The sequence below is a fragment of the Paenibacillus sp. J22FR83 genome, assembly GCF_059691955.1.
The window spans coordinates 346028-403698 of the sequence record NZ_JCAUAM010000003.1 but is presented as its reverse complement, the minus strand read 5'-3'; the positions used below and the strand labels follow the sequence as shown (position 1 = coordinate 403698).

Sequence of the window (57671 nt, the reverse complement as noted above, 5' to 3'; positions counted from 1 at the left end):
AATCTTCTAATGTTCTCATTCTCGCAATCTCCTCACATGTTGATCTAAATTTAAGCTTCCTGACTGTAGTATACGGACTCTCAAACATAAAAGACAAATCTTTATATTGTCTTTAAATAAAAAAAGAAACCGTTCCCTTTCGCTGAAGCCAGCGCTGGAACGGTTTCACTTATGGAAATTAGACTCGGCTAGGGTCCGCAGCTAAATTTTCTAGAAAATGAAGTCGGAACGTTTGTTTCGGCCTTCCTTTCGGCACTTTGACATAACCAATGCTCGAGATCAAGTTATGATCCATCCATTGCAGCAGAAGTCGGTGTGTACTCCTAACCGTAATGCCGAGGATGCTCGCTAACTCGTGCACTTCGTAGTCCAGCTTGCTCGTGCGTGCCACAGTCGTCATTAAACGACTCAAATACGTCGATGTCATCCCTGCATCCTCCGCACTCTTCAGGAGCTCGGGATCGGTCATCGACAAGTCTCTGCTAAGCGGATCTGCCATCTCCAGAGGGCCGATTAACGTCTTATCCTCCCGCACGATAAAGCACGTGTTGCCGCCCGCTTCTTTACATCTACGAAGAGCAAGGCGAGCATGCGTGCCTGCTTCATTCGCACTGCGACCGAAGCCGATCCCCATACTAAGCGAAAGCCCGAGTGACTTCCATACTTCTCGAGCAAGCGGCACCGATTTATAGCCAACCGTCTCGCGCTCGAATATCCCCCGTGTCGTAAAAAACAAATATTCATCAGCACCCAGATGTGTTAAATACCCATCCAATGACTCCACATAGTCGATCAGTTTTCTGTGTACTTCCAGCTTAAAGCGTTGAATATCATGCTCTGTACTTTGTAGTTGCAGCTTTTTGCCGAATTCATCCACGTTAATCATGCCTACTAGGATTTGTGCTTCTTTACTACGCCGAGTTTCCGTGGAGAGAAGAGCACGTTCCAAAGCAACCGTTATGTTCTGATCCGTCGGTGTAATCCACTCGCATGGAATCCCCAACTCATTCAGCGTATCAGCGACTTGAATATCTGTAGTAAGTGCTGCTTTCGCTAATCCCCTGTGGAAAGCATCCCTATGAAATTGCGTCATCGTCTCGACTTGTGGGTACGGAACGCCATCATAGATGAGGAAGTTGGATGATGTTTCACCAATCTCCTTGACATGTCTACTTAACGTAGGGGCGGTAAAAGAATCGATACTAAATATCGCATCTACCGCTTGAAGCTCTGGTTTGCTGCGCAACCGATATAACGCACTAAATAACCCGGTGTCTGTCAACGGGATCATATGCACGGGCAAATGTGTTAATACGTTCTCTTTGACGCGGCGATAGAGTGTCGGCCCTGTAACTAACAGCACTTCGACCTCTTGGAGCAGCTCCTCGGCCATCTCTGACGCTGTTTCTGCCGAACATGCCCTCGCGATAGGCTCGAAGGATGGGAAGGACGTCGCAATGACGCTCAATACTTTATTCACCAGAGCCTCTGGCCCTAATATCCCAATGGCAATTCGATTCGGAATATCCATCTGTGACGGCTCCTTTGCATCATCATCAATATGATCAAGTATACCCCTGTTCTCGACTAAAAGACAAATCGTTATTGTGTCTTTAAATCCACCCAAACTCACAGTAAAAAGCCCGGCAGCAGAATCACGTGCGTGCCGAGCTTTTAGTTAGTTTAATTCCGAAAGCAGCGGCATCCCCGCTTGTGCACCAAAGCGCGTCACCGACAACGAAGCCGCCTTCACCGCAATCGTCGCAGCTTCCAGCACCTCTTTGCCTTGAGCCAAAGCAACCGTGAACGCTGCATTACATGCATCGCCTGCGCCCGTTGTATCCACAACTTGGACACGCGGTGCTGGAATGGTGGCTAGATCGCCTTGGGCTACCATCGCAACGCCTTGTTCACCTCGTGTGAGCAATAGCCGAGGGCCTGCAGACTCCCATTGCTGCATGCCGGCCAGCAACTCCTGCTCGTTCGCGTAAGTTCCCCCGCTAATCAGTTCAAACTCCGTTTCATTCGGTGTAATGAAATCAACCAGCCCTAACAGCTCGGCTGGGAGCGCAACGGCCGGTGCAGGATTTAGCACGGTACGAACGCCTGCCTCACGCGCAATCTCAAGGGCAGCCTGCACCGCAGTCAGCGGGATCTCGAGCTGCACGAGCAACGCATCTGCTTCACGAATGAGATGTGCATGCTGGCGGACTTGCTCTGGCGTCACTTTCCCATTCGCTCCTGACACAATGACAATGCAATTGTCATCCTTGGTATGTAGAATGGTTGCCGTTCCCGTGGAACAATCGTCTCTACGAACGATAGCACCTGTGTGAATACCATGAGAGGCCATTTGAGCAAGGAGCACATCTCCGAAAGCATCTTGGCCTACCGCGCCGATCATGGACACTTGTGCACCAAGTTTCGCACAACCGACGGCTTGATTGGCCCCTTTGCCTCCAGGGATGGTATGCAACTCATCTCCTTGCAAGGTTTCGCCGATTTTAGGCATTCGGTTCATGGACACGACTAAATCCATATTGAGGCTTCCTACAACAGCAATGCGTACTGTCTTCATTTTGATTTGACCCTTTCTTATATCATATTATGAATGCTTCATGATCTAGTTTGCGCTCCGATGCAGCTTCTGGAACAAATCGCGAAATACACCATCACGATCAATATAATTAACATATCGAATAAGGTGTCGTGACGGATCTTGGCTCCATCTTGCCTCTTCAGATACGATCGGACTTGGTAGAAGTACACTCGGTGTGCTTCGTTCATTCACGAGATAAGCTATCGTAGAAATATCCCAAATCACCCGGGAATAGGCGAAATGATCCGGGTGAACTTGCCTGTACGTCTCGTACAGGTACTCACCAATCACACCTGAATCTTTCACAAAGTCTCTCATTTCGGATAACGTAGTTTTCAAATGCGAAGCGACGCCCATACATGGAATTAATACTAAGGGTACACCACTATCCAAAATAATGCGTGCTGCAGGAATATCTTGCTCCAAATTAAATTCTTGCGTATTGTGCCAATGGAGCGCATGCCCACCTAACCATACGACAACTATGTTCTCGATAATGCGAGGTTCCATTAGAATAGCGGAAGCCACGTTCGTTATCGCACCAATAGCTACAACGTATAAGGGATCCTCCGGCGAGGAAGCCACTGCTCGTTCCACTAAATTGCGAGCTGCCTCACTCTCCACTGGTGTTTCAGAACCTGGCAGGTACGTCTCAGATCCTTTAAAAATAGGAATGTCGGGGCGGCCCATCAGATTGAGTATTTTATGTAATTCTTGATAACTCTTCTCCATCCCATCCTTCGGCCCTGTTGATAAATCGTTAAAGAATGGTGCTGCATAGAACGCTTCTACTTGAAGCCTTTCTGGCGATTGCAAAGCATACACAACAGCAAACTGGTCATCAATTTCATTAAAGGTATCTGTATCCAATACCATTCTTATCTTACCCGTTCTTGAAGTCAAGCGATCCATCCGTTGTGCTTCCGTTATTGTCGGGTATTGCATAGGGCAACTCCTCACATTTTATATCATAAATTGGCTTATCTATGTACTCAGCAAATGAGAATATAGAGCTATTTTACCCCCATTCATGTTATATTTTTATCATAGATCGGCTTAGTTTTTATATGATTCGGCTATCTATCTCAAATCATCTGTGGAAGGACGTTCTGCAATGAATGGACATTTGGATTTCCTTTTTCGAACAACAAGGCCTCAGAATTGGACAGTCCATCTACATAGACACCAGTGCTATGAATTGGTTTACTATATGCAAGGAAGTGGCTCAACCCGAGTAGGCGAGTACACGCACCTCTTTCATAGCGATACTTTTACATTAATTAAGCCACACACACTGCATGAAGAAACACATACGACGGACAGCGAAGTTCTATTTGTTGGGTTTCAAGCGGACCTGGGCAAATACCCCCTTCGAGAAGGTTTCTATATCGATCACTCCGATGGAGCCATTCTTGCCTTGTTACAAAAAATGACGATTGAAATGCACAATAAGCGCTCTTTCTATAAGGCTAAGCTGAATCATCTTATTGGGGAATTAATCATTGAACTTCTTCGTTATGATGAATTCACGACGTCGGAGCCATCTGTTGATAAGGTTATTTATGCCAAAAACTACATCGACGAGAACGTCGGTCAGAAAATCCGGGTTGACATTTTAGCCGATTTGGTTGGCTACAGTTATGATCGATTCCGCCATCTATTCAAAGAAGAATACGGTCTTTCACCTATGCAATACGTGATGTCCAAGCGCTTTGAGCTGGCCAAACGATTGTTGAAACAAACGGACCTCTCGATCTCCGCTGTTTCTCATGCAAGTGGTTTCTCCAATGATACCCAGTTCTGTTCCCTTTTCAAACAAGCCACAGGACACTCTCCTCGCCGATATCGCTTGCAACAACTAACATGAAGGAGCTGCATGAACCCCTATGTCACAACAGCCTTATTTTGAGCAAAATAAAAACCAAAGTGGCCTAACCGACATCGATAGACCCTTCTATGTGGGTTCCCAAACCACGGTTCATGAGGGCTACCAGATTGCTTCACATTGGCATTATCATATGGAAATTATATATATCGCTTTCGGAAAAGCCTCTATTACAGTAGGAAATCATAGTTTTGAAGCGGAACAAGGCGCTTTCATTCTCATCCATCCGTGTGAGGTGCATAGCGTTACGGTCGAACCCCTTCAACCTTCCAAGCATTATGTCATTGGCTTTGATCCTGACATGTTAAGTCCGATGCCGCAGCTGGCTTTTGAACTCCAGTATTATTTACCTTATACGACGCCGCTTCATGGTTTGACGACTCGGTTGACACCTGGGGAACAGGATGGGATTCTCCTTCACGCTCTTATTGAGGAAATGTACGAAGAGTATCAATCGAAAGCTTTCGGCTTCGAGCTGGCTGTATCGTCCTCTCTATTCAAGTTGATTCTATGGTTGCTGCGCTATCAACGAACACGACTTTCGCCTGCAATTACCGAAGATGCCGGTGAAGATACGAAGAAAATGGCCGCCTTTCGCCAGCTTCTAGTCACCATTAATGAAGAGGGCACGCTAACCATGACAGCAGAGGAAGCCGCCAAGCTGTGTATGATGAGCTATAGCCGATTTGCGAGCTTTTTTAAAGGGGTTATGCATACTTCTTTCACGCAATATGTCTTGTTTATCAAAATACGAAGAGCCGAGCAATTACTGCTCGACCCGACGAAAAGTATTACGCAAATCACCTTGGAAACCGGCTTTAATCATACTAGCTATTTCATTAAACAATTCAAGCGTATCAAGGGTGTATCCCCCAAACGCTATCGTAAAGAACGATTACAGGTTACATCGGATTATGACGAATAAGCGCTCTTATTCCCAAGCCATCTCTGCCTGAGCAAGCAAAGCCTTCAATGCGCGAATTGCCGTTACCACGCGTTTGGGATTGCTGGCATGTGGCATATAATGGTGCAAATGTGGCTCAACCGAGAGATATCCGCTATAACCGCGCTCGCGCAATTGGAGCAATAGATCAGCCATTTGTCCTTCTCCCGCACCAGCTGGAACGAATTGTCTCGGCTCACGCGTTGCATCTTTGACATGAATATATGCGGTGTAAGCATGCAGTTTCGGATACGCTTCATCCATCGGTTTGACGTTATTCATGACGAAATTACCAGGATCGAACGCTGAGCGAAGCGAGCTTGAGTTACAATGTTGTAAAATATCCAACACACGGTCATCCTTCGAGCCATACAGATGATTATCATTTTCTAAAATTAAAATAACATCATGCAGTTCAGCGAGTTCAGTTAGCTGCTTCATTCTGCCCAGTACTTCTTCCCTGCACGCATCCAGATTGCCATCCTCCGGTGGGTGATAGGAGAAAATTCGAATGTACGGCGTACCTAACACATGTGCGGCATGAATGGCTCGCTGCATAGCCGCTAATTGAGGTGTAAAATCATCTGCAACTGGATATTTCCCGATGGGTGAGGCAATCGAAGAGACGCTGAAGCCTCGTTGATTCAACACAGAGCGTATGGATGTCAACTCTTTATCAGTTAAATCCAGCACATTTTTCCCCCAGACATTGCGAAGTTCCAAATGGGCAAGCCCCTCTTGCGCCAGAACATCCAGCTGTTCTTCCAAATCATGTGAAATCTCATCAGCAAAACAAGTTAACTTTACTTTGGACAAGATAGTTCCTCCTCTATTTCGCAGTCCCGAAGGAGGCTGACATATCGACGAGCGTCTCAGGCCCTTCATTTACTTTTTTAATAAAACTGGACGTGCGAATTCTCTCTTCCAAATGTGTGAAGAATGTATCGCCATCGATCGGAACTGTAACTGGACGCTTCTCGAAAGATGACAGCATGATCCCATTCGCTAAAGTCAACGCGCCCAAACCTTCTGGTCCCTCTGCAATTAATTCCACATCTAGTCCGATCAACCGATCTACCAATCGTTTCGTCACAACCCTATGACCATTGGGAACTGTCGTATCCACTGGTATTTCTACTGGCTCCAGCTCCCATGAAGCAAATTGCTGCTCCGTCTCTCTAGTGAAGGTGAGCATGGACTCCGGGTATTTGTAATGAAGTAATTTACCATTCTCCAACAACAACTTGCCAAGATCTCCAACGATTTCTAGACGATTCGTCCCTGGCAGTTCCGCCGTTGTTACGATCAAATGTCCGATCATCCCATCGGCATGTTCAAAGTAAGCCGTTACTTCATCCTCAACCTCAATATCATGATACTTCCCGATATGAGCATGGCCGGAAATAAGCGTGGGCAAGCCAAACAACCACTGATACATATCCAGCGTATGCGGACATTGGTTCGTCAGAATGCCACCGCCTTCTCCTGCCCAAGTCGCGCGCCAACCGCCGCTATTGTAATATGTCTGGGAGCGGAACCACTTTGTATGAATCCATGTTGCACGCGTCAATTGCCCAAGCTCGCCACTTGCTACAATTTCTTTCAGCTTCGCATAGAACGGAAGCGTTCTCTCTTGGAACATGATCGCGAACTGAAGGTTCGGATACGTTAGCTTTGCCGCTTCATAGGCATCAATCATGCGAATAGCATCATTGACATGCACTGCAATTGGCTTCTCACACATGACATGAATACCACGTTCGAAAGCTTCAATCGCAATGGTAGGATGATTATAATGTGGAACTGCAATAATAACGACATCGATACCAGCATTCGCTAACATGTCACTTGCGCTATAGTAGGCTTGCGCGCCATACGTACTAGCGAACTGATCGGCCTTCTCTTGATCCACATCACACACAGCAATCAAAGCCACATTATCCATCTCAGCCAAATAGGTCAGATGCGCTCGACCAATGTTGCCTATGCCAACAAGTCCAAATTTGATACTAGGATTACTCATACTTATTCCCTCCCGCATATTGAATATCTCACTATCATCCTATATCATTCTAATTACTACTTCCTTGAAGAAATTGCCTCAAATATGGATAATCTTGCTCAGTGAAAGAAGGGTATTAGATGATTTCAGACTACCTACCACTCCTTGATGATCATATAAGCTTCCTGCATGCCACTCGGAAACCGCCCTTTAACGTTCATTTTCATTTGCATAAAGGTTGCGAAATTTTCTTCCTTATCCGCGGTGATGTGAATTACTTTGTAGAGAAAACGGTGTATCCCTTGCAATATGGTGATCTCATCATCACGAATGAGCACGAAATTCATAAGCCATCCTTAACGACAGATGCCATGTATGAGCGTGTGACGATTGAATTTAATCCCGCCATGCTAGCTGAGTTCCGAACCGAAACCTTCCAACCGTTACAATGCTTCTATGACCGCCCTCTAGGCGAAAATAATAAAATCACACTTAGCGAACAAGAACACGCGACACTGATAGATTTATTTCAGAAATATAACCACGCCCTAAAGCATCCCTTTGAAGGAGATTCGCTTATGAAACTTGGTTATTTATTATCGATCCTTGCACATGTGCAACGGTTTTATGAGACGAACAAAGAGAAGGCGCTTGGTATCGACTTGCCCCTTCGTTTGACGCCTATTCTTGCTTATTTAAACCAGCATCTGGCAGAGGATTTATCTTTGGAACAGTTAGAAAAGCAGTTCTACATCTCTAGATATCATCTCAGTCGTTTGTTCAAAAAGCACACCGGCAGCACCATCCATGAATATATCGTGTTCAAACGCATTGCACTTGCCAAGCAACTGCTCAAGGACGGAGCATCTGTGACGGAAGCTTGTTTGGGCTCTGGATTTAACGATTACACAGGATTTCTTCGGATGTTCAAGAAAAAAGTGGGTATCCTGCCGAAGCATTATGCGAAGCAGGCAAGTGCTCAGGCTCAGGGGAGTATGCCGATGCTGGAGCTTTGAGAGATGGCGTGTAACTTGTATATTACAGCTGAAGGTTGGGAGTCGGGATTCTCTCTAATCCCCCCATCGCCCCTTCTCAAAAATGCAAAAATACAACCTTTTGTACGAATTTATAGTTAACTTTTACAAATGCGTGCAAAAAGGCAACAATTTTAAGGTATTTCATAAGAATCTACTGAAATCACCTCAAATTGATGCCTTTTTGCATCAATTTGGGGGTAACGGTGCGGAAAACCATTCGAAAAGTGCTCTTGTGCAATTTTGACGGGAGGAGAGGATTTTTTTTGGGGGTTGAGGGGGTTGAGGGGGTTGAGGGGGTTGAGGGGGTTGAGGAGGGTGAGGAGGTTGGAAGGGTGAGGAATTGAGGGTGCAAAAGTTATCAGAAGATCAACACCCTTGCTCAATCAGCACTACATTTGCCACCTTCACATTTATATTCGTATTCTCATTCACTTCCAAATCCTACTTCTACTTCTACTCCACATTTTCACTATTCTTATATCTTCCTACTCTATCGCGTTACCCCACTGTTCTTACAATCGGGCTCGCGAAATTCATTGGGTGTCCACCTCTTTCTCATTTTCCTCACTGTACATTCATGCAGTGGGTAAGACTACTATCATAGCAGAGGGGTTATCTTGACAGAGTGGTTTGGGTTCGGGTCCGGGTTGGATTAGGTTGGGTCAGCGTAAGGTCGGGGTTGAACTTAGTAGAAAGAAGTGGTGGGTGCGGTGGACGAACAGCCGATTAGATGGAAAACCTACAGTTAAATCCAGCCTACTTCCTCTATATCCTGATATAGATGGAAAATATGTAGTTAATTCAAGCGATTTTCACTGAAATTTGCTGGGAGACGATAAATAACTGTACTTTTTACATCTAATCGTAATTAACAGCTCCAAATCGAGAAAATAGCTGTACATTTTCCAGTTAATCGCATCCTCCACCCATTTCAGCATTCTCACCATACCCACATATGCCTCAAAAACCAAGGAGTTAAGCGGCTTGTCACGCTTAGCTCCTTTTTCACCTCCACCTTTGCGTCTCCCATAAAAACCTGAACATTGTACAACTTTTCTATCGTATGCTTCATTCACACCAACACCCAATAAGACTACTATTAAGACGTAGACATGAAGTAGACAACGCATCTAACAAGGAAGGGAAGCGACTAGAATGAGCACCACAACAAACAAAAAAGTAAGAATCGCCTTAGTAGGACTTCGGTTTGGAGGCGCTTTCGCCCCTATTTATCACGCACATCCGGATGTCGAATATGTTGGCATTTGTGATACGGATGAAGAAATACTTCATCAATATGGTGATAAATTTGGCTTCGATCGACGTCATACGAGTTTAGAGGAGGTCCTGCAATCGGATGACTATGATGCGGTCCATCTCGTTTCCCCAATTCCATTGCATGGGAAACAATCCGTAGCCGTGCTGCGCTCAGGCAAGCATTGTGCTTGTACAGTTCCGATGGCGACTAGCTTAGAAGACTTGCACGCAATCGTTGCAGCAGAGAAAGAAAGCAAACGCAATTATATGATGATGGAAACTGCCGTGTACACGTACCAATTCTTGCATGCACAAGAAATGTATCGCAATGGAGAATTCGGTCGCGTTCAATTCCTGCGTGGCGCACATTATCAAGACATGGTCAATTGGCCGCCCTACTGGAAAGGTCTTCCACCGATGCATTATGCTACACATGCTATTTCCCCACTACTAGCTCTACTAGGTACACGAGCAACGAAAGTAAATTGTATCGGCTCAGGGGTGATGGAAGACGAGCTTGTTCAGCAATACGGCAATCCTTATCCGATTGAAACCGCCATTTTCCAATTGGCGGATTCACCAGTGAGCGCTGAAGTTACACGCACGCTTTTCCAAACAACGCGGCCTTATATGGAAAGCTTCAACATTTATGGGGAAGAGGCTTCCGTGGAATGGCATATGGAGGATGAACCTCTAACCATCTTTAAGACAGCTGAACTGCAGGGTGATCGTGGCCGTAAATCCGACATAATCAAGGTCAAAGCGCCTTCACGACCAGACTTGCTTCCAGATGAGCTTGCTTATCATATTACGCACCAAGCGGTGCTTGATGAGAACAATCCGCATCAATCCGTACTGCAAGGCAATGGTCATCATGGTTCGCATCCACATCTCGTCCATGAATTCCTGCGCAGTATTGTAGAAGAGCGGAAGCCTTATATTGATGCGGTAACTGCAGCCAATTGGACTGCAGCAGGCATCTGTGCGCATGAATCTGCCATGCAAGATGGTAAAGCTGTCATCATACCTAGCTTTGAATAATCTCTTCGTTTTATGACCGATAAATATTCCGAATATAATCGGAAGGTGACTCGCCCATCACTTTGCGAAATACACGCGAGAAATAATAGGGGTTCGTAAAATGGAGCAGATGGCTAACCTCCGAAATGTTCAACAGCGTATTACGCAGTAGCTCAGCTGATTTGTGAATGCGCAGACGTTCATGATAATGAAATAAGGAGATTCCCATTTTACTCGTGAACAACGTGCTCATATAACGATAATTGAGACCAAACTCTGAAACAATTTCTTCAGGATCTAGCCTACGCTCCCAATGTTCTTCCAGGTAGATTGCCAGCTTCTGGACCACAGCATCGGATTTACTAGATAACTTGGGTCGTTCTAGGGTTTGGCGGTACACATCTAGAAATATTTCCATCGTTTTCATACTCAAAGACAAATGACTAAATAAAGGGGCGGAGCTGTACAACTCGTACAGCTCTTTTAGTTTGTTAATAAAGGGTGATGGTTGGCCTAAATGAAACATTTTGGGCAGTACTAACTCGTGTTGATAATCACTTGGTGTGAATAATTGGTAGGACTGAGAGGCATGGAATGAGGGCAAACTCCCTGAATGAACTTCCTTCGTTGGCGTCTGTTCCTCCTGCCGATCATAGAAATGAATCCAAATGGTGGAAGTATCAGGCAGTGTGCCTGCCCCTCCCCAATGATGTAATCCGCTTTTCAGAAAAAAGCCCGTACCCTCCCGCAGGAAATACTCTTCACCTTCTTCTACCACTTGCATTTGACCCTTAATGACAAAAATAAATACATTCCAATCCGCATTTCGGTCCGGATGAATCCAGCCTTCTTGCGTTAACGTCTTCCCCATATCTCGAATGAATGGAAAATACCCCGTGTGCAAACGGATCTGATTCATACAGTCTTTCCTTTCGTCGGAAAGAAAAAAGACAACCCGCAGGTTGTCTCTTGCTCTCACTAAGCGGTATGCTTTTATTATACAAGCGATCACCGAAATCAGCTATACTTGCTCATCCACCATACGATTCGTCAACGCGCCTAATTTCTCGATCGCAATCGTCACCACGTCGCCATCCTTCAGATACACACGTTGATCTACAGGTTTACCGAGCACGACACCTTCCGGCGTTCCTGTCAAAATAATATCTCCAGGCGACAACGTCATATGCTGGGAAATATAGCTGACGATTTCATCGCAGTGGAAAATCATATCCGATGTATGAGAAGACTGTCTCGTTTCACCGTTCACTGTGCAACTGATTGTTAACTGATTCGGGTCCCCAACTTCATCGGCAGTTACCAAATAAGGACCTAGTGGACTAAACTTATCACAGGATTTCCCCAGCAGCCATTGTTGTGTACGCATTTGCAGATCACGTGCGGATAAATCGTTCACATTGCAATACCCAAACACATGGCTTAAAGCTTGCTCCTTGGATACATATTTCGCCTGTTTTCCAATGACAATAACAAGCTCTGCTTCATAATCAACTTGACTCGTGACACGATTCGGAAGAGGAATATCATCACCGTGCGAAGCAATCGTATTGCTAAATTTATTGAACAATATTGGATACTGCGGGATTGGTGCATTCGTTTCTTCAGCATGCTTGCGATAGTTCAAGCCAACGCAGATGATTTTTCCTGGATTGGTGACGCAAGGACCATAGTTTACTTGGGATTCATCCAAAAGATACGGATTTTCCGTTGATGCCCCTTCAAGAACCCTTGCAGTATAACGCTCGATTGCAGGAATGAATGTCTCTGAATTCGCGATTACGGACATGATATCGGTTGGAATCCCTTCCTCAGGGAACGCTTTCAATGCCTCTGTCATATCGAATACGTTATTCTCCAACTTCACTCCAAGATGTATGCTTTCTGGATGGTTAATAGTGACTAGTTTCAAAATGAACATCCTCTCTTATCAATACTTAGGAAAATTATTTCTTTATTTATGCATTTTTACCGAACACAGCGCCACCATCAATATACAAAGGTGAGCCCATCATGAATTTGGATTCGTCTGATGCAAGGAATAAAGCAGCTTGCGCTACATCCTCTGGCGTTCCGAGTTCATTGCTAAGTTGTCTACTTTTCAGAGCAGCAATAGCAGCCTCAGGATCATCATAAGAGGTTTTCAAATAATTCTCAACAAAAGGTGTCAAAATCGTACCCGGCAACAGCGCATTCACCCGAATTTGGTATGGGGCATAATCGACCTGCATCGATTTCGTCAATGCGAGCACTGCACCTTTGGTAGCTGCATAGGAGGCACGTCTAGCTAACCCAATCTCAGCTATGCAGGAGGACATGTTGATAATGGAACCGCTGCGCTTCTCCATCATGTGCGGAATAACGTATTTGGACGGCAAGAAAACGCCGCGAATATTAACACGAATAACACGATCCCATTGGTCTGGCTCAAGCTCATGCAAGGCACCAACACCGCTAATCCCCGCATTATTAAAAAGCACATCAATTCGTCCACATGCTTCAATAGCACGGTCGACCATCGTTTTTACGGAATCCGGATCCGTCACATCGGCTTGCAAGAAGAGTGCTTCTCCACCATTAGCTCGAATTTCGGAAGCCGTTTCTTCACCTTTGGCCACATCCAAATCATTGACGATCACATATGCGCCTTCTTGACCAAAAAGTAACGCTGTGCTTCGCCCAATGCCTGATCCAGCGCCTGTAATTAGGATCACTTTATGTTGTAATCTCATTTGGTTCCACCTCGTAGTTTATTATAATAAACTTAGTTTATAAATTAAGATAAACTAAGTCTATCATCCGCTTTCATTTGCGTCAATGCCAAATAAACCAGATACCCCCCGATGTCGGATGTTAACTGGTTTACCTCGATTTCAGTGATTATAGTGGCATTGCTGTAGATAACCCTTGTGCAAGAGTTTGAATCTCTTCCCTCGCTAGAGCTTGTTTATGCGCCCATTGATGTACCGGCATTGAGCAACTTACAGCCGCAACCCATGTACCGTTACGATCAATAATCGGCATAGCCAAGCAGCAGAAGCCGAGCACGATTTCTTCTTGATCCACTGCGTAGCCCTGTCTTCTTACCAAGCGCAGCTGTTCCAGCAGCTCTTCACCACTCCGTACGGTATTCGGCGTGAACGCTTGATAACTGCCCTCTTCGTATAGGGCAAGCACCTGTGAATCCTCCAGTGCTGACAATAATACTTTACCCATAGCCGTCGCGTAAGCAAGCAAACGCATACCAGGTTCAGAGATAAGACGAACTTGTGCTGGCGCCTCTTTTTTGGCCAAATACACAAGCTCTCCCTTCTCTAATTTTGCCAACTGAAAAGTTTCACCGAGCCGCTCCACGGAACGCGCAACTTTCTCTTCAAATAACTTCACCAGCGACATGCCAGTGAAATAAGCGTTGCCAATAACACCGAAGAAGGAGCCGAGCACATAGGTATCTCCTTTTTCTTTGACAACCCAATTTAACGTCTCCATCGTATGTAAAAGCGAAAACATTGTGCTCTTATTAATCCCCGTTGCACTGCTCAAGTCCATTAACCTAAGAACAGAAGGCTGTTCCGCAATAAGCTGGAGAACATCCTGTGCTCTTTCCAGTGCGGGGACCCAATATTTTCTTTCCATGTGCATACCTCACTTAACCATGACTGTCTATAGCCGTTGAAACGGATGCAGAATCACAGTAACGTTACCGAATCACCCAGTCGAATTTGACCTGTCTTCACAACAGAAGCATAGACGCCAAACTGCAAGTCAAAGCTTTTGTTTACTTTTTTGAGTAGGGAAGGATCCTTCTCCAGTGTTTCGGGGTCAATCGTTATCATGACACATCGTTGACAGAAGCTATCTACCTGCAATTGTACTTCGCCTATGGCAATCTGTCGACCTATCCAATCCCCTTCGGTGCAAGCATCATCTTCTAACGAGACTACGAAATTGCCACGGAATCGACGCTGATCCAAATTTTGGCCATGCATACTCTCCAGTTTTCTTAAGCTAGAATCCGAGACAAGAAGAATACTTGCGCCATCAACAGAAAGCAGATGCGGGTGCTCGGGATGTTGTTCTTTTACGCGGGACATGGTGAGAGGCGTCTTCGTTTGGCGCTGTATCTCCTCCAATAGTGCGTCGTCCCAGCTGAATTCTCGCCCATCGCCTGCTGTTATTTGGATATCTCCGTCGTGATACTTTGCTTGATAGGTTAACATATTAGGGATATTACGTGCCGTCACATACCGCGACCAGCCCGATTTGGATTTATCATAGAAGGACACAAACCGATCCCCTATCATCCCATACTCTTCAATCTCGCACGATGTCAATTGCTCACCTGCGAATGACTTAACGGGATATCGATTGATTTCACTTATTTTACCAATGGTCATTTGCCGGATCGTTCCTCCATCAATCTTTTATTCCGTACACGCAACCATTTTACCATTTCATACTCATCAGAGCTAGGACATGCCAGTCACTCACATAATTTGAGCTTGGATCATGTTTAATTGAAAAGTGTCATCTCACTTCCCGTGGTGTTTGACCGAACTTCCGCTTAAATGCACGTTCAAAATGGCTTAGTGTATGAAAACCTGAAGTAAAGCAGATTTCCGTAATCGACAGAGTTGAAGCACTTAACAAGGATCGTGCATAATCCAATCGCAGCTCCAATATGTAGCCTTGATACGTAATACCGGTTTCTTTGCGGAATTGCTCACTGAAATAATTCGGCGACAGATTCACCCTCGCGGCAACTTCATGGAGCGTGAGTTTCTCACGGAAATGATGTTGAATAAAGACCAATGCACGTCGAATCGTCTCATTCGTTATAGATTGCGGCCCATCTTTGGTCATCTTTCCTTCACTTTTACGAAAAAGATCAAGCAATAATCGGTTAAGTGTACTTCGAACACCCACCCGACGCCCTTCCTGATTGGAGCTATATTCCATCCACAACCTGTTGAAATCGGCTTCAATGGCTGCAAAATCCGACTCATGGAGAGCCACCATGGAATGACTCAAATCTTGAAATAACAGTGAGGCCAGCTCTGGATCAAGCATATCCTCTTTGAAAATGACATTAAATTTTCGTAAAACATTCCCTTCATCCGGCTTTACTTCGTGAAAGTCTGCTGGGGTGAGCAGCATAAAAACCCCTTGGGCAAGGGGTTGTACGGTGCCGTTCAAATTATGTGAGCCAGTGCCGGATATCACATAGCTCAGCTCATAGAAGTCATGCCAGTGCATCGGCACACTTTCTTTCAGTTCGTGAATCGCCATGTGAAAGGAAGGCAAACTCATGACAAAATCATGAATAATAAGTCGTGTAGGTTCCATCATCTTGGCATTTAATCCTCCAACCTCTGTAGTCAGGCTTCTATCCCATCATAACTTGCAGCCGCAATGGATTCAAATGTTAGTATCGAGTAACTTTTACACATTTTGATAGACGTTGCCAGCCAAATCTTTTCCGCGAGCAAGCCAAATCTCCCTTTGGTCCAACACTTTCGTATCCGCAGAGAAATAGCGCATCGTATACCCACAACGACGGAACGGGCTCGTATTCGCTGTCGCACCGTGAATAATCCGGGAATCATGCAGCGAACACTCGCCGCGTTCTAATTCAAAGTACACTGCTTTGGAATCATCTACGCCTTTAATTTGTGTATCAAATGTATTCGTTGCCCCGTCAATTTTCTCGTAATCGGAGAAACCTCCCGCGTGTGTACCAGGAATAACCCGCATACAACCATTCTCCTTGCTGCTGCGGTCAATAGCTAGCCATACCGTCACAATATTCTCAAAAGAGCTTGCCCGCCCCTTCCAGTACGCAGAATCTTCGTGCCAAGGCGTTGCACGACCAACGTAGGGATCTTTACAAATAAAGTGACTTGACCACAGCGCAATGTTCGGCCCGATCATGGGTTCAACGACATCCAGCACTTCGTCGCTGAGCAGGAACTCTAGTAAGCGTGGATCACGAATATGCGGCCGATCCAGCTCATCTGATAATTTACTTCCTTTTTCACGTAAATGATCCTCGAAAATGGATTCAATTCGATTCAACTTATCTTCGGAAAAGAGTTGTTGCTTATACAAATAATACCCTTGCTCCTGATACTCTGCTGCGCCTGATTGCGATATTTTTAACATATTATTCACTCCTATGGCTGAATTTGTTCTACATGCTTATCATATCTCATAGGAGGAAAACGCTCTCACCTTATTCACAGGTATAGTAAGACTATCTTCAGGTGAAGCAATTAACTGGAAAACCTCCCGTTATTTTATCGATATCAGCTTGATTTAGTGAAATAACTGCTGATGGAAAAAGAGGGTGTCCCAGAAGCCATAAAATTGGCAAGGGGCACCCTCCAGTCAATCACTTCTTCAAATAAGACTGCATAAACGCCTGAACATCGATGACTTGATTCGTCAAGCCGCTCTCAATCGCCGCGTATTGCAAGGCTGTACATTGGAAATTGTCCTCGAGGTTGTTAGGCGGCGCCTCTCCGCCCTGTACCCAGTGGACAAACTGCTCGATGAGCCATTGGTGTGTCCAGTACTTCTGTTCGAGCAGCGGGATTTCTGCTGATTTCACGTGCGGGAACCCGAGGTCGCTTTTCACTGTAATTTTGCGATGATCCAGTTCCAATGTGGCCAACTCGCACTCAGCGCGGAAATAATCATTCATCCACCCATTCAGCTGCGTTGCATTCGACTTCGAGCCCTCGAAGAAAGCGCGTACACCATTTTCCATTTCAATGTTAATGAGAGCGGTGCTGTGTTCCTTGAATTGCGCCCAAGGTGGATTCCATGACTGCGTATATACGGTCTTCGCGTTAGCACCTGCCAATGAACGGATAATGTCAAAATGATGAACCGCTGATGATATCAGAAAATGATGATGCGCATACTCCCTTGGATTAGAAACCGCTGCGCGGTTGTTGCATGTGAATCGACCAACCAAATAATGCAGATCTCCGTATTGTTTGGACTGGATGAGTTGTTTCAACGTCGTTTTATCTTGATCAAAACGATGCGAGCTCGTTATTGCCATTTTCTTGCCGGCTTGCTTCACCTTCTGATAAATACGGGAGCTGCCTTCCATGGAATCTGAAATTGGTTTCTCCATCAGAATGTGCTTATCATATTGGAGTGCGATATCCACGGCATACTCATGCAAATGTGCAGGCAGCACGATAGCGACAAAATCGCATGGATTCTCTTGAAGTGCCTTATGTATGTCCGTGTAACACTTCGAAGGAGCTAGGTTCAAATGCGTAATCGCATTCTCATGCGCTGCTGGATTGACATCCACAACGGCGACAAGCTCCGCGATTCCGTCCGGACCTACGAGATCAGGCAAAAACTTTTTACACCAATACGTTCCAAAGCCACCCGTTCCAAGCAATATAAATGAAGGTTTATTGGCCACTTAGAAAATCTCCTATTCTCATATGAAAAGAAGTATTATGATTCGGTTGTATCCTCCAAATGATGAATGACTTCTTCCATAACATGTTGGATATGTTCTTGCATAAATTGACCTGCCGCTTCTGGATCACGATTCATAATTGCTTTGAGAATAAGCTCTCTATCGAATTGCGCTTTCTTGACGACTTTCTCACTGCTGTTAGCCATATGGCGGATGATTTTAATTTGAGTACTCATAGAATTCAACATCTGGTTAAGCATTTGATTTCCCGAGAACACAGCAATGAGATTATGGAAATCCGTATCATACTTCGCATAGGACGCCAAATCCCCCTCTTCCTCCGCTTTCGCTGTCAGATGAACGAGTTCGGCAATGGCATCTGCCTCTTCGGCAGTCATATGAGCAACAGCTAATCGAATCGCCATAACCTCGAGTGTTTGCCGCACCGCATACAGATCCGTAACTTCCTTGGTACTAAACTTGCGAACGAAATTCCCCCGATACGGAATCTCCATCACGATGCCTTCTTGGGCTAGGCGATTAATAGCCTCTCGCAATGGAGTCCTGCTTACACCTAAACTCTCCGAAATTTCCTTTTCATCCAGCTGTTTGCCAGGCTCAAGTTCACCTTGAATAATGGCTTGAAGCAGATGATTATATACTTCTTGTTTCATAGGTTGTTTCGTTAATTTATTGGATAGCATAATAATGATTCACGACCTTTTCCGAGTGAGCTTTTCTCATATTATAATCGTTTTGCCCTCGGATACCAATGCACCTTCATAAACCTTCATAAGATCTAAAGCAAACTCCAGTGACCCTCTCTCTCTTTGCTGCCCAAGAAGCGCACTGTCGCAGAAATATCTCATTTCCCCATACATCCCTTGTGTAAAAATCGCCTTGTTCTCTAGCGTAGCTAAGCAGTTCTGCGGTTCCCATACAATGGCACCTGAATCCATGCCAGATGGTACATAATTGTGGGTTCGATCATAAGTATGCGGTATGCCCCTCTCGAGCTTCACGCGCAACGAATTCTCGATTTCAAGATGCCATGAATCCCCGAAGAAACGATACGATTCCAGCGGCTGCGGACCTGAGGCAAGATGGAAGTTCCCAATGGCACCACTTGCAAAATCCAACATACACACGCCTCGTCCCATAGCGTTGCGGCGAACGGTCACTGCTTCCACTCTGCCGCCTACGGTCATCATCAGCGATAAGGGATGCACCCCATTGGCCAGCCAGTTCGTTGCACTTCTTGTATCCAGAACTTCTTGCCCCTTGTCAGGCATACTCATCGGATACACCGCAAGCATCGTATGTAGAGCGCCATACTCCGCTGACTGCACAATCTCAATCGCCTTGTCTGTCGACGGCATGAAGGCTTTCTTAAAGCCTACCGTGGCAATGCGATCTTTGCGATAGGCAATCATTTCTTCCACTTCGTAAGCTCTCATCGCTACTGGCTTCTCCATCCAGACATGCAGTCCTGCTTCGAAAGCTTCAATCGCAAGCTTTGGATGCGCTTTGGGGGACACGCACAGGAACACGGCGTCCAGCTTCTCTTTCTCATACATATCCGCTGTGCTTGTGTATGACCGACAGCCGAACTGAGCGGCAGTCCGACGACCTAAATCTGCATCCAGGTCACAGACAGCGACAAGACGAACCGGCAAATGATGCAGGGTAGGCAATATATTCCGGTAACTATGATTCCCTACACCTACAACAGCAACTTGCAATACCTGCTCAAACTCTCTCTGATAGCTCATTTAATCACCGCCATGAATGATGTTGGTCATAAAAGCAAGATCCCTTTGATACACATCATCGTAGTTATAGCCAGGTTTTGTCGTCCCATGCGAAGGATTGATACAAATAACGGGGCTTCTCCCATCTGCTATGACCTGCAAGGTCATTTCGGCAACTGGCCAGGATGCATCGGCTAAACTAGACTTCCAAAGGAGCTTGTCGCTCCCTTCATACTTTTGCCCACCTTTGACATGGTAAAAGCCAATAAGCGGAGCCAACTCTCGATATACAGATAGCGACGGATACGTACCCATTTGCCACAAATTTTGCACATCATACGTGAAATACACCCGATCTTCACGATTAATAACGTGGAAAAAATCAATGATTTCCTTTGGCGTTGCGAATAGATTACTGTTGCATTCGTTTTCAATGGTGACTTCAAAGCCAGCTTCAGCCAGACGATCAATCGCTTCCTGATACATGGGGATTAGCCAAGCATGCGCTTTAAGGATATACGATGTACTATCGGCAATCTCATTCCTATGCTTCGTTTTGGCTGAGAGAAGTCGTATGACGGTTGGCTTCAGAATACGAGCGAGGGCAAGAAGATGAACTATTTTATCCAAATAATGGTTTCGAAAAAATGTTTCACCCTGCTCCACTTCACCGTGGAACAATTCCGTTGAGAAGCAATACACAGACAAATCTCTCTCCGCAATCGCAGCCGCTGCTTGTTCTGCTTCGTCGAGCGTCAAATCGAGAAGCGACTTGCCATAAATGCCTTGTTTAAGATCAAGTACTGAAATCCCCCAGCTTACATGTTTATCCAGCGCCGTAATGAAGTCCGCATCAACCATATTATTCAACATTGTTACTTGTACCAAGGGGTTGACCTCCCTGCTAGTGTCTAGTGTTAATCAATGCTTAATTCTTTAAACTGCCGCACTTGATTCGAAATCGCGACTTCCGTAGGCAAACGTTCCACGCTAGAAGCTCCGAAGAAACCGTATACGCCTTTCGTACGACTAAGCACATACGCAGCATCTTCGGGTTCTGAAATTCGCCCGCCATGGCAAATGACGATAATATCAGGATTAATGGACTTTCCTGCATCGTGTATGCGCTGTACCAACTCAACTGATTCATCGAGCGACATTGCGGTTTGTGCGCCAATCATGCCTTTGGTTGTAAGACCGACATGTGCGACGAGCAGATCGGCCCCTGCTTCGGCCATTGCGATGGCATCCTCCTCACTAAACACGTAAGGGGATGTGAAGAGGTCTAATTCGTGGGCTTTACGAATCATCTCGACTTCTAGGGCATAGCCCATGCCTGTTTCTTCTAGATTTTGACGGAAGACGCCATCAATTAATCCGACTGTCGGGAAGTTTTGAACACCAGCAAACCCTTGACGCTTCAAATCTCCTAAGAAGATATCCATGGAACGAAATGGATCCGTACCGCACACCCCAGCAAGTACAGGTGTATCCTTGACAATCGTCAGCACTTCGCGTCCCATCTCAACAACAATCTGGTTCGCGTCTCCGTATGGCATTAATCCAGCCAAGGACCCTCTTCCCGCCATCCGATACTTACCTGAATTATAAATAATAATGAGGTCAACCCCGCCATCTTCGGCGCTTTTGGCTGATAAGCCTGTCCCCGCTCCTGCGCCAATGATCGCCTTTCCCTTGGCTATTTGCTGTACTAAACGTGCCTTTATCTCGCTTCTGCTTATCGTCATCCTTGTATGTCACCCCTTATCATTCGAAGAAAATGCTCGGCAATCGTTGCTGCCACGTCTTCATGATTAATATCCTGCTCCACCTCGATAAGAGGGATATCGGTTCTTAGATTTTCTTTAATACTCTTGAGCAATGCTGCTCTCTGTTCTACACCATCAAATGCCTGACCTTCCCTGTCTAAAAGGGATACACCACCCCGTGGAAAAATGAGTAACGTCGGCCCATTGGCTTGATTCAGTTTGGAAGCTACAATCCGTCCAAGTTCTGCATTCTCGATCGTGGTTGTACGCATGAGAGTCGTCGTCGCATTATGTTGGTAAAATAGGCGATCCTGAAATTGAGCTGGCACCGTATCTCGTGGGCCAAAGTTAACCATATCCAGTGCACCTACGGAGACAACCTGCGGGATGCCCGCTCTTGCTCCTGCTTCAAGTCGCTCAGGCCCTGCACTGAAAATACCACCAACCAACTCATCGGCAAGTTCTGTTGTTGTTATATCCACGACGCCTTGAATAAATCCGGCATCAATCAATGCTTCCATGGCAAGTCCCCCAGCACCAGTCGCGTGGAATACGAGCACATCGTACCCTTGCCCTTCTAAAATCTCCCTTACCCGCGTTACACATGGGGTTGTGACACCGAACATCGTCATCCCTATCGTGGTTTTGGGTTGTTCCTGCTCATCAACAACTATGGCTTCAGCAGCTGCTCCAAGTACCATACCACCAAGTGCATACGCTGCGTTGCTTAAAATGGTGCGTGATAGCCGATTCAAACCCGCTATATCAACAACGGAGTACATCATTGTGACATCTTTAACCCCTACATAAGGTCGCGTGTTGCCTGAAGCGACCGTGGAGACAATTAGCTTCGGTGTTCCGATCGGCACTGCTTTCATAGCGGAAGCGGCTATAGTAGTCCCCGCAGTCCCCCCCATACCGAAGATACCATTGACTTTTCCCTCTTGCACAAGACGACTCACCATATGAAAAACACCTTCCACGATCATTCCTGAAGCGCAGCGCTTCAATTGTTGTTCCTGCCGCGACTGCAACTTCTTTGTTCGATATATCTGCCTGCATGTCTGAATCTTCCAAGACACTTACATCAATGAGCAGTGTGCCCAATCCTTGTTTATGTAGTGTCTCTTGTACCAAACGAAACTCTGCACCTTTGGTATCCAAAGCGCCAACGATCACGACAGTTCCCTTCAAGCTTGTCACGAGAATCCCTCCTTGGGATGGTTATCTCAAGCTACTCACCAATCGTTTTGCGGTCAGGTGCAGAGTACACAATGATCATCCTGCAAGGTTCCCAACCCGTTACCGTCGCATTATGCGGGACATTTCTTGGTATGCGCAGCATCATGCCTGGCTCCAAATGATACGTTTCATCGCCAAGCGAATGATCACATTCGCCAGATAGAACGAAAATGAACTCTTCACAATTGGGATGAATATGACGCGGATTTGACGTTCCAGCATCAATATATACCATACCAAATGTCATTTCGCACTCGGGATCAATCTCCTGACCGCAGAGCCATTGAATTTTGCCCCAATCCATCGGTAATACATACTTCTCATCTTTCAAATTCGTAATCGTCGCCATGATGAAATTCCTCTTTTCGATTAGTTTGTGATCTTGAGTAAATTGTATATTGTATATTGTATAATATCAATAGTTATTTTTCAGTTGCGATTAGAAAAAAGAACGCCACGTTAGTTCGTGTAGCGTTCTTACTATGCTCACCTTATTTAAATACCAAGAAATTTGGCAAGTTTATCAAGCAAACGTTGTTGGGAAGACAATTTTATGGCTATATTATCAAATTGATTGTTAAGCACTTCATCATTTGAAACCACAAGTTTGTTAACTGCTTCTTCAATGAGTCCATTTAATTTCTCTGTGTTGATCGCATAATTATTACGCATTTCTTGCTCTAATTCTGTAATGCTTTCCTTATGCTGCTTCCGCATTTCATAGGTCACTGCTTGCATTTCATTGTTGAGATGCTGCTCCAAAATTTCTATAACATTGGGTTGAATCGTTTGAATTTCTTGCTCCATTTTCAAGACATCCGCATGAAGTTGATTCTTTAACTCACTTGCCGTTGTTTGCATTTCACTTCTAAGATTCAGCTCCAGAACTTCCGTCAACTTGGGCTGAACTGTGTGGAGTTCTTGCAGGTCTTGTTCTAACTTTAGGACACTTGCTTGAAGTAGCTGTTGTAACTCACTTGTCGAAGTAAGTAGTTCACCTCGAAGACTTTGTTCCAGAGTTTCAGTCAACTGTGACTGAACTGTATGAAGTTCTTGTTGCTCTTGTTCTAACTTTAGGACACTTGCTTGCAGTTGCTGTTCTAGCTCCCTTGTCGTTGCAAGTAATTCATTCTTGAAATTGTGTTCCAACGCCTCTGTCGAATTCGCCTGGACCGAAGTGAGTTCCTGCAGCTCTTGTTCAAACCTTACGACACTTTCATCAAGTTGCGTTTGTAACGCTGTTGTCGAAGAAAGCAGTTCAACCTTGAGATTCTGCTCCAGAACTTTTGCTAATTTAGGCTGGACCGTTATAAGTTCTTGGATCTCTTGTTCTAACTTCGCAACATTTTCAAGCTGCTCCTCTTGCAGTTCCTTAGTCAGTGCTGCCACTTCAGTTCTGAGTCCGTGCTCCAAAGATTCAATTAGCTTAGGTTGAACAGTATACAGCACATGCTGTATTTCATTCACCTGTTCGGCTACACCCTTGAATTGGTTATTTAGTGTATCAACATTAGCGGCAATTTCGTTGCTAATATCTTGCTCAATCATTTCAGTTAACTTGCAGGTAAAAATCTTAATAATATTGCGGAGCTCCGCAACTTCAACGGCAATTCCTTGGAATTGCTGGTTTACCGATTCAGCCATATTCGTATACTTCTCATCTTGAATAGCATCCTTCGTGACTACAATCACTTTTTCCATGAAGGTAAGCACAATGTTTCGAAGTTCTGCGACTTCATTGGTGAGCTCGTCAAACAGGACGTTGACATAATGATTCGTTGGTGCTACTTGTCTACCACTTGAAAGTGAAGATATACTAACCATTTGACTATCATCTACTTGCTCGTTTAACCGTTTTGGTGTTTTATTTGCTTCTATTTTCTGCGTTAACAGCTGTACCAAGTTCCATAATTCCAAGGTTTCGTCACTTGCAAGCGGGTTAGACTTGGTTACTACAACAGGTACGTTGGATTCTGGCACAATTACCGGCGAAGTAGTCGTGACAAGGTTCTCTTCACTAGTAGTCGTACGTATTCCTTTCTGATTCAACTCCTGCAAATGTTCGTGGATCATCCTGTGTGATTTATTGGCGTCTTTCATTTTTGCAATGACACGAAAGATCTCCACAGCTTCATCTGTATATCGTAAGCTTCCTCCAACAGTGATGGTCGGAAGGAATGAGGTGAATTGTTTGGTCCATTCCACGACTGTTGCTTGTGTTCTTCTAATTATACGTGCGATTTCGTTGACCTTATATGTCCTTTTCATCTGTTATCGATCATATCCTCTCTTCTTATATCCAGTAGGCTTAGGCATCTATAACATGGTATTCAGGGCATTATATAATTGACAATGAATGCATGAAATAGTTCCCATCAGAAAGAGGCTGCCCACAATGGACAGCCTCTCATGCTAATATGGCATTATATTACGGTGCATTTGGCCCAACTTCTGAGGCTACTAGCGGATGCTTAGTGAAGGAAGTGCTCGAAGAGCGCTCATCCGCACCAACGTCATTGGTGGAACGTGCTTCTCCATCCATATCTTCCGTCACATAAGTATAGGTTCCCACAGCTGCGTTAATGGCAGGACTAGTCGAGGACAACTTCTGTAACCCATTGACCGTTGTCAGCAACGGGTTCGTGCTCCATATTTGGGCAGTCGTCCTTGAAGCATTGTTGCTTACCGTGCTGCCGTTACCTATGTTCCCCTCAAATACGGTGTTCGTGGTGCCTACCTCATAGTACAAAGTCCCTGTGGAGTTTTTCACGATATTGTTAGCTACTCTGCTGTCCTGTGGAGCTAATGGCTTACCAGAACCAACAATAATCCCCGTCGTGCTGTTCACAATCGTATTATTCACGACTTGTGCTCGGTAAATTTTCCATTGTGCTTTCAAGTCATCTGCTGAAGGGTTAGCAGGGTAACCACTTGTGCCACCATCATAGTCAGCATTATCCAGAATGATCGCGTTGGCGGTTAGATTTTCCATGTAATTGTTATAAATCTTGTGGTCATTTCCATAAATGCGAATACCCGCTTGTTCGGATTCTACACCATCACCAAGGAAGTAATTCCCGTAGAAGGAGTTGTTATGCCCATGTCTTGAAGTAAGTCCCCCTTTGGATGTTTTGAAAGTATTATAACGAACTGTGTTGTTACTGCTTTTTACAGAAACGATTTCAGGTTCACCATCGCAGTTCTCAAACAAATTGTACTGGATCGTATTGTACCCATTGGACAAGGAAATTCCTGATAAACCTAGACGTATTGTTTCTTTCCCATTTGCCACCCATGGACCCACATCATGAAAATAGTTATATTCAATAACATCATATTGAGAAATATTACCGTTGCCATCGCCTTGATAAGCGATAAGCGGATCCGTGTCACTCTTCGGACCAAAATCATTATGGTCAATTCGATTATGATATCGAAAGTCGAAGTTCTTGTATCCCCGCTAATAAAGGCAATTTTAATGTAGGATACTTTCTTCACTGACCCTAAATCGTATTTAATCCACTGCCCATCTCCACTTGCAGACCACCGCGTTGTCAGGCTTCCATCCACCGTATTGCCAGGTACATTCCCATCATCGCTACTCGCCGTCACCCCAGATGCCGCGATCGTGAATTTCGCATCTGCCGCATAACCTGCAAACGGAATCATGGTAAGCAACAAACTAATGAGTAGCATAACAATACCTACTTTTTTACCTTTCCCCATAACTACATCCTCCCTAGCATAGAATTTTCATTAGAAACAATGAATCCTTACAAGCCTTTGAACTCCTTTCATTCGATTCGAGTGCGTACACTCTCATCCAATTTAATACAATTCACGGAAAATAAGCATCATCACTATCGAGAATGTATATTCAAAATCGAAACTCAAGATAATTATGGCTTAAAAAGAGATCGGAATTACCATATTCCACGTCTGAGAGGCATCATGAAAACCCTTGGTACCATCAGATGTAGCTGCAAAAAGATGCGTTGGTTTGCCCTCTTGAAACAATAGAAAAGGTCGCTCTAAATTCCCCATTGTGCGTGTGACACCATCATCCCAGTTCACATTTCGGGAATAGGCAAGTTCTGGATGAATAAGCCAATTGAGACCATCCGTCGAAGACGCGTGTATACCGCCATACTTTTCACCGCATAAATTTCCGTCCATGTCCTTGGCTATCAACTCATAACCTTCTTCTGTTCGCCAAACAAATGGGTCTTCCAAATGTACGTCAGATGGAAATAGTGGATTTTCACTGATCACTTGATAAGGACCTTCATAATGAGGAGCTCGTGCAACGCCAAACGTCATCTTCCCATGTCCATAACCTTCATATTGTCTTGCTTTATAAATCAATAACACCGAGCCATCTTCCTCTACGCAAGGTGCTGGATTGGACGTTAAGAAGCTATCGAATTTGCCTGGCCTAGTGGATAAAATAGGAACATCCCGTCTCTCCCACGGTCCATTGACGCTATCGGCAATCGCTAATCCAATGCGCTTGTTCGCACGAGCTACAATACATCTTGGATCTTGGAGATCGTATCCATCTCCTGCAATGGGATCAGGAAAGGGATGCGTTGACCCCATATAAAATAATAAATACTTGCCTTTATGCTTAATGATATGCGGATTATGTGTACTGCGACCATCCCAATACTCGGCACCTCGTGCAGGCAGAACTACCTCCTGAAACGAATAGGGACCTTCAGGTCGTTCAGCAACAGCACGAACAATTTCCGACTGGATTAGCCAACCCGGATGCATCGGAAGCGACTTCGGCCACCTCGAAGCAAACATGTGGAATTGACCATCTTCACCTTGAACGACGGATCCGCACCATACCCAGTAGTCATCCATACGGAAGCCTCCGTTCATAGGTGCAGGCATAAATTTGTGAAGCACATCACCACTCTCCTTCTCTTGTTCTAGGTACGTTCGACTTGATGATACTAGCCAAATTCCCCGTTGTCATTGTCCATATTTACACCGCTATGTCTTTTTTTATGGTGATCTGGTTGTAGCACAAAAAACCATCTAGGTCATCCACCTAGACGGTTTTCATTCAGAGGTGTGATCCACAACCCCGCATTCTCCTGTGTGATAGGATCAAGAGCAATAAAACCATTCAACATGTGACCAAGTATGTGGGGTATTGATTATCCTGATGCCACTCCAGCCTCTTCCCCTGCGGATCCACAACAGCGTACATCCCCATCCATAGCTTGACTTCATCGCCAAGAATTCGTTCAAACACGCGAACACTATCCTGATTCGTCAGAAAGCTTGTCGTTTGCGGATAGGCATCGCTTTCTTTGGCGATGTCGATAATCGCATGGCTCTTCCATTGGCCGTTACCTTGTGTATTCGCAAACACCGCATTCTCACTGTTAATCCTTCCCGATAAAACTGTTCAATCATTTCCTCTGTTAATTGAAAGTTCGTAACTTGTGACATCGCAACTGCCTCCACAAGATTCTATAATTGACTTCCCCTTCATCGTACAGAAATTAGGGTAAATTATCTTGCAATGCCAATGGTCAAAACTAGCAAATTTGTTCAGTGGAATAGTGTTGAGGTGATGGATATGTATGGTGTGTGAGCTGCTAGTGGCGGAATTGCAGAATCTGGAAATTTTTGATAGGGATGTGATGGATGACGGGGGGGAAGAGTGAGACTGGAATGATGATGAGACTGGTGGGAGGAACGCGAGACTGATGATAGAAGGTGGGGCAGGTGAAGAAGCTGCTGGGTCGCTGACTGAGAAACACAACAAATTGAACTAAATGGAAAACATACAGTTATTTTAGAGAAATTCCCTTGTTTTTTCAATTTAACTGGAAAACCTGTAGTTAATTTCACCTGATCTGTTCAAAATAGTTGAAATGGATAAAATTAACTGTACTTTTTCCATTTATTCTTCATTAGAGCGGAATATTCTACAAATTAACTACAGAAAATCCATCTATTTTCCATGAGTGCGCTTTCAAAACTCGTTCTCTACTGCTTATTTCATTACTCTCGCGCTACTCCCGTGATTTTCCCGTCTACTCTACTCTACTCTACTCTACTCTACTCTACTCTACTCTACTCTACTCTACTCTACTCTACTCTTGTGCTACTCCTGTTCTAATCCTACATTTCATCTCAAATCCTACTCTACTCCTTCTCAACTCCTATACTATCGCTGCTCCTTTCTTGCACAAACCTGATACTCCCCTATTTCTCCCTCCAGCGCCACGGTGTGACTCTTCGATCGTGTCTTCCGATATGCAACGACTGTGACTACTGAAACGGGAAACTGCCGCAGATTTGGGATCTGTAGCAGTTGGATAGTGCTATTTCCCCGTTTTCTTTCATGTTTATGGAGGATTTCCATTTATTTGTGGCTTACACTCCCCAAATAATCCTCAACCAACATCGCGAACACAACGTGATCCTCACGTACGCCGTTTATCTCCAACAACTTACGAGCGAGTCCTTCTCGCTGGAAGCCAGCCTTTTCCAAGACGCGCATCGACCCGATGTTACGGGGCATGACACCGGCTTCAATGCGCAGTAAGCCAACTTCTTCAAAAGCAAATTTCATAACCAGTTGAATCGCTTCCGACATGTACCCTTTGCCATTATGTGCCTGATCCATACTGTATCCGAGGATGCACTTCTGGTGCGGCCCTCGCTGCACATCAAATAGCGAAATATCACCGATGAGTTGCCCTGTTTCATTCAGAACGATGCCGAAAGCGTAACGTTTATCTTCTTCCTTTTGTTTGATACCATTCTCAATGCTCTTCCCTTGTACTTCTCTTGTATAAAATGATGCATTCCGCGCAGGACTAACGCTCTCGAATAATTCACGGTTACGCAGCATGAGGTTTAGCATATCCTCTGTGTCGCCAACATCTAAAAATCGGATAGATACTCTTCCCTTATTGTCGCTCATGATCATCATCATCCTTTAATCTAGAAGTCCTGTTATTATACGTCGGATGAAAGAATGGATCAAATCACGCCGTTGCAAACCTTGCAAAAATCTCAGGTACTTCACTTGCCTCCACTGGCCGGCCAAACAAATACCCTTGTACCGTATCGCAATGAAAGTCTTGCAGAACACTTAAATCTGCCTCGTTCTCAACGCCTTCTGCAATCACATTAATTTTCAGATTGCGTGCCAAGGTGATGATCGTGTTGACGATCGCTGCATGTGTCGGTTTTACCGATATATCCTTAACGAAAGATTGATCGATTTTGAGATGATGAATAGGGAATTCTGTCAAGTAACTCAATGAGCTGTAGCCTGTCCCGAAGTCATCCATAGCAATCTGTAAACCCATGCTACTAAAACTATTTAATGTCGCAAGCGCGACTTGAACATCCATCGTCATACTTTCTGTAATTTCCAACTCCAAGTACTGTGGCTCAAGCCCTGTTTCTTGGAGGATATGTGCAATCTGCTCACACAGGGATCTATCGTAGAATTGCTTCGATGATAAATTCACTGCCACGGAGACTTTCGGTAATCCTAAGTTCTGCCAGTGCTTATTCTGAGCACAAGCTGTCTCGATTACCCATTTGCCAATGGGATAAATAAGCCCTGTTTCTTCTGCAATCGGAATAAATTCTAAGGGAGACACTCGTCCCAGTTGGGGGCTATCCCAGCGTATTAAACTTTCAAATCCGACAATTTCATTGGCTATCACGTTGACTTGCGGTTGGTACATCAGGATAAACTCGTTCTTCTCCAGCGCTTTACGCAAATGTTTCTCAATCTTCATTCGTCTCTCAATTTTGGCATAGATCTGTGGGCTGAAAAACTGAACTTGATTGCCCCCAAGCTCCTTCGCGTAATCCATCGCGATATCAGCGAAACGTACGAGTGTTTCAGGGTCTTGATCATCATCTGGGAACTGACTAATTCCAATGGATGGTGAAATGTAAATTTCATGCTCCTTGATCCGAATTGCCTGATTAATACTTTGAATAATATGCTGTGTATAGATATCCAGCTCACTCTTGGATTTGTGCTTCACGAGTCCGATGAATTCATCACTGCCAACTCGGAAGACATGCAAATTTTGAGTCAGGAAGCTATTCTTCAACCTCCGTGCGATAACCTGAAGAATGCGATCGCCAACATCGTGTCCTAATGATTCATTCGCTAGTTTAAACTGGTCCAAATTGACAAATACGATAGCGAAGCGTTCCTTCTGATAGATGGCATCTTCGATCCATTTCGTTAATACCTGTCGATTGGGAAGACCTGTTAAAGGATCATGATGAACCAAATAGCGAATTCGCTCTTCCATGCTACGCGACTCCGTAATATCAACGGTTAAGGAAATAACCTCGCGAATGACGCCATTGTTTTTGATCGGTCGAAGAACTGTTAAGAAATAATAGCCATGCCATTCCGTTTCAAAATCAACAACTTCTTCCCGGGACCAAGCAAACTCATAGTATTGTTCCATGTGAAGTGCCATGTATGCGGGAAAGATAGCATGGAGATCCTTACCAATAGCATATTTCTCTTTGATCCCTATTCGATCGAACAAGCACCCCTGCCATGTTGTATAAATAAATTCATCTTGTTCTTTTCGAAATTTCACTAATAGTCCGTTTTGCTGACTAATCTTCTGATGAAGCTCAGCTTGAAATTGAAGGAGATCCTCTTCCATTTTCAATAAAAAAGTTAGCATTTCGATATGACTTTTGACGGACTGTTCCTTCCCGAGCATGTTGGTCTCATTGCGCAGGAACAACTTCTTTTTCATGGCCGTTTTGCATCTCAATAGAAACTCTTCTTCCATTAAGACATTGCGCGTCCTCTGAAAAAGAGTTTCCTTCTGAATAAAGTCCATCGCTCCGTACTCCAGAGCTTTCATCGCTGCGTTCGAGCCTTCTTCCGTGTAACTGCTCAGCATGACAACGGGGACTGGATGGAACGTCATGATTTGATGTAAAGCCGTTAACCCATCCATCTCTGGCATCTCAATATCAAGTGTCACTAAATCTGGCTGTAGTTCGACGATCTTGTCCAGTGCATTAGTGCCATTCACCGCAAATCCAACCACCGTAAATTGCGGATCTTGATCGAAGAGCTTAGCAATCATATTACGCATAACGATGGAGTCATCGACAATTAGGACACGATATGTTCTCATACTTGTCACCTAATTCTTATATATTCATCTTCAACTGCAAGAGGAGCTGCTCTTGATCGAAAACTTGGATTAGCCGATCATCTTTCTTATAAATACTCCGAATCGTAGAAAGTGAGGCTTTGCTATGAACAATCTCTTCATTGGTATCGTGTTCAAATACAGTGACAATTTCGGTTACAGAATTCACAGCAATACCAATCGATTGTTCATCATCCCGCACGATGAGAACGCGAGATTTGGCTGAACTGGTTTGTGTTGTCAGCCCCATACTACTACGTAAATCATAAACCACCAGCAATTCTTCTCTAATGTTCATAATGCCCAGCACGTTAGGGTCTGCTCCGGCAATCTTCGTCATCGAAGGCATCGCCACAATCTCTTGCACATGCTCAAGATCAAATCCATACCATTCCGCACCGAATTGAACGGTGATCAACTCACGTTTCGTCGTATGTTTGCCTTTATTCGCCCGATCTTTCATACCGAAACGAACATGCCCAGATGAGGATTTCTGCATCATCGCGTTTACATCTAGTATGAGGGCAACCAATCCATCGCCAAGTATGGTCGTTCCAGCAATGTACGGGATGTGGCCAACGATATCGTCTAGGGATTTAATGACAATCTCTTGGTTGGCAATTAATTCATCCACAACGAGACATATGCGTTTCTCCGCCATCCCAATCATAAGAATTGACTTCTTAGACTTCGTCGTTCCTTCAATCTCTTTGTCCTCAGGCGATAGCAAAGAATTTAACCGCAGCAAGGGCAGAATTTCACCGCGAACATGACAAATCTCTTGACCATGCAACCATTGAATTTCTTGTTCGTTAAATCTGAAAATCTCAATGATATTCGACAGAGGTACAGCAATCGTTCGCTTCCCTTGCCGTACTAATAGAGAGCGAATGATCGCAAGCGTTAAAGGCAATTTCAACGTAATCGTTGTTCCTTTGCCAATCACCGTCTCGATGTCGATAAGCCCATTCAGCTTCTCAATATGCGAGCGCACGATATCCATCCCAACGCCACGACCAGATAATTCGGTTACTTGCTCTGCTGTCGACATCCCCGAATGGAAAATAAGCTTAATGATTTCCTTATCTGTCAGCTCTCTCGATTCTTCTTCCGAAATAAAGCCTTTATCCACGGCTTTCTGACGGATACGTTCCGGATCAATTCCACGGCCATCATCTGTTACTGTGATCACAATGGAGTTCTCTTCATGTGCAGCCTTCATCCGAATATGCCCTTTACGCGGCTTGCCTGCTGCTTCTCGCTGGTCAGGTGTTTCCAATCCGTGATCTGCCGCATTGCGGAGGATATGTATGAGTGGATCGCTAATTTCTTCAATCAACGTGCGGTCAAGCTCCGTTTCTTTCCCTTCAATCGTCAAGGCAATCTCTTTGTTGGCCGTTTGAGATAAATCACGGATTAATCGTGGAAATCTGCTAAAAAGCTGCTCGATCGGGATCATCCGCGTCTTCATCATCCCATCACGCATATTAGAGACGATTTTGCCCAAATGGTGCGTAATATCTTCAAGCAAATGAATATCGGCATCTTGTTTATATTTATCTTGCAACCTCTTCTTCACATCAGCGAGCCGAGTATTATCAATGAGGAGTTCCCCTACTAAATTAATTAAATGCTCTAGCCGCTGAACATCCACACGTACCGTATGAGATACGGTTGAGGCTTCTTTCATAGCTGCTGTTGCTGGTTTAGTTGATTTGCTCTCCGTATTAGGTGTTGGCACAGGTACTGTTGATGCAATCAGCTCAGGTTCACTTATCTGACTCGGAGATTGGCTTGAGAATGGCCCTACACATACTTCCGCTAATTGTGATATTCGGTTAATTCGCTCTTGCACTTCGCTGCTATCTTGCGCCGTTGATACAAGAAAGTGAATCGGAACCCCCAATTCTTCATCCGTGCTTGATGCATGGAAATTCGGTTGCGTGGATAGCACGTCGCCTATTTCCTGCAGCTCGCGAAGGACGAGCACCGCTCGAACTGCCTTCATCACGGTTTCAGGTTCGATTATGATGCGAATCGATAGGAGCTCCGGCCCAGTGGTCACGGATTGCTGGGCAACTGGAGCCGTCTCCACAGGTGCTTGTTCCCCATGAGATAGCTGCTCAAGAACAACAATAAGGTGATCTACCGCTTGCTCTTCATAGTTGCCCCTCAAGAAAAGCTCTCTTTGCCCCTTCATATAATCAATGCTTTGGAATAACACATTCATCAGGTCAGTATGAACTTGGATCCGATTGTTGCGAAGATGATCAAATATATTTTCCAGCTTATGCATCATCTCTTTTAACTTGTCGAACCCCATAGCAGCGGCAGAGCCTTTGAGCGTATGAGCGATACGAAATATGGTTTGAATCGTTTCTGGCTTGGATCCGTTCTCCTCAAGCTCCAATAAACTTTTATCCAAAAGAAGAAGTTGTTCACTTAATTCATCCAGAAACACACCCATGTATACTTCCATTTGAAAATCACTCATGCCCTCTTACCTCCTGGAGAAACAGCTCGCCAATATCCAAAATCCCAACGTAACTGCCTTCAAATTCACCGATTGCTTGCAAATAAATGCTGCCTTGCTTGCCGAATTCCTCTGTAACCGGTTTTACTTCTGTAAATCCGATCACTCGACTAACACAATCTACAACTAGACCGAGTGTCTTACCCGCTACGTGAACAATCATAATACGGGTATGTTTCGTATCCGCGACCGGTTCCATGTGCAGCATGGCGCGTAAACAATAGATGGGGATGATGATGCCGCGCAAATTAATGACCCCACGCAAATTCTTCTTATTTCCTGGCAAAACGGTTATGTCATGCATCTTAATTATTTCTTGAATATACGCGATAGAAAAAGCATAGTGTTCTTGGCCAATCTGGCCTTCCACATACAAGGGAGTGACCGTCGTTGTCATATGCGACCCTGTCCTCTCACACTTTGAAATTAGAAACGGATTGATTCAAATCATCTGCTAAAGTTGCTAGCGATTGGGAAGAGCTTGCCGTTTCCTCGGCCGCAGCGGCAGACTGTTGGCTAACTGAAGCAATATTTTGAATGAAACTTAGTACTTCTTCCGATTGAGCGGATTGTTCCTCGCTTGCGGCAGCGATTTCCGTTACTTGCTGTGCAGTATTCGCAACCATGCGAACGATATTATCAAACTGGGTTCCCGTGCGTTCAGATAGCTCAGCTGCTTCTGAAACTGCTTTGACACTCAAATCCGTATTGGTTTGCATACCTTTAATAATAATGGCAATTTGTTTCGTCGCCTCGCCGCTGCGTTCAGCTAATTTCCTAACTTCTTCCGCAACAACCGCGAAGCCTCTACCCTGTTCTCCTGCCCTAGCCGCTTCAATCGCAGCGTTAAGTGCTAATAAGTTCGTTTGATCTGCGATATCATCAATGACCTCGATAATTTGACCGATTTTCTCTGCATCTTGCTCAAGCAAAGACATTTGCTTCGATACATTCCCCATTGAAGTAATGGAAGCTTGAACAGCAATTCCACCTTCTTTAGCACCTTTTCTAGTTTGTTCGGAAAGCTCAGCGACGACTTCTGCATTCTGAGCAACGGAGTCAATGGCAAGTGAAAGTTCTTTAAATAAGCTGTTCACGGTTTGTGTTGACTCTGCTTGGTGCATGCTTCCTTTGGCGATTTGCTCCGTAGTCGCAGAAATTTCTTCCGCAGCTGCTGCAACATTCTGTGAAGAAGATACCGTTTTACTAATGAGCACACGGAGATTCTCTAACATATCATTAAAGGCCTCGGCCAATGAACCGAGCTCATCCTTTGTTTTCGAAGTTGCTTTCTCTCTCAAGTCACCTTCCGCTGCTTTCGTAACGACGGATAGAAGGGATTGTACGGTTCTGGAGATACTGCCTGACAAATACAGAGCGACACTAATACCGATTAAGATTGCAAATATACCCAATAAAATAATGGTCAATGTACCTGACTTATTTTCAGAAACAGCTGTATCTACTTCTGCCTTGGAACCTACCTCATTAAATTGAATCCATTTGTCAAACAAATCCGTTGTCTGTGCCCGTGCGGGTCTTACTTGTGTAATCACATCATAGGCCTGCTGATCTTCATTCTTCGTAGCTAATTGAATAATCGCATCTGCTTGATTCATATAAGTCGTCATTGAAGCCAGTATATCATTGTAAATTTTCGTCTCTTCCCCTGGGTTTACTAATTCCTCGTAGGCTTTCATCTCTTTCAAGGCATTTTCTTTGTTTTGTAGGATATTTGTCTTCGCACTTGCGATTTTATCTGGATCTGACTCAAGAATAATTTGATGAAAAGCCACTCGAACTTCGAAGAAATCCGTTTTAATTTGATCAATCTTAAGAATACTAGGCAGCCAATTTCCCTGAACATTTACTGCTGATTTTTGAATCGAATTCATACTTAGAATTGCCACTAAACCTACTGTAAATGTAAGCGCGAGCACAAGAATAAATCCTGCTAATAATTTCATTCTAATCGTTGCTTTCATTACGAAATCCCCCTAATTGTTGGTTACATGTCTTTCAATTGAATTGCTGAAAACACAAGATCAATGATTTCCCCACGTGCTTGATTTAGAAAACCTAATGAAGTCTGTTGCAAATTCTCAATGGATACACAGGAAATTAAGAGAATCTTCTCTGAGTAGTAATACATGGAGAGCTCATAGGAAGAAGATTCCTTCTTAACAACTTCACTGATATTCGTGTTCTTGTATTTCTCTGGAAGTTCAAGTGCATACATTAAATACAAGGGTTCTCCTTCACCTTGACTCATCTGAAAAGATTCTTTGAACATCTTCGTCGTCATGGCATTCCATCGAAACCCATACTTGTAGAATGGATCCTCCTCCCAGGTAGGCTCGAATAGTGCTATCAATTCGATAAATTGCTCGCGGTAGTAGTGGATTAGATTCATAGTTGTGGGTCCCTCGCAATTCCATAACAAAGTTTGTACTTCTCAATACCTTTATCTTACCGATGAATTGTTGTGAAACTTCTATCTAGGATTTTAGATAAACATGTTTTTTGCTAATAATTAGCTAACGTTTGGCAGAAAGTTTATAGAAATGATGATAAAGGACCCTAGTTTGTAAGTTTTTTATCCTAATTGTAAGCCTTTATACCTATATTCAACATGCATGATCATGACTTTCACACTACTCACATCATGCTTCTATAGATATACGTAAACAAAAAACGCCCATCCTTGTGCTTCATTCTGCACAGGACGAGCGTTCATCTTTATGTATTATATAGCTCTTCGTATCGCATCCAACACACGATCACCCTGGAAAGGCTTGACGATAAAATCCTTAGCTCCTGCTTGAATGGCTTGAACAACCATGCCTTGTTGCCCCATTGCTGAACACATGACAATTTTCGCATTCGCATCTTTTTTCTTAATTTCCCTAACGGCTTCTACGCCTTCCATCTCGGGCATCGTGATATCCATCGTAACAATATCCGGTTTCAGTTCCTGATACTTTTGAATAGCTACTATGCCATTCTCCGCTTCACCAACAACTTCATGTCCACCTTTCGTCAAAATATCTTTCAGCATCATCCGCATGAATGCTGCATCATCCACGATTAATATTTTAGCCATAACCAATCACTCCTCTTATCAATGCTCTTTCAATAACACGACGCGAATATCGCCAACCGTCTGAATGGATATGGGCAGCATCAGCTTGTTAGTCACATTGTCGAAATGGTAATTCTCCTCCAATAAAGAAGGTGGCGTAATATCGAGGGCAACACCTTGTTCACCGAGGATCGTAGTGGTTCTGCCGGCAATAATGTTAGCGATTTCACTCACACAACTATCCAGCATCTCACCTTCCATATACATCCCGAAAATCGCTTCACTCATTCGGCTAAATACGACACGCTGACCATCTAGAATCATACAATACTCACTATTCGTGAAATTGATAGAGACCCCGATTTCGTCCTTTCGAATCGGTTCATTGCTTGTAAGCACTTCGGTTTGATCTAAGGTTTGTGGCAGCATGTTGCCAATCGATGCGCGTACACTATTCAGTAATAAATTTTGCAAATTCTGAGTCATCCTTTTCTCCCCTATTCAGTTGGTTGTAACCGGTTATGCCTTCCTTCAATACACTCACTTTAGCCTATAATTGTTAGGTAACTACACTCCTAATTGTTAAAGATGTATGTGAATGAAATAAACGGAGCTCGCTAATCGCGCTGCTCCGTTCATGAGAGAAACTTTTATGATAAATCATGTAATAAGTGCTGTAAGGCTGTGGCATCTTGTTTCAGTTGTTCATCGGTATTACCCATGACAAACTCCATCAGGATGTAGCGATCTTCACGGATGTCTATCTGTGCCAAGTATTGCGACCACTCATGAATTCCTTCCGAGAATGGTCGGCGCGTATCTCTTTCCCAATAATAAGCATGAAGGTTTAACAGCTTCTTTCGCGCCGCTAATTCATGGAGTCCTTCACAACGTTCTTTGACCGAAAGCTCAGGTGTTGGCTGCCACAAGCAATAAAGATTGGCATGATCTGCCGCATCCAACAAGCGCATAGAAGATTCATTCGTGTCGGTTAGTGTGCCTCTGTGCCACTCAAGGGCAACTTTGATACCTTCTGCCTCAGCCATCTCAGCCATTTGCTTAGCTTCTCGTGCCATGCGAGTATAATCGTCCGAGGTTGCCGCCGCAGATGGCAATGTTCCTGCCCATATGCGAATAATCGGCGCATGCAATGCTTTGGCAGCAGTCAAGCTCTCACGAAAAACGTGCTCGGGATATTCATTGGCAAGTAAACGGAAATAGGAACCATACGCGGCTACCTGCAAGCCAGCATCGATTGTTCTTTCGTATACATTGTGTGCCCCAGCTACATCCCCAGGCTTCACATGTGCGTTCTCCGACCATTCAATCGCTTTCAACCCACACTCACGGCTTAACTCAATAATGTCAATTGCTGATCTTTCACGAAATGTGACGGATACAAGTCCAGGTATAATCATCGCTGCTTTCGCTCACTTTCACATAGTCTCAACTTACATGATTCCCTAAACCAATCGAATTGTAAAGAAAAAAAGACTCCAGTCACCCGAGTAGGAAGAGTGATTGTCGTCTTTTTGGTTTGCCTATGACTAAACGAACTAGCGTTTGAAACCTTGAAGTTGTTGTTCAGCGATTTGTACTAATCTCTTCGTGATCGTACCACCGATTGAACCTGCGTCGCGAGTGAGAAGATTTCCGTTGTAACCATTCGGTTGCAGCGCAATCCCTAATTCTTGAGCAACTTCGTATTTCAATTGATTTAAAGCGGCTTTAGCTTGTGGAACTAGCAATGTATTGTTGTTGTTAGCCATTCGTAAATCACTCCTTCTCGTGGTGTAAGCTTAGGATGTGGAGTGTAAGGAAATCTTATACATTCTTTTTTTTATTTCTCATGTTTTAACGGAATGACGATGGAAAAGGTAACTCCAGCCTCTTGTGTAGTGAAATCAATTCTTCCTTTATAACGCTCAATTAATTGTTTAATGATATGAAGTCCAAGACCTTTGTTGTTCTTGCCAATTTTCGTCGAGAAGCCTGAATCAAATATTCGCATTTGAATGTCTGGGCTAACAGGGTTACAAGAATTCTGCACTTGAATCGTCAGTTGGTTGGCTTGAACGATGCCTTCCACTGTGATTTTCCTTTCGTTGGCAGGCAGCTCGATCGTCGCATCAAACGCATTATCGATCAAATTACTTAATATGCGAACTAAATCCGTGGTCTTAATTGTTGTAAGTCGCAAATTTTCCATGTTTTTAAAATCCACCTGCATGTCAATGTTGTGCAGTTCGGATTGTGCCAACTTGGCTTGGATAATTCCGCTTAATGCAGGAATATTAATTTCAACCGCTTTTATTTTGTTATCCATCATTTTCGCTTCTTGAATTAACGGATCTATGTAGTCTTGCAGACTTTCATATTTCTTAAGTTTAATCATCCACGAGATGGTCGTAATATGGTTGATAATATCGTGACGCTGTTCTTTGATCGACTGAACGATCGAATTAATATTGGCAAGATACACATCTTGAACTGTCTTCACAGCTCCTTCATTCTTCTTCCGCGTAATCGAATACAGGATGACAATAACAACGCACACTAATAGTGTAACAATGCACATGAAAATAAAAACTTCACGAAACTGCTGATGCAAGGTTTTTTCGATCTGACTGTAATCGGTTGCAACCATAACCACTTTGGGTAAGTCATCGCGCTTATACTTCAGATTCGTCGTGACCAACGGCGTAAAACTTTTCAATACGTTCTTCCCATTCAAATTCACATTGTAAAAAATGGTACTGTTTTTGGTTAAAGCTTCCTTGATCTTACTCTCTTCAACACCATCTCGATACTTGTAGCTGCCGTTAAGTAGGAAACGTTCCGAATACCAGCTAGCTCTATTATTAGGTGTTGGCGATTTATCGATGATCTTCTCTGGATTCAAGACACCAATCTCTATTAAATTTCCTTCGTTATTTTCAAGGAGCTCTTGAATACTAGCATCAACACCTACTTTTTGACGATAGTGTTCGAGACTGCTTGATACGTTCAAATACGGATTAATAAGATAGTTGGTCGTTCCATCGTAGAATTCTCCCCATTTCCTAACGTCCGCTTCATCTGTTGAAGCCGTATCAATGGGGCCGCTCCAAAAGTTCTCAAGCGTCAATCCGGTACCAACATCTACACGTTTACGGTCTGTTAACTGTAATTGCGCTGAATATACGATTCCCCATGTTTTGGAGCTTGCGTTGATTTCTTTGGGATCCGAGGATCTGACCCCAATGAGGTCATCTCCTCGTCTCTCGAATAGCGTAATCCCGCCTATATTCAATTCCTTCGCCAACGCAACGAGCTGTTCGTTCGTGACTTGGTTGAAATCAGGATGAAGGGACTTCTGAATCACGATTGAAGCCGTCCGGAGTTCATGACCCAGCATTTCATCGTAGGTTGCCTCTACTTCACTTTGCTTACTTAGTTCGGCAGAAATCGTCGAGGTCACGAGTTTGATTTTCTCTTTTTGATGATTGTTTAATAGAACCTTGGAATGTTGAAAATACGTTAAATTCATACTTAATATAGCGATTAAGAAAATTAAAATTGTTTTTAATGGGAACTTATCTAGTGATGAAAACATGCTTACGATCTCCCTCAACAGCATATAGTATCCTTATTATAAAGCAATTTTGTCGAATTTTGCAGTTTTTTTATAAAATTTGTCCCTTGAAGTTTACCAAATATTCAAAAACGAGTTTTAGAATCTCACTGGTTTCCTTATACTGCCTTATAAGGGCAGATCTCTCAAATTTCTCTTGGGCGATATCCTCTTCTATTAAAAGCAAGAGCCACGCGGAATATAACGCACTATATTTGTGATACTCTATAATGAAGTTATCACCAGTTGGCGATTGAAGGCGCTCACGCTCGGACATATATGTAGTAAGAATAGCTAGACGTGATTCCTGCCCAATGACCAAACGCTTATATAGCGGGCTCGTGATGTCCATCAGCGTATACAGATCCCAGAATACACTATTCACATGCGCGTACTCCCAATCGAAAATGTAGATTGTATGATTCACTTCCCCGATATTTAAAGGATACAAATCACCATGTGAAATGACGCTTTCCATGTCGCGTTGATCTTGGCATAAAATTTCTTCATAAAAGAATGTGATGTCACTATCTAGAAATCGCAATCTCTTGAATAGTTGTTTTAATTGCGCATCCTTAGCCACAATCGAACTTCGAATTTCATTCCTTCTCGGAGTATGACCTTCAAATTCATCAGGCAGCAGCGTTGTCGGTACGAGATGCCAATAGGGAATAAACGCTGCCGTTTTGAGCATCAGATCCCAGCTGAAATTATGTTTCAGTTCGCCCAAATCTTCGAAAACCATCCATTCCTTTTCCGGTTCCAACCCGCGTGAATAGAAAAGGATCATGGGGATGTGTACCTCCGGAATACGAACGTGCAAATTCTCTTGCAACCATACTTCTTTCCCCTTGCTGGGATAATTCGTCAGCGGCTTATAGATATAGTTGGTCATGGTACCATGGATATCTACTTGAATTCGCTCAACTTGCTGACCATTACGACCTACATAAATAACCTCCCTTTCATGCCGAATCCCGTCACGAACTCTACCAGATTCTAAGAAAATTCGCTCGTCCATAGGAGCCATTCATTCGCACCTTCTTTCTCCTATCGAGTAACTTAACCAACGGAATCACCCCAATGGAAAGGCATGATATCCTGAAGAAAATATGATATATTTTGCATATCAAGTTAATTCTTAGTCCCCATGGAGGCTTCCTTATCATGTTACATGTACTTGTTGACGAGAATGATCAAACCGCGTGGTATCCGAATTATCTGAGCGGCTTAAGAAAAGGTCTCGATTCCGCGGGAGTCCCGTACACCTTTTCTCCTATGCTGCCAGAGGACCCTGAGACTCCTGTTTTAATTACGCGCTTCACCCTCTTCGATATGATCAAAGAAGCAAGTCCTGTTCCCCAGCATCTTTATATTCAGGAACATGATGTCTGGAACCCTTTCACCAATGTGTTAGACTTGGAATCCCTATGGATTTTCCATCATCCCTCATTGAAAGCTATTTTCTATACGAATCCCAGTATGGTGCCTTGGGGCATAAGGTGCTTGCCTCCCGGTTCCCAAGTTAAAGTTATTGCTGCTGGTTTCCCTTACGATCATGACTATGTGAACGCTGCCATGAATGGTGTCCAACCTTCGGAAGAACGCGAGAAACTTATTGTCTTTCCTGGAAGAATGAATGAATTTTATCAGCCTTATCTCTCTGTCCGCTTGGCCTTTGAATTCATGGAATTAGGTTATCGTGTCGTTATCGCTTCACCGGTATCACCGCTGTCTCACTATCCTGTGGCCATGTGGAGAGAACTTGGCATTGAAGTAGGCAGGCTGCCACACGCAGAGTACTATCAACTATTATCTAAGGCAAGGGCAGCTGTCTCAGTGACGATTGGCGGCAGTCTCACCTTAGCACTCTACGAAGCCCAGTTACTAGGCGCTGTCCCAATTGCACCTAAAGGACGAGTAGATTTACCACCGTTCACTGAAATGTATAGTCCGAGATATGATTTGTTGAATCCAAGAGAAGCCATTGAAATGGTTGAAAATAAAGTCCCTGTTACCATAGATACGCGATGGTTTAGTATTGATGCCTATGTTCAAACGTTACTGGATACAATTTCCAACTAAATATGACGATAAATAACGACCATCATGTCCTCCTGATAGAGGAAATGATGGTCGTTGTCTTAACAAAGAGGCCTTTAATTCGTATGCTTATTAGACGACTTGATTTCAATTGTAGATGCGTTAATCCAACGCTCGGTCATACGTGGAAATGCTTGCTCCATGAGGGCGATTTCTATACCTGGACTCGCTTTCTCCAGCGGTAAGAAGCCCGTGTCTTCCAACGCTAAGCATTCGAATATATAATAGCTGCCGTTCTCCTCGATCGGGTTCGAAAAGTCACCTTCTCGTAACGACTGAACGCTGCGCCATACATTCGTGCCATTCATGGTATCTTGCTTTGCCGTTTGTTCATTAAATACTCGCTGCTCCTGTAAGATCTTCGTACCGCTCTCTCGTACGAGTAGCTTCTCCGCAGACTCTCCACGTTTCAAGCCATCGGTTAGTGACTGGGCTGCACGAAGTGCCTCATTCTTGGAGACCTCTTTACCAAATGCGACAACAAACATAGTGGTTTCAAGACGATTCGGTTTTTTGTATAGGGATACATGCTCTTGGTAATAAGCAGCAATCTCCTCTTGTGAGAATGGTTTCTCAGCCAAGATGTGATTTCGTAACTTCCCAAGGATATCGGATACGAAGAAGTCATAGTACTGATCTTCCTCAATCGTTATCGGCCCATAAACGATCTCATTGTTCAAGGCCGCATCCTTCCGTCTTGTATGCTCGGATTGCCATTGCGACACATAATCCGTGTAGCGAACCGATTCAAGTAATCCTCTTCGCTTGGCCTCCATAAGTTGCGCTTTCAATTGTATACTTTTATTTAACGCTAATTCACGTTTATCTGCAAGCTTAACTTCTAGGTTGCCATCTGTATGAGAACTCAGCTTCTTCATCTGCCACTGCAGCTCCTGCTCTACGATGGCTTCTCCATCTACCGTGGCAATCACCTCATCATAGTCCATGGCTGTGACATTTGCTTGCGCTTGCGTCAAATTCCACCACAGGATACCTATGAAAGCTACTCCGGTCAGGCAAGCCGCGAATAGCAGGAGTCTCGGACTGCGCATCGCAACCCATGCACCTTTTCCTTTACCAGGCACGGGTCGATGATACATCGCTTTATTCTTCATACAGCGGCCCCCCCTTTACTTATTATTGTTTAGAAAGCTACGGCAGTAACAGCACATCACCGAACGCAGCCGTATTCGTCCAATTGTTGCCTGTGCCGTTCCACATCGTCTGACTATCGCGGGCACCACCGTTGCTGTCGTCGTTATTTGCAATATCAAATCCGATTTTCATATTCGCAGTTGGTGTAATGCCTAAATTACTCCAAGGAATAGCGGCTTCCAGACTATAACCTCCAGTGATTGGTAATGTTTTGAACAACACACCTGTGAGGTGTCCATTCTTCTCTGATCCCGTCAAATCATTATATCCGAACGCAAATTGACGGTCGTAAGCATCGTACGTGAAATTCCGATTATGATTAGCATCGATATAAATATCAAAGGAATCATCATCATAGATATTGGTGGAATCATTAAATAGTACAGGATCTGTGATGTTGACTCCGACATATAAATACGTACTGTCCCACATGACACCGAACTGGGAACTTGTATAGGTGACACCGCTCACCGTTTTGCTAATCGGCGTCGTAATCTGCCAGTCTGATTCCGTCAGATTGCCGTCAATCGTAACTGGAGCAGCCGTATGAATCGCTGAAACTGCAGGCGGCGCCGATTTCGTCGTCACTGTTAAGCTACTTCCTCCGGACGAATAATTCCATGCAGCATCTACGGCTTTCACATAGAAGACATACGTTGTGTTCGGTTGAAGACCTACGATGGATACGGAATTGGCTGAAGCCGGCGTAAGAGTAATTGCGTTATAATCTTTATACACGTTATAGCCCATCACTCCGAAGTTATCCACAGAGGAATTCCAGGTGAGTTTAACGGAAACATCCGTTACGCTTGCAACTGTCACATTAACAGGAGCCGTTGGGTTCTGTGTATCGGTGTAGGAGGCATTGTACTCATTCGCACCGATATCCGGAGAACTGCCCACGGGACCACCCCAGAAATCTCGGCCGCCGTTGTTCGCAATTGTTTTACCGGCATCTATGGCCGGTGAAGTCGCCTGCAAGCGGAAGCCGCTCGTCGTTGCTCGACCATCCCCACCTGAGGAGCTGTTGACGAGCTGCGGTGATCCGATCACACCATTCGGATCTGTTGGCGGTGTAAATCCATCGTACAGATTACTGTCATAAATATGCGTAGCTGGGAAATCGATTGGCCCGCCTCCGGAAATGGAGAAAATATTATTTTCGAATTTCGTGTTGTAATAGCTGCCTTCCCAAGGCACAGATTTCAGCCCTTGAATTTTAAAACCATTGCCGCTATTTTGTATGAACGTATTGTTATAGACATGCGTAGCTTCTTGGTCGCCACTGGAAAACGTAGCGTCTGCCCAATGCAAATGGTTGTCATTTTTACTAATGTTGTAGCGAACGATATTTTGCCCCCCGAATTTTCTCAAATCCCCCATGCTCATGAAGAATCCGCCTGTGTTGTCATGGGAATAATTATATTGATACGTATGTGTGCCATAGGTGTGAATATCAGTGTCAAAAGCTGTTGAATCATTATCTGTGCCTGATTGGAAATGTACTCTTGCCACTTCATTGTACTGAATCGTTGCATCCTTGGTCGCCCATGTCCATATGCCGGCAATCCAGCGATGATTCGTGCCATTCACCCCAATATCATAGCAAGCATTATGCTCGATTAACACGCCGTTGCCATACCCAACTACGATACAATCCGCTCCTGTCCGAGCGATTGTGTTGTTTTTTATTTGGACATTCGTGTACCATGACTGGAACGTTGTCACATCATTCCAATGCGTGCCTGTTCCATTCGAGTAGAAGCCCATTGTTGTATTGTCATGGATATTATTATTTTCCACGACCAAATCATTAAAGCTAGCAAGCGGAGACCCAGTCGGACCATCTTGCGTCATCACGTAGATCGCTGCATTTAAGTACATGTCGGTATCGCGGTTAGAACTTCCTTTGACGTTGTGGATGTTCAGATTCCGAAGATGAATACTATTTAGGAGGCCAGATCCCTTTCCAACGACGAGGATTCCGCTTCGTTTAGCAACGGTTGCAGCATCATTGGTAATTTCCAAGTTCTGCACTGTGATATATTGGACATTGTACAGGTAAACGGTTGAGGCTGCTCCCGCGCCATTCAGAACAGGATTAGACCCGCTTCCATATTTGTCAAAGGTGATCGGTGAACCACTGCTGCCAGATCCATTCGGCTGTAAGGTTCCTGTCCACGAGGAGCCCGACTTGAACAGTACTTTGTCCCCTGCTCCAAAGGTCATGCTGTTCACCTTGGCTAATGATTTCCATGGAGATGCAGCGCTTGTTCCGTTGTTCCCATCATTTCCGCTATCGGAATCGACATAATAGGTTGTTGCAGCAGCTGATAAGGATGCAGGTGCAACCAGCAGCAATTGTGCCCCCATGAGTGTCACTACAAGAATCAGGGAGAATAGTCGAGCCACGAATCGATTGCTCTTCATTAGATTCATTCTTTCGCCTCCTATTGGATGTTAACAAGTAGATTGAAATCCGCTTTACAATGAAAGCGTTTGCACCAAATGCAACAGAGATACCTTTTATATCCCCCCTCTCCCTATTATTTTCATCTATCCGAGTCACGTCCATTGGCTGTCGGCATTGCGAAACCAATGGAAGCAACTCTCTAACAGTTACGTGTTACCCCTTACCTAATGCCGCTCGAATACTCCGTTCTAGTGGCGAATACTTCGCATCGTCATCTCGATCCAAATTCATCCGTTCAAATAAAGGTGTCGTTCGATTACACAAAAACCTTACTTTACCGCTATGATTCTGCGATGGCGCATGATAGAGGAAAGGATGACATAAGATGACATCGCCTGGTTCCCCCGTAACTTCTTGTACCCGCAGCTTAAAACCATCCCCATCCGTCACGTATTGGTTCATAAATCGATCAATACGCGATTGATGTTCATTGGGTATAGGTGATAATCCCGTCAATTCAGCCAGCCAAGGATGCTCGGCATTCAGCGTTTGAATCCCTGCGCCAAGATCAATGCCCTCCGAGTACCTCGCCAGGAACTTAGCCACCACCTTATGCGAACCTTCGGCGAATAAGGTACCTCCTGCTTGCGGGCCCACGTCCGAGAACAAGCACAAGCATAGTAGTCCTTGATCAGGACTATCCACAAAGTGATGGAAATGTGAACCGTCCCAATGCCAACCTTCAGTAGGAACATCCCAGGGCTTATCTCTGCCATGATGGAAGTTAACAGGCCACCAGCCCCAAGTCGGGTAGTCGGACTCTTGCTCGTTGTAGACCACATGCTCTCGCCAACGACCCTCACCTATCAAATCCTCAATGGCATCAGCCATTCGTTGGGTATTGCACATATCAAACTCAGGGCCTCTGTAGGATATCTGGTGAAAAATAAGGGAGCGTATCCAGCTAGCTGGTTGATCTCGCTTTACGCCATACGTTTCTTCGACTTTATCCCACAGGAAATCCTGACAAGCAAGTGCCTTCTCACGGCTAAACGCCTGCTTAACCTTAACCCATCCCAGTTCCTGAAATTGTTCAATCTCTTCTGTCGTCAGGACTTTCGTTCTCATTGTCTAGACTCACTTCTTTCCTTTTGTTTTCACCCACTCATCAATTTGCTTCTGCTGCTCTGCATACACTTTTTCCTGACCGACCGACTTTGCCTTCTCGATGTACTTCGGAAGAATCTCATTCGGGTCTAGCGTACCCGTCACAAGGCCTGGTTCAAATTCCTTCTTCACGTTCGTGATGGCAGCCATTTCATTCTTCACGCTAGATTGATCGAAATTATAGCCAAGCAGCCTTGAGGTTTCTGCCTTCTCGTTAAACGATTTGAATTTCTCCCATTTCGCTGGATCTTCATTCGCCCATAAATAATCATTAAACTGATTGCCAAACATGTAGCCTTGATTCAGGTTATAGCCTGATGTCTGCGCAGTTACGCCTTTCGGGAAATCGATGACATCGTTCTTGCCCTCAACCTTGGCATAATGCTTGCCTTCAATGCCAAAAGCGAGCATATTCAATAATTTCTTATCCGTATACAACAGATTCAAGAACATCGCAGCACGTTCAGGATCTTTGGATGTACGGGAAATCGAAACCATGGAACCTGTCGTATCACTCGTCGCAATCAGGGGTTGTGTCAACGGTACTTGCACCCAATCAACACCTATCGATGTGCTGACTTCCGCATCTTTCCCAGGCTTCAACCATTCGAAGAAGGAGAACGCTTTGCCAGACTTCAGTCCGCTCATCATGTCCGTCAGCGTGGCCGCATCTTTATTCACATAACCGCTCACATACCATTTCCGTGCCAAATCCAGTGATTTGCGATATTCCGGCGTTTCCAGCATGTTGACAACCTTGTAGTCTGTCGCATTGCGCATCAAATTTCCGTCGAAATTAGCTACATTCATGGTGTACACAACATTGGTGTCTTTATTGATATAAAGCGGAGTCACCTTAGGTTCCTTCTCTTTAATCATTTGAAACACTGGTTCAAGATCTGTTACAGACTTAATTTGTGTAATATCAATCTTATATTTCTCCACTAAGTCCTTACGCAGCATGATGCCACGTTGACTGCCCAGCTCCTTATTCACGGGAAGCGAGTAGTTCTTGCCGTTGATTTTGGAGCCTTCCAGTAGTGCAGGATTAATAATTTTCTTCGCATCGGGAGCAAATTTATCAATGAGTGCTGTCATATCAATAAGTGAGCCTTGCTGAATTTTGGTTGTGAAATTATCCCATGCCACGGTCCAAATCAGATCGAACGCATCGCTAGAGGCAAATTTCAAATTCATTTTGTCCTGCCAATCGGCCCAAGCTAACACATTCAACTCGAAAGTCGCATTGATCTTCTCTTTTAAATAGTTGGAGATTTCCTCATTCACCAGCTTCAAATCGGCTGGCGCACCTGCTGCTGGGATGTACATGCTGAGTTTGTAAGGCGCAAGTGTTTTCGTACTTGCTCCTGGTGTCGCTTGCACCGTTGATGGGGCGCTCGTTTCTTTGTTGCCCTCGTTCGAATTCGATGTTGTACATCCACTGAACAACAGCGACATCGATACAGCTGAAGCCAAGACTGCTGGAATCGTCTTTCTTTTTACCATATGAACCCTCCTATTTGTACACCTCATATATGCTAACCGGTCTCCTGCCGGAACTAGCCTTTAATTGCGCCTACTGTCAGGCCTTTAATGAAATACTTCTGGAACATCGGAAATGCGAGTACAATGGGTCCCATTCCCGTGATACACATGGCCATGCGAACAGTCTCATTAGGGAGTTTGGCAATTTCAGAGGAAATATTAACGCTTCCACTTACTTGCGCGTTCGCCGTCAAATACTGTAGATTCCTCATCACCTTGTACATCATGTATTGCAAGTTCACGAGGTTATCGTTGTTGATGAACACCAAGCTATTAAACCAATCATTCCAATAACCAATGGTGTAGAATAATCCCACCGTCGCAAGCACGGGCAAAGATAATGGCAGCACAATGCTGCGGAAAATTTTCATCTCACTCGCTCCATCCATACTAGCCGACTCGATCAGAGAAGGATGAATCGTCGTTTGAAAGAACGTACGTACCATGATGACGAAGAACGCATTCATTAGATGATTCGGGATGATTAGCGCGAATAACGTATCCTTGATCGGAAACAGCTTCGTATATACGAGGTACCAAGGTACAAGACCGCCACTAAAGATCATCGTAAAGAAGATGAAGAAGGAGAAAAATCCACGGAAGTTGAAATCCATACGCGAAAGGGGATAGGCGAACATGGCGGTCACCGTTAATCCCAATAAACTACCTACGATTGTGACAAAAATCGAAATGCTATACCCCTTTGCAATATGTGCCGCATCCTGCCACAAATATTGATAGGCGGCAAGACTAAAGGACTCTGGAATAAGTCTGTAACCATGTAACGCAATCGCATTTTCATCCGAGAAAGAGACGGACAAGACTAGCAGTACCGGCACCAAGCTGATTATGCAATACAGGATAAAAGACAGATTCAGCACCATGCTTGCCGGTCTCGAGATGCTGTTCGGGTCTCGCGTACGTCGTGTGATTGGTGTTGTTGACGACTTTTTTTGGGTATCCATAGCTATAGCATTCATGTTGAACCTCCTAGAATAGCGCATGTTCGCGATTTATTTTACGAACAATGCTGTTCGCAACGACAACAACAACAAATCCTACCATGGATTGATATAAACCAGCCGCGGAAGCCATGCCAATATCACCCAGATGAAGCAAAGCACGGTACACGTACGTATCAATGACATTCGTTGTGCTATACAAAGCACCCGCATCCAGCGGTACTTGGTAGAATAAACCGAAATCAGCATTTAAAATATGTCCGACGGCCAATATGGTTAAAATGATCATGATCGGCTTTAGCATCGGAATCGTTATCTTCGTAATTTGCTGCCATTTGGAAGCACCATCCATCAAAGCCGCATCATAATATTCGCCATCGATGCCGATGATAGCAGCTAGGTAGATAATGCTTCCGTAGCCAATATTTTTCCATAGCTGCACGAGAGGAAGAATGTAAGGCCACCATTTGGGCTCACTGTACCAAGCAATCGCCTCGAAACCTAACGGCTCCAGAATACCTTTATTAATGAACCCATATTCCTGATTCAAAAGGGAAAAGCCTAGATATCCGACAATGACCGCCGATAAAAAGTACGGTAAAAATAAGATGCTCTGATACATTTTCGCCATAAACCGGCTGCGCAGTTCGTTCAGCGCAATGGCAACGCCAACACCGAAAACGAGATTTAATACGATGAAGGTTGCGTTGTAAAGCAAGGTATTCCTTGTAATTAACCATGCATCTGTCGTTTGGAAGAGGAACTCGAAATTTTTGAACCCCACCCAAGGGCTTCTCAGAATACCATCGGCGTAATTGATGCTCTTAAAGGCAATTAATGTACCGAACATGGGCGCGTAGTTATTAATTAATAAATACAGTGTCCCCGGAAGAAGCATCAACAGCAGGAATCGATCTTTGATAACTTTGCGAAGTAATAAATTGACATGTATAGCTTTGTACACGTGTGCCGCCTCTCTCTCTCCTGTTGAACTTTATATACCTTAGTTTATCGTTGGAAGAGATGATGGACTACGAAGTCAAATGACATTATTACTGCTTTTGTGACTTGATTGTAACCAATTAGAAATGAAAAAGACCGAAACAGGAAATCCATTCCGCTTCGGCCTTGCGCGCCATACAGCTTCCTATCACGAATGACTGCTGCTCCCTGAATCGAGGTATAAACTTTGGTAACTCTTCCGATATTCCTGAGGTGTCATTCCCGCAACACGTTTGAACATTTTGCTAAAATGAGAGAAATTCTCATATCCTAATTGCTCGCAGATATCACTAATTCTGGTGCGTGATTCAATGAGGAGTACTTTGGCTTGCTTCATTTTCTCAGCAATGATGTAATCCATCATGGACTGACCAGTCTCTTTTTTGAAAATCCGAGATAGGTATGCTGCATTAAGATGAACATAAGCGGCAATTTTTTCGCGGGTCACGCCGTTCAAATCTTCTTGGATATACGCTTTAATCGTCTCGATTAAGGCAAGATTCTCCACGCCGCTCTCCGCCATTTGCTTCATGGCCGCCGAAAATAGTCGCTCTGCCCACGTCTGTAACTGGGTAAGCGATCGTGGCGGATTCTTCTCCTCGCCTCGCCTGCCCTCGGGCATTAGCATTTTGACAGGCCAACCTTTCTTATGTGCCGCATGATAAATGAAATTCAGCAAGGAATGATACACCGCGCTAATAATCTCCGCATCCACATCCGATTTACGAAGTTCCGTGAACAAGGCCTGCAGGCGTAAGGTTAATTCTGTTCGTTTGCCGCTCTCGAATAGCTTGATCCACTCCTCCCACGCGATGGGGATTGCGAATTGCCGCACATTCGTTGATCTCGGCACTTCGCTGTCTACAAATTGAATGATACTATGACCAGATACATGCTCATGTTCCGTATCCATTAACGCATAGACGGTTTGAGAAATATCGGAAAGTACCGTAGGCTTGCCAATAAAGCAAGATACGGTGCCGTACAGATAACGAGAGCAGGCATCTACATACGCTGTACAAGCTTGTTCCCAATCCTGCCAGGGTAGGGACTCCTTGTCCTCACTCACATAACATAAGACAAGGTTCAACCCGCTTCGATCTTGAATAACAGTTCCAGCATGATCACTCAGCAACATCTCACTAGCTACATTCCGCAGCGCATAATTCATGATTTCTTCATCACGAAGCGTAAATTCTTTGTGCCAACGTTCCACACTGATCAAAATGGGCACGATTAACGTTGATGTTGTCAGTGACAATTCAGAGGCGACTAAGGATTGCTCTATTTCATTGGCATGCATGCGAACCCTCTCATCCAACACATCTTGCCAAAAACGTTCGATTAACACTGGTTTCTGTTTTTCCCATATGGAGGTATATTTCTGAACATTTTCATTGTAATGGTGCCATTCTTGTTCTTGTCTAACCTGGCTCACTGCCTTTTCCACAACTTTACGCAAATGATCTCGTTTCACAGGCTTCAGCAAATAATCGAAGCCTCCCAGTTGAATCGCTCTTTGAGCATACGTGAAGTCGGCATGCCCCGTTAAGAAAATCGTAACCATGGATGGCGCATAGACGTTCACCCATGCTTGAAGTTCTAGTCCATTCATTCCAGGCATTTCAATATCACAAATGATGAGATCAACGGGATGCTCTTGAATGATCGACATCGCTTCATCCGAGTCAGCGGCTGTGTAAATCGTCGTGATCCCCTCAGCTCCCCAATCAATCGCCTTGTGCATCGCTCTCACGGTATATTCCTCGTCATCTACCATTAACAGATTAATCATGGGAATCCTCATCTCCTCTTCGTCGCTCGATCGGTACAGTTAGCATCACTTCGGCCCCGCCAGTAGTCAGATTCTCAAATGTGCAGTTGGCCCCTTGCCCATATTTCAACCTTAACCTCTCTTGCACATTCCAAATGCCCAAATGCTTCACAGAACTGTTGCCTGAGTAGCTGCCTTCCTGTAAAGCTCGTAAGAGATCTGGTGGAAATCCCGGACCATTATCTGTTACTCGAATATCCATGCACATTGGATTCTTCTCAGATTCGTTAATTCGGATATCTAGCCGGAACACATGACCAGGCTTTTTCATCCCATGGACAACTGCATTCTCAACGAACGGTTGAATACTCAGCGGTGGAAGCGGAATCTCAAGCAGCTTGTCGGAAATCTCACAGGTATAGAACATTTTGCTCGGGAAACGGAGTTTTTGAATTTCCAAATAGTCACGAATATGCGCCGTTTCTTCTTCAATGGTCACATATTCTCGGCTGCCTCGCATAATAAAGCGGAAATAATCAGCGAGATGCTCCGTCATTTTCTGAACCAAAGCGTTTTCTTCCAGTTCCGAAAGACTGTAGATGAGATTAAGCGAATTCAAATAGAAATGTGGATTAATTTGCGCTTGCAGATGTTTATATTCAGCCTCTTTCTTTTTCAGCTGTTCCTCATACACATCCATTTTGAGATATCGAATCTGTGTGACCATTTTATTAAATGTATCCGTTAGAAACACAAACTCCTTAACATTTCCTGCTGCGATGCGAAACTCCAGATTACCACGCATAATACTGCGCATCCCATTCATTAATTCTTGGAGTGGTTTCTGCAGCACCTTTTTCAGAAATAGAAAATACAAGAGGAGTACCAGTGTACCTGCAATCGGAATCATATAGATCATCCGTTGAAAAAATGTCAGCCTGCGCAGCAAATCCTGCTCTGGCATAATCGCAGCTAGTTCCAATCCTGTTTCTTTCAGTGGATAACCGATTAATAAATAGGGTACTTTCTCATAGTTCATTCGGAAGGTTCCATCCCCCAACGGTTCAGAACCTTTGGCTCCTCTAGCGACAGCCATCTGTTCAGCAGGAATGGAACTATCGTTAATCGGTTCCCGGTTCGTATCCAGCAGCATGGCCGTACCTTTATCTCCGAATCGAACATCACGTAATGGAGACAAGAATGTTGCTACATTCACTACAGCACCGACGATGAGTTCCGAGCTAATTTTCTCCGTGCGATACAGATATCTATGATCCCCTTGTTTCGTTGGCCGCCAACTTTTATTAGGATCGTCTGCCGTTTGAAGCATTTCAGTTCGAATCATATGATCTGATTCCGTTAGCAAATGTTGATCTCTTGTGGCAAAAATAACTTCGTCCGTCGTTTTCGAGTATACAAAAAAGATATCTACCTCTGGAAATACATCTAAGTTATTCGTGAACGATCTCATCGTTCGCTGCTTCGCAAAAAAGTAATTGCTCGACTCTATGGGAAACAACGAAAGCGTTATCAAATCCGGGTATGAGGTATCACTCGTAATTAACCTAAGGAGATAATACGTCGTTTCCTGAAGTCCACTGTCCATCTGTAAGCCGTGTGATTGCAATAGGGTGTAGTTGGTTTTGGACACTTCTTCTCGCAGAATCTTCATCCCATAAGCATTATTGTAATAGAGAAACAGAATGAGAGCCGCCGTTATCGCGACAAATCCAAGTAATACTTTGAAAATCAAACTGACTCCGCGCAATCCTATCGTCTCCCCAGTCTATAGAAAGTCTACCATTTGATTACATTTTCTCAGGCATCATTTGTCTCTAGTTTAAAGGAAATGTTTCCAAAAACAACTGGGAGATTTGGAGAATATTTTCAGTTTAGTTGACAAAAAAAGCGCTCACTCCGCTGGAGTGAACGCTTTGAATCTCTAGTGACTAGGGAAGAATATTCCCTGCCGCACGGTAAATTTCATACCATTCTTGACGCGTCAATTGAATATCGCCAGCTTTGGCACAATCGATTAAACGATTGATACTCATTGTTCCTGTAACTGGCTGCATCCGTGCTGGATGACGCAAAATCCACGCAATCGCAATCGTCGTATTGGATACTTCATATTTCGCGGCGATTTCATCAATCTTCAGATTCAGTTCGGGGAATTTCTCGTTATCGAGAAATACACCTTCGAAGAATCCATATTGGAATGGTGACCAAGGTTGAATCGTAATGTCATTCAAACGGCAGAAATCAAGAATACCGCCATCACGATCCACTGCGGAATCATTCAGCATATTTACATTGATACCGTTGGAAATCATCGTTGCGTTGGTGATACTTAACTGCAATTGATTCGCGACTAGCGGCTGCTTGACCGATTTCTTCAACAATTGAATTTGCAGAGGCGTCTGATTGGAAACACCGAAATGTCTGACTTTGCCTGAGCTTTCTAGCAAATCGAATGCTTCCGCGACTTCCTCAGGCTCCACTAAAGCATCTGGACGATGCAGAAGCAGGATATCCAAGTAATCTGTTTTGAGCCTTTTCAATATGTTGTCCACGGATTCCAAAATATGTTCTTTGGAGAAGTCGAACATCCCTTTACGAATCCCACATTTGGATTGTAGAATAATGTTTTCTCGCACAGTAGCATTCATATGGATCGCATCGGCGAAAATTTCCTCACACTTACCGCCGCCGTATATATCCGCATGGTCAAAGAAATTAGCTCCGATATCCAGTGCACCTTGGACAAATCGTTCTGCTTCAAGCTTGTCCAGCGAGTTAATTCGCATACATCCAACTGCAATAACTGGAACTTCTAAGGAGCTAGTTCCAAGCTTCATTGTTTTTATCATATCCTAATTCCTCCTTCGAAACTGACTCACTTGCATGCTTACATGCGGTTGAGTTACCTTTCCCATTGTCACACATTGCCAACTCATATTCAAGAATCGCTTTTTTTGAAAAGCTATGCCTCCTAGGCCCATCACTGCTCTAGTTTTTCATTCCCTTGCCGCTTCCGATATTTCACTGGACTCATTCCAAATCTAGCTTTGAACAGTTGATGAAAGTAACTCAGATTATAGAAATGGAGGTCCATCGCAATGTCCATTACACTTTGTGAACTGTATGCGAGCATATTAGCGGCATAATTCAACCGTAAACTATTAATAAAGTCCGTTGGCGTCATCTGATAATACTTCTTAAATTCCCGACACAGATGATGATGGCTCTTGCCCGACAATTCCACCATTCGCTCAGATCCTACTACGAAATTATCTTTCTTGAACATCTCACCGTACACATTCGTTAGCCATTCAGGTACATCATATTCTTTCGCATCCGTAATTGTAGAGAAATGTTGGGTCAAGCTGTTCACAAGAATCATCCTCAAGCCTGTCTTGATCTGATCTTTCTTGTCCAGCGGCATGGCGGCGATCCGTTCGAATTGCTGTAGGAAATGTTTACGCTCTGATTCTGTTAACAAATATAACGGTGGATAGGGAGAGGCTAGCAAACGTTCTGATTGGTACCCCTTTCCTAAATAATCAAGAATCGCATTCATTGTATCAACCGAATAGGCGATATTAATATACTCGCATTCTTCCTCAGAACCTGCCAAACACACATGCACGTCATCCGGCCGAATGAATAGCAAGCTCCCGACAGGTAGCTGTTGACTAGTGCCATCCGCGAAAGCGTGCTTCATCGTTCCCTTTAAGACGCAATGAAGCTCGTAATATTCATGATTATGCAGCATACGCACATTGCTGTTCGTCTTATGAATGCGATAATAGGCTTCAATCGTCGGATCAATAACTTGATCAGCTGTAAAGTGTCGAATCTGCATTGATACAAACTCCTTCCAAGCATTCACCACGTTACATCAAAATAACACACGTTTGACATTCATACAACACAAGTATTTTCGCTTCTAAAACCGTATAGTAGATAACAAAGACAACTGCTTTAGACCGCTTGGAGAAGGGAATTGAGCATCGATGAAACTTAGCTATAGCACGCTGGCCACACCTGACTTATCCGGTGTAGAAGCCATTCGGCTAGCGAAAATACACGAGTTTGATGGAATCGATTTGCGCGTATCCGATTCCTCTGGAGAACTGACCTTGGATGCTACTAAGGAGCATT

52 protein-coding genes and 1 pseudogene (2 of these 53 running past the window's edge) are annotated in these 57671 nt (G+C 44.3%); 6 read left to right on the top strand and 47 right to left on the bottom strand.

The window, feature by feature from the left end; all coding sequences use genetic code 11:
• The 4 genes from AC58PV_RS07520 to AC58PV_RS07505 form a co-directional block, all read right to left on the bottom strand.
• Positions 1-19: the 5' end (the start) of an NAD-dependent epimerase/dehydratase family protein gene (locus AC58PV_RS07520; protein WP_497431646.1), read on the bottom strand. The gene continues 998 nt to the left of window position 1, outside the view; the window shows 19 of its 1017 coding nt (coding positions 1-19); its start codon is at positions 17-19; the stop codon falls past the left edge of the window.
• A gap of 159 nt (positions 20-178) precedes the next feature.
• A complete protein-coding gene (locus tag AC58PV_RS07515) occupies positions 179-1531 on the bottom strand; it encodes a hypothetical protein (RefSeq protein ID WP_497431645.1) in 1353 nt (450 codons plus the stop codon).
• Between the two features lie 147 nt (positions 1532-1678).
• Positions 1679-2578, bottom strand: coding sequence for a ribokinase (gene rbsK, locus AC58PV_RS07510; protein ID WP_497431644.1), 900 nt, complete (start codon positions 2576-2578; stop codon positions 1679-1681).
• A 45-nt stretch (positions 2579-2623) separates the two neighbouring features.
• Positions 2624-3544 carry a nucleoside hydrolase gene (locus AC58PV_RS07505; RefSeq protein ID WP_497431643.1) on the bottom strand — a complete coding sequence of 307 codons (921 nt, stop codon included), beginning with the start codon at positions 3542-3544 and terminating at the stop codon, positions 2624-2626.
• Positions 3545-3713: 169 nt separating this feature from the next.
• Between AC58PV_RS07505 and AC58PV_RS07500 the strand changes: the two genes are divergently transcribed.
• Together AC58PV_RS07500 and AC58PV_RS07495 are read left to right on the top strand one after the other, a co-directional pair.
• Entirely contained in the window at positions 3714-4466 is a 753-nt protein-coding gene (locus tag AC58PV_RS07500; RefSeq protein ID WP_497431642.1) for a helix-turn-helix transcriptional regulator, read from the top strand.
• A 19-nt stretch (positions 4467-4485) separates the two neighbouring features.
• On the top strand, positions 4486-5409 hold the full coding sequence (locus AC58PV_RS07495; protein ID WP_497431641.1) for a helix-turn-helix domain-containing protein: 924 nt from the start codon (positions 4486-4488) through the stop codon (positions 5407-5409).
• Between the two features lie 6 nt (positions 5410-5415).
• On the opposite strand, the gene AC58PV_RS07490 is transcribed toward AC58PV_RS07495, so the two are convergent.
• Together AC58PV_RS07490 and AC58PV_RS07485 are read right to left on the bottom strand one after the other, a co-directional pair.
• A complete protein-coding gene (locus AC58PV_RS07490; RefSeq protein ID WP_497431640.1) occupies positions 5416-6243 on the bottom strand; it encodes a sugar phosphate isomerase/epimerase family protein in 828 nt (275 codons plus the stop codon).
• A 13-nt stretch (positions 6244-6256) separates the two neighbouring features.
• Complete coding sequence (locus AC58PV_RS07485; RefSeq protein WP_497431639.1) at positions 6257-7450, bottom strand: Gfo/Idh/MocA family protein; 1194 nt, start codon at positions 7448-7450, stop codon at positions 6257-6259.
• A 119-nt stretch (positions 7451-7569) separates the two neighbouring features.
• Here AC58PV_RS07485 and AC58PV_RS07480 point away from each other — a divergent pair, with 119 nt between their 5' ends.
• Together AC58PV_RS07480 and AC58PV_RS07475 are read left to right on the top strand one after the other, a co-directional pair.
• A complete protein-coding gene (locus tag AC58PV_RS07480; protein ID WP_497431638.1) occupies positions 7570-8445 on the top strand; it encodes a helix-turn-helix domain-containing protein in 876 nt (291 codons plus the stop codon).
• 1176 nt (positions 8446-9621) lie between these two features.
• Positions 9622-10764, top strand: a complete 1143-nt coding sequence (locus AC58PV_RS07475) for a Gfo/Idh/MocA family protein (RefSeq protein WP_497431637.1) — start codon at positions 9622-9624, stop codon at positions 10762-10764.
• Between the two features lie 10 nt (positions 10765-10774).
• Here AC58PV_RS07475 and AC58PV_RS07470 read toward each other — a convergent pair whose 3' ends face one another.
• The 31 genes and pseudogenes from AC58PV_RS07470 to AC58PV_RS07320 form a co-directional block, all read right to left on the bottom strand.
• Complete coding sequence (locus AC58PV_RS07470; RefSeq protein ID WP_497431636.1) at positions 10775-11662, bottom strand: helix-turn-helix transcriptional regulator; 888 nt, start codon at positions 11660-11662, stop codon at positions 10775-10777.
• Positions 11663-11764: 102 nt separating this feature from the next.
• On the bottom strand, positions 11765-12673 hold the full coding sequence (locus tag AC58PV_RS07465) for a fumarylacetoacetate hydrolase family protein (RefSeq protein ID WP_497431635.1): 909 nt from the start codon (positions 12671-12673) through the stop codon (positions 11765-11767).
• Between the two features lie 46 nt (positions 12674-12719).
• Positions 12720-13493 (bottom strand): SDR family NAD(P)-dependent oxidoreductase, encoded by a 774-nt coding sequence (locus AC58PV_RS07460; protein ID WP_497431634.1) that lies wholly within the window; start codon positions 13491-13493, stop codon positions 12720-12722.
• Positions 13494-13641: 148 nt separating this feature from the next.
• Positions 13642-14397: an IclR family transcriptional regulator gene (locus AC58PV_RS07455; protein ID WP_497431633.1), complete on the bottom strand. Its 756-nt coding sequence runs from the start codon at positions 14395-14397 to the stop codon at positions 13642-13644.
• Between the two features lie 53 nt (positions 14398-14450).
• A complete protein-coding gene (locus tag AC58PV_RS07450; RefSeq protein WP_497431632.1) occupies positions 14451-15158 on the bottom strand; it encodes an MOSC domain-containing protein in 708 nt (235 codons plus the stop codon).
• A 130-nt stretch (positions 15159-15288) separates the two neighbouring features.
• A complete protein-coding gene (locus AC58PV_RS07445) occupies positions 15289-16110 on the bottom strand; it encodes a helix-turn-helix domain-containing protein (RefSeq protein WP_497431631.1) in 822 nt (273 codons plus the stop codon).
• 93 nt (positions 16111-16203) lie between these two features.
• A complete protein-coding gene (locus tag AC58PV_RS07440) occupies positions 16204-16923 on the bottom strand; it encodes a phytanoyl-CoA dioxygenase family protein (RefSeq protein ID WP_497431630.1) in 720 nt (239 codons plus the stop codon).
• Between the two features lie 229 nt (positions 16924-17152).
• Positions 17153-18208 carry a Gfo/Idh/MocA family protein gene (locus AC58PV_RS07435; RefSeq protein ID WP_497431629.1) on the bottom strand — a complete coding sequence of 352 codons (1056 nt, stop codon included), beginning with the start codon at positions 18206-18208 and terminating at the stop codon, positions 17153-17155.
• A 35-nt stretch (positions 18209-18243) separates the two neighbouring features.
• Positions 18244-18882, bottom strand: coding sequence for a GntR family transcriptional regulator (locus tag AC58PV_RS07430; protein WP_497431628.1), 639 nt, complete (start codon positions 18880-18882; stop codon positions 18244-18246).
• A gap of 66 nt (positions 18883-18948) precedes the next feature.
• A complete protein-coding gene (locus tag AC58PV_RS07425; protein ID WP_497431627.1) occupies positions 18949-19980 on the bottom strand; it encodes a Gfo/Idh/MocA family protein in 1032 nt (343 codons plus the stop codon).
• Positions 19981-20847, bottom strand: a complete 867-nt coding sequence (locus AC58PV_RS07420; RefSeq protein ID WP_497431626.1) for a sugar phosphate isomerase/epimerase family protein — start codon at positions 20845-20847, stop codon at positions 19981-19983.
• A gap of 29 nt (positions 20848-20876) precedes the next feature.
• A complete protein-coding gene (locus AC58PV_RS07415) occupies positions 20877-21707 on the bottom strand; it encodes a phosphoenolpyruvate hydrolase family protein (protein WP_497431625.1) in 831 nt (276 codons plus the stop codon).
• Positions 21704-22907: pseudogene (locus AC58PV_RS07410) on the bottom strand (Tm-1-like ATP-binding domain-containing protein). Before AC58PV_RS07410 ends, AC58PV_RS07415 begins: the two are co-directional and overlap by 4 nt.
• A 55-nt stretch (positions 22908-22962) precedes the next feature.
• Positions 22963-23319: a cupin domain-containing protein gene (locus AC58PV_RS07405; RefSeq protein WP_497431624.1), complete on the bottom strand. Its 357-nt coding sequence runs from the start codon at positions 23317-23319 to the stop codon at positions 22963-22965.
• 146 nt (positions 23320-23465) lie between these two features.
• Positions 23466-25238, bottom strand: coding sequence for a MerR family transcriptional regulator (locus AC58PV_RS07400; RefSeq protein WP_497431623.1), 1773 nt, complete (start codon positions 25236-25238; stop codon positions 23466-23468).
• Positions 25239-25398: 160 nt separating this feature from the next.
• On the bottom strand, positions 25399-26346 hold the full coding sequence (locus AC58PV_RS07395; protein ID WP_497431817.1) for a polysaccharide lyase 6 family protein: 948 nt from the start codon (positions 26344-26346) through the stop codon (positions 25399-25401).
• Positions 26232-26696: a discoidin domain-containing protein gene (locus AC58PV_RS07390; RefSeq protein ID WP_497431622.1), complete on the bottom strand. Its 465-nt coding sequence runs from the start codon at positions 26694-26696 to the stop codon at positions 26232-26234. Before AC58PV_RS07390 ends, AC58PV_RS07395 begins: the two co-directional genes overlap by 115 nt.
• A gap of 180 nt (positions 26697-26876) precedes the next feature.
• Positions 26877-27884, bottom strand: a complete 1008-nt coding sequence (locus AC58PV_RS07385) for a glycoside hydrolase family protein (protein ID WP_497431621.1) — start codon at positions 27882-27884, stop codon at positions 26877-26879.
• Positions 27885-28107: 223 nt separating this feature from the next.
• The gene (locus AC58PV_RS07380) at positions 28108-28356 is read right to left on the bottom strand and encodes a hypothetical protein (RefSeq protein WP_497431620.1); all 249 of its coding nucleotides are present in this window, start codon (positions 28354-28356) and stop codon (positions 28108-28110) included.
• A gap of 1002 nt (positions 28357-29358) precedes the next feature.
• Complete coding sequence (locus tag AC58PV_RS07375; protein ID WP_497431619.1) at positions 29359-29922, bottom strand: GNAT family N-acetyltransferase; 564 nt, start codon at positions 29920-29922, stop codon at positions 29359-29361.
• A gap of 64 nt (positions 29923-29986) precedes the next feature.
• On the bottom strand, positions 29987-32140 hold the full coding sequence (locus AC58PV_RS07370; protein ID WP_497431618.1) for an EAL domain-containing protein: 2154 nt from the start codon (positions 32138-32140) through the stop codon (positions 29987-29989).
• A gap of 16 nt (positions 32141-32156) precedes the next feature.
• Positions 32157-34652 (bottom strand): chemotaxis protein CheW, encoded by a 2496-nt coding sequence (locus tag AC58PV_RS07365; protein ID WP_497431617.1) that lies wholly within the window; start codon positions 34650-34652, stop codon positions 32157-32159.
• Positions 34645-35088 (bottom strand): chemotaxis protein CheW, encoded by a 444-nt coding sequence (locus tag AC58PV_RS07360; protein ID WP_497431616.1) that lies wholly within the window; start codon positions 35086-35088, stop codon positions 34645-34647. Before AC58PV_RS07360 ends, AC58PV_RS07365 begins: the two co-directional genes overlap by 8 nt.
• Positions 35089-35104: 16 nt before the next feature.
• A complete protein-coding gene (locus AC58PV_RS07355; RefSeq protein ID WP_497431615.1) occupies positions 35105-36676 on the bottom strand; it encodes a methyl-accepting chemotaxis protein in 1572 nt (523 codons plus the stop codon).
• Between the two features lie 23 nt (positions 36677-36699).
• On the bottom strand, positions 36700-37104 hold the full coding sequence (locus tag AC58PV_RS07350; protein WP_497431614.1) for a hypothetical protein: 405 nt from the start codon (positions 37102-37104) through the stop codon (positions 36700-36702).
• Positions 37105-37437: 333 nt separating this feature from the next.
• Entirely contained in the window at positions 37438-37794 is a 357-nt protein-coding gene (locus tag AC58PV_RS07345) for a response regulator (RefSeq protein ID WP_497431613.1), read from the bottom strand.
• A gap of 18 nt (positions 37795-37812) precedes the next feature.
• On the bottom strand, positions 37813-38259 hold the full coding sequence (locus AC58PV_RS07340; RefSeq protein ID WP_497431612.1) for a chemotaxis protein CheX: 447 nt from the start codon (positions 38257-38259) through the stop codon (positions 37813-37815).
• A 164-nt stretch (positions 38260-38423) separates the two neighbouring features.
• On the bottom strand, positions 38424-39191 hold the full coding sequence (locus tag AC58PV_RS07335; RefSeq protein WP_497431611.1) for a sugar phosphate isomerase/epimerase family protein: 768 nt from the start codon (positions 39189-39191) through the stop codon (positions 38424-38426).
• 138 nt (positions 39192-39329) lie between these two features.
• Positions 39330-39542 carry an alpha/beta-type small acid-soluble spore protein gene (locus AC58PV_RS07330; protein WP_068667643.1) on the bottom strand — a complete coding sequence of 71 codons (213 nt, stop codon included), beginning with the start codon at positions 39540-39542 and terminating at the stop codon, positions 39330-39332.
• A 71-nt stretch (positions 39543-39613) separates the two neighbouring features.
• The gene (locus tag AC58PV_RS07325; RefSeq protein WP_497431610.1) at positions 39614-41368 is read right to left on the bottom strand and encodes a sensor histidine kinase; all 1755 of its coding nucleotides are present in this window, start codon (positions 41366-41368) and stop codon (positions 39614-39616) included.
• 70 nt (positions 41369-41438) lie between these two features.
• Entirely contained in the window at positions 41439-42416 is a 978-nt protein-coding gene (locus tag AC58PV_RS07320) for a hypothetical protein (protein WP_497431609.1), read from the bottom strand.
• A gap of 137 nt (positions 42417-42553) precedes the next feature.
• Here AC58PV_RS07320 and AC58PV_RS07315 point away from each other — a divergent pair, with 137 nt between their 5' ends.
• Positions 42554-43471, top strand: coding sequence for a hypothetical protein (locus AC58PV_RS07315; protein WP_497431608.1), 918 nt, complete (start codon positions 42554-42556; stop codon positions 43469-43471).
• Positions 43472-43545: 74 nt separating this feature from the next.
• On the opposite strand, the gene AC58PV_RS07310 is transcribed toward AC58PV_RS07315, so the two are convergent.
• From AC58PV_RS07310 to AC58PV_RS07265, 10 genes are all read right to left on the bottom strand, one after another.
• On the bottom strand, positions 43546-44604 hold the full coding sequence (locus AC58PV_RS07310) for a peptidyl-prolyl cis-trans isomerase (protein WP_497431607.1): 1059 nt from the start codon (positions 44602-44604) through the stop codon (positions 43546-43548).
• A 37-nt stretch (positions 44605-44641) separates the two neighbouring features.
• The gene (locus AC58PV_RS07305; RefSeq protein WP_497431606.1) at positions 44642-47083 is read right to left on the bottom strand and encodes a sugar-binding protein; all 2442 of its coding nucleotides are present in this window, start codon (positions 47081-47083) and stop codon (positions 44642-44644) included.
• 187 nt (positions 47084-47270) lie between these two features.
• Complete coding sequence (locus AC58PV_RS07300; RefSeq protein WP_497431605.1) at positions 47271-48185, bottom strand: phytanoyl-CoA dioxygenase family protein; 915 nt, start codon at positions 48183-48185, stop codon at positions 47271-47273.
• Positions 48186-48194: 9 nt separating this feature from the next.
• Positions 48195-49730 carry an ABC transporter substrate-binding protein gene (locus tag AC58PV_RS07295; protein ID WP_497431604.1) on the bottom strand — a complete coding sequence of 512 codons (1536 nt, stop codon included), beginning with the start codon at positions 49728-49730 and terminating at the stop codon, positions 48195-48197.
• Between the two features lie 53 nt (positions 49731-49783).
• On the bottom strand, positions 49784-50749 hold the full coding sequence (locus tag AC58PV_RS07290) for a carbohydrate ABC transporter permease (protein WP_497431603.1): 966 nt from the start codon (positions 50747-50749) through the stop codon (positions 49784-49786).
• 10 nt (positions 50750-50759) lie between these two features.
• On the bottom strand, positions 50760-51629 hold the full coding sequence (locus AC58PV_RS07285; RefSeq protein ID WP_497431816.1) for an ABC transporter permease: 870 nt from the start codon (positions 51627-51629) through the stop codon (positions 50760-50762).
• A gap of 252 nt (positions 51630-51881) precedes the next feature.
• Positions 51882-53528 (bottom strand): response regulator transcription factor, encoded by a 1647-nt coding sequence (locus AC58PV_RS07280; RefSeq protein ID WP_497431602.1) that lies wholly within the window; start codon positions 53526-53528, stop codon positions 51882-51884.
• Positions 53521-55275 (bottom strand): sensor histidine kinase, encoded by a 1755-nt coding sequence (locus AC58PV_RS07275; RefSeq protein ID WP_497431601.1) that lies wholly within the window; start codon positions 55273-55275, stop codon positions 53521-53523. The genes AC58PV_RS07280 and AC58PV_RS07275 overlap by 8 nt, the downstream gene beginning before the upstream one ends.
• A gap of 181 nt (positions 55276-55456) precedes the next feature.
• Entirely contained in the window at positions 55457-56374 is a 918-nt protein-coding gene (locus AC58PV_RS07270; RefSeq protein ID WP_497431815.1) for an aldo/keto reductase, read from the bottom strand.
• A 134-nt stretch (positions 56375-56508) separates the two neighbouring features.
• Complete coding sequence (locus AC58PV_RS07265) at positions 56509-57372, bottom strand: AraC family transcriptional regulator (protein WP_497431600.1); 864 nt, start codon at positions 57370-57372, stop codon at positions 56509-56511.
• A 151-nt stretch (positions 57373-57523) separates the two neighbouring features.
• On the opposite strand from AC58PV_RS07265, the gene AC58PV_RS07260 reads away from it, so the two are divergent.
• On the top strand, positions 57524-57671 hold the 5' portion of the coding sequence (locus tag AC58PV_RS07260; RefSeq protein WP_497431599.1) for a sugar phosphate isomerase/epimerase family protein. The gene runs 662 nt beyond the window's last position; only the first 148 of its 810 coding nucleotides appear in the window; its start codon is at positions 57524-57526; its stop codon lies off the right edge, out of view.

Excerpts from the sequence above, each read along its gene's own strand:
- AC58PV_RS07460 (WP_497431634.1), bottom strand. The coding sequence starts at position 13,493 with ATGAGATTACAACATAAAGTGATCCTAATTACAGGCGCTGGATCAGGC.
- AC58PV_RS07450 (WP_497431632.1), bottom strand. The coding sequence starts at position 15,158 with ATGACCATTGGTAAAATAAGTGAAATCAATCGATATCCCGTTAAGTCA.
- AC58PV_RS07515 (WP_497431645.1), bottom strand. The coding sequence starts at position 1,531 with ATGGATATTCCGAATCGAATTGCCATTGGGATATTAGGGCCAGAGGCT.
- AC58PV_RS07505 (WP_497431643.1), bottom strand. The coding sequence starts at position 3,544 with ATGCAATACCCGACAATAACGGAAGCACAACGGATGGATCGCTTGACT.
- AC58PV_RS07360 (WP_497431616.1), bottom strand. The coding sequence starts at position 35,088 with ATGACAACGACGGTCACTCCCTTGTATGTGGAAGGCCAGATTGGCCAA.
- AC58PV_RS07365 (WP_497431617.1), bottom strand. The coding sequence starts at position 34,652 with ATGAGTGATTTTCAAATGGAAGTATACATGGGTGTGTTTCTGGATGAA.
- AC58PV_RS07340 (WP_497431612.1), bottom strand. The coding sequence starts at position 38,259 with ATGACTCAGAATTTGCAAAATTTATTACTGAATAGTGTACGCGCATCG.
- AC58PV_RS07290 (WP_497431603.1), bottom strand. The coding sequence starts at position 50,749 with ATGAATGCTATAGCTATGGATACCCAAAAAAAGTCGTCAACAACACCA.
- AC58PV_RS07370 (WP_497431618.1), bottom strand. The coding sequence starts at position 32,140 with ATGAGAACATATCGTGTCCTAATTGTCGATGACTCCATCGTTATGCGT.
- AC58PV_RS07355 (WP_497431615.1), bottom strand. The coding sequence starts at position 36,676 with ATGAAAGCAACGATTAGAATGAAATTATTAGCAGGATTTATTCTTGTG.
- AC58PV_RS07500 (WP_497431642.1), top strand. The coding sequence starts at position 3,714 with ATGAATGGACATTTGGATTTCCTTTTTCGAACAACAAGGCCTCAGAAT.
- AC58PV_RS07280 (WP_497431602.1), bottom strand. The coding sequence starts at position 53,528 with ATGATTAATCTGTTAATGGTAGATGACGAGGAATATACCGTGAGAGCG.
- AC58PV_RS07320 (WP_497431609.1), bottom strand. The coding sequence starts at position 42,416 with ATGGCTCCTATGGACGAGCGAATTTTCTTAGAATCTGGTAGAGTTCGT.
- AC58PV_RS07400 (WP_497431623.1), bottom strand. The coding sequence starts at position 25,238 with ATGAAAAGGACATATAAGGTCAACGAAATCGCACGTATAATTAGAAGA.
- AC58PV_RS07405 (WP_497431624.1), bottom strand. The coding sequence starts at position 23,319 with ATGGCGACGATTACGAATTTGAAAGATGAGAAGTATGTATTACCGATG.
- AC58PV_RS07415 (WP_497431625.1), bottom strand. The coding sequence starts at position 21,707 with ATGACGATAAGCAGAAGCGAGATAAAGGCACGTTTAGTACAGCAAATA.
- AC58PV_RS07470 (WP_497431636.1), bottom strand. The coding sequence starts at position 11,662 with ATGAATCAGATCCGTTTGCACACGGGGTATTTTCCATTCATTCGAGAT.
- AC58PV_RS07330 (WP_068667643.1), bottom strand. The coding sequence starts at position 39,542 with ATGGCTAACAACAACAATACATTGCTAGTTCCACAAGCTAAAGCCGCT.
- AC58PV_RS07350 (WP_497431614.1), bottom strand. The coding sequence starts at position 37,104 with ATGAATCTAATCCACTACTACCGCGAGCAATTTATCGAATTGATAGCA.
- AC58PV_RS07445 (WP_497431631.1), bottom strand. The coding sequence starts at position 16,110 with ATGATGGAACCTACACGACTTATTATTCATGATTTTGTCATGAGTTTG.
- AC58PV_RS07375 (WP_497431619.1), bottom strand. The coding sequence starts at position 29,922 with ATGAGCGACAATAAGGGAAGAGTATCTATCCGATTTTTAGATGTTGGC.
- AC58PV_RS07455 (WP_497431633.1), bottom strand. The coding sequence starts at position 14,397 with ATGGAAAGAAAATATTGGGTCCCCGCACTGGAAAGAGCACAGGATGTT.
- AC58PV_RS07305 (WP_497431606.1), bottom strand. The coding sequence starts at position 47,083 with ATGAATCTAATGAAGAGCAATCGATTCGTGGCTCGACTATTCTCCCTG.
- AC58PV_RS07310 (WP_497431607.1), bottom strand. The coding sequence starts at position 44,604 with ATGAAGAATAAAGCGATGTATCATCGACCCGTGCCTGGTAAAGGAAAA.
- AC58PV_RS07485 (WP_497431639.1), bottom strand. The coding sequence starts at position 7,450 with ATGAGTAATCCTAGTATCAAATTTGGACTTGTTGGCATAGGCAACATT.
- AC58PV_RS07325 (WP_497431610.1), bottom strand. The coding sequence starts at position 41,368 with ATGTTTTCATCACTAGATAAGTTCCCATTAAAAACAATTTTAATTTTC.
- AC58PV_RS07390 (WP_497431622.1), bottom strand. The coding sequence starts at position 26,696 with ATGGGGAAAGGTAAAAAAGTAGGTATTGTTATGCTACTCATTAGTTTG.
- AC58PV_RS07475 (WP_497431637.1), top strand. The coding sequence starts at position 9,622 with ATGAGCACCACAACAAACAAAAAAGTAAGAATCGCCTTAGTAGGACTT.
- rbsK (WP_497431644.1), bottom strand. The coding sequence starts at position 2,578 with ATGAAGACAGTACGCATTGCTGTTGTAGGAAGCCTCAATATGGATTTA.
- AC58PV_RS07300 (WP_497431605.1), bottom strand. The coding sequence starts at position 48,185 with ATGAGAACGAAAGTCCTGACGACAGAAGAGATTGAACAATTTCAGGAA.
- AC58PV_RS07495 (WP_497431641.1), top strand. The coding sequence starts at position 4,486 with ATGTCACAACAGCCTTATTTTGAGCAAAATAAAAACCAAAGTGGCCTA.
- AC58PV_RS07285 (WP_497431816.1), bottom strand. The coding sequence starts at position 51,629 with ATGCTTCTTCCGGGGACACTGTATTTATTAATTAATAACTACGCGCCC.
- AC58PV_RS07345 (WP_497431613.1), bottom strand. The coding sequence starts at position 37,794 with ATGGCTAAAATATTAATCGTGGATGATGCAGCATTCATGCGGATGATG.
- AC58PV_RS07315 (WP_497431608.1), top strand. The coding sequence starts at position 42,554 with ATGTTACATGTACTTGTTGACGAGAATGATCAAACCGCGTGGTATCCG.
- AC58PV_RS07430 (WP_497431628.1), bottom strand. The coding sequence starts at position 18,882 with ATGAAACAAGAAGTATATAATCATCTGCTTCAAGCCATTATTCAAGGT.
- AC58PV_RS07265 (WP_497431600.1), bottom strand. The coding sequence starts at position 57,372 with ATGCAGATTCGACACTTTACAGCTGATCAAGTTATTGATCCGACGATT.
- AC58PV_RS07440 (WP_497431630.1), bottom strand. The coding sequence starts at position 16,923 with ATGTTAAAAATATCGCAATCAGGCGCAGCAGAGTATCAGGAGCAAGGG.
- AC58PV_RS07480 (WP_497431638.1), top strand. The coding sequence starts at position 7,570 with ATGATTTCAGACTACCTACCACTCCTTGATGATCATATAAGCTTCCTG.
- AC58PV_RS07425 (WP_497431627.1), bottom strand. The coding sequence starts at position 19,980 with ATGAGCTATCAGAGAGAGTTTGAGCAGGTATTGCAAGTTGCTGTTGTA.
- AC58PV_RS07295 (WP_497431604.1), bottom strand. The coding sequence starts at position 49,730 with ATGGTAAAAAGAAAGACGATTCCAGCAGTCTTGGCTTCAGCTGTATCG.
- AC58PV_RS07335 (WP_497431611.1), bottom strand. The coding sequence starts at position 39,191 with ATGATTATACCTGGACTTGTATCCGTCACATTTCGTGAAAGATCAGCA.